Below are 57671 nucleotides of genomic sequence, written 5' to 3'. Positions count from 1 at the left end.
CAACTTCTGTCTTCAGATAATCTACATCCAACTCCTGTTTGTAAGCTTTGATCCGTGCCTGTTTTTCACTATTGCTCAGATCATCTGCCAGTGCCAGACGTTCGACTTCATCCACCATCTCCCAGATCATCTTAATGTCTCGTTTCAGTGGCGCCACATTAGAAGTCACGAAGTTGATCGGATTATTGATTTCATGAGCCACACCAGCTGTAAGCTGTCCCAAAGAAGCCATCTTCTCCGCTTCTACAAGTTGTGACTGCGTCTCCTTCAGATGAGTCAATGTTGTCTGTAGAGATTCATTGGATTGCGTCAATTCTAGTGTACGCTCTTCCACTTTCTGTTCCAGGACGATATTCTGTTCCCGGATCAGGCGCTCGTTCTCCAGCGAAATAGCAAGTTCCCGCGCCTGAGAAACTTCTTTTTCCTCTTTCAGGATATTAATACTGTAAGCCAGACCGAAGGAAAGAAGTGCCATTTCTATAACGGAAGCCAACTGTACAGCGTTGCTCGTAAAATCATCATACTCGAGTAATCCATAGTCTTTTAGAAGGAAAACTACGGATCCCAAAAGGAGAATCGTCCATCCAAATACAAAATATCTTGCCGGACGGAAACCATTGATCATGACACGGTATGAAATGTATAGCACGTATAAAGAAGCTACCCCCGTGACCAGTTGCATACAGAGAAATGCCTGCTGCTCCCAGCCGAAGATCACCATAAACAAGCTTATCGTAAACAAGACAATAAATACGCAGAAAAAGCGTCTTGCATGTGGTGCATTCTTCTTTAACTGGAGAAAGGAATACGCAAAGAGTAAAGCACTTAAACCGGATAAACACCCGAAAATAATAGGCCCCTTTGTTGCAAAGGAAGGCCAGTCGGGCCACAGGTACTGAAAGCTGTACCCCTTGATACCCATCTGTGTAATTCCGGCAAAAAGCACATACAGTACATAGTAAAGATAACCTCTTTCCCGTACGGAAAAGAAAAGAAAAAGGTTATATATGGCCATAATAAAGACGATACCAATGTAAATACCGCTTACCAGATTATCTCTGTTTACCTGCGACACAAAACCAAGCTCATTACTGATATGCACAGGTAAGATAATCTGCTCTGTACTATTGATCCTCAGATAAAATACCTGCGAACTATTTTCCGGAAGATGGATATCAAACACATAATTCGGTATCTTATATTGCCGTTTGGAAAATACAAGATGCTCTCCCAGCTTTATGGAATGGTATTCACCTGAAGCAGACGGGACAAATAGTTCGACTTCATCCAGTAAAGGATAAGCTATTTCAAGCAGAAGATCTGTTGCCTGACCCTGATTAGTAACCGGCAGCCGCAGCCAGATATCAGACGGAGAAATACCCAGATTAGGCACCTCGCTGTCCAATGCTTTAAAATCTTTAGAAGCCCGGATTTCAGCAAAGGAAACCCCTTCTTTACCCATATAGCGTTCGAGGCTCTTTCCAACGGTCAGCCTGTGGGTCGCATCATTAATGATGACCTCAGCATAAGATTGAAAATTGCCGGCAAATACAAAGAAAGATAACAGGATAATCCAGAGCCTCATCACAGTTGCTTTATTTTACAGCCTTAGCTATTACCAGATTCATGGAAACGGTAAAATAACCGTTATTATCTGCAGATAACAAGCTAGTTATAAAATCTTCAGACTCTTCTTTTGTCAGTACAGCTTTATCTGCCATTTCTGCCAGTATCAGATCCAGAAAAATGTAGCGGTTAGCTTCTTCTTTAGTACGGACGACCATACAGAAGGTGTCCAGCTGAATATTCCGGAATCCATTTGCATTCAGATCTGCAGTCAGTTTATTTCCCGCCCATCCGTTATTTACTTTTTGTCCGGTCAGATAATTACGGATCTTCTGTTCTGTCGCAATATGTTGTGTATAAAAATTAAGGCTGTCCCATATGGTTTCTACCACAACGAAAGGATGATCCGTTTTCAAAACACGATACACTTCCCTGAATGTGGCATCGGGTTCCGGCAAATGCTGAACCACACGTTCCATACGTATTCCCGAAACACTATTATCTTCAAAGTCAAGCTTATCTACTCCAGCCTGTACAAAATCTATGTTTTTTCTTTCACCTACGGTAGTTCTGGCATGCCCGATCATAGCCTGATCATGGTCAATACCGATAACCTGTCCGCGCTCTCCTACCATATCCGCTATGTTGATAGCATCCATGCCGGTACCGCAGCCCAAATCCAAAATTACACCTTGCGGAAGATTTGCAAAAGGCGTATATGAATGAATTTTTAACTGTTTAAGAAAATCGCCGGTATCCACCAAATAACCGGCACCATAGTGTTTATTATCCATTTATAATATATTTAAATTTCGATCATCCAGTTTAAAGTCATTAGGCGCATACTTCAGGTTGTTGATAACCTGTTGCAGATCCCACTGATCCAGATTCGGAATATCGATCTGATAGTGGATTTCAATCTCCTTATTGCGCAGACTTTCCACACGAACAATATTCGAATTACCGCGAAGCGATAATATAGCATCTTTATTTTCCTGATCTGCTTCTGTCAGTGTATCCAGATTTCGCATAATCATCACTGTCGCCAGAAGGTCCAGCTTCGGATAATAAAAGGTACCGTTGTTACCCACAGTCGTATCTATGCGATATCCTACACTTTCGGCCAGCTTCACGGTATACGGAGCACAAAGTGCAAATAAGGACTTGATCCCCACCTGCGTACTGATCGCTGCTCCTGCCCTCGTCAGGAAGATACTACCAATTCCATATCCTGCAATTTCACGTGAATTCCACAATCCACACCCTTCTCCTGTTCCCTGTTTTGCATATTGATGGACCAGATCGTACACACTTGCATCCATTGCTCCGGTTGCCTGTTCTATCGGAAGCGGTTCACTTCCACCTGCCACATGAATGCGCACACCACCATACACCCTTTCGCCGTCTAATGATTCGACAATCAAAACAAAAGCAGCGGGATTATACATCCAGTCATTCTTAGAGGATGTAACCTTCTTTACACCTATAGCGGTCAGGACATGAGCATGCCCTTCTATAAAACGTTCACAGGTCTGTGGATCATCAATAGCACGAAATGCTCTCAATCTCACTACCGGACGTCCATCGTTAAATACTAATGCCACGGAAATGTTATAAAATATTCAATTGAAACACAAAACTAATCAATAAAAACTAAAGCTGTGGCTGTTGCAGAAAATAATATGAATGGATATTGCTTTTCTATGAAGGTGCTTTTATTGCTGCCCGTTAGCAGGTAAAAACTTTTACAGATTTAATCCGAGAAGTCCTCCCCAAAAACAACAGGAAATGTGCTCCAGTTCTGCAGAAAATCATAAACTTATGTATATTTGAGTGTGAACTAAGACTATACCCTATATTAACCTATGAAAACGGAAAATCTAAAAGAAATGAGCGATGAAGAATTGCTTAAAAAAAAGAGAATCACAAGTACAGCAACAGGCGTTCTTGCAGGAATGCTGCTTCTGCTTTTGATTTTAGCGACTTACATTTCACTTACAAAGGGGTTCAGCGCACTGATCGTTATACCTATTGCTCTGTCCCCGACATTAATTCTTAATTTTAAAACGGTCAAAGAAATAAAGCTTGAATTGAAATCCAGAGGACGGGAATAAGCATTTTATGATCAATCCAAAAGGATAAAAATATTAAAGCTTTACATGAGGCAATCCAACTAAAATCAGTTCACTATATTACAGATCGGGCGAACTGATTTTATATTTCATCCTACACCTTTTGTCGATCTAAAGATCATTATACCATTGTATAGCTTTCTGTTCTTCTCTTTTCAGGAAAGAGTCTTTGGCAGCATTGTAATCATTACCATCTACCCACTCCTGTTTGCTTAATTTTTCTTTGAGTTGCTGATATTCTTCTCTGACAGCTGTGTGATTACGCAAATAATCCCGGAATGCGATATGCCGGGTCCAGTGTTCCGATGCCAGAGGTAATACATGAACATGAGCTATGCGCCATGCATGGTTGTGCAATTCTTCAGGAACATCCGCTAGAGATGTAATATGTACAGGTAGCCCCAGACTGCCGGGAGTCTGATGAAGTCGTACAAAAAATCTTCTGTACGGCATATCCGCATTATAATTTTCGTAATAAATGTAATCCTCAGCCATCAGAAGATCAGGAATCTTATCCAGATCTTCAGAGTCTTTTACTCCAATCATAATATCAATAATGGGCTTTGCAGACAGATTTTTGACTGAAGTACTACCAATATGCTCAATCCGCACATCAAAATCGCTCAGATAGGTTTTTAGTTCCGTTTCCAGTGAAGCAAAATATGCTGTCCATAACGGGTTATACTTTTCAAACGTTACTTTCATATGTATATCAGTGTCTATAAGAGATGATGAAGCGATCAGATTCTTTATTATCCAAATCTAAGCCAAAGATTGGTCTGAAGCAGAGCGTAATTTTCTGAAATAACGAAAATTGTATTTAAATACTTATAAACAGAGTCTGAAACAATGCTTCTGCACTTGAACAGTAAAACAAATCTTTATAGAATTGTCAGACAATAATGCGGGCAATCAATATCTCTTCATTTCAGGCGAATATTAAACCAAACCGGACAAATTTAAGGTAACTGTTACATCATCCTGTTAAATAGCTTATATTTAAGTCAATTAAGCGTCTGTACCATGAAAACAATAGAATTTAAGCAACGAAACCTAAAACAGGTAAAAATATTATTATTGCCTTTTGCAATTTACATGGTCCTTTACTTTTGGATACTATCCAGCAATGACCGTGTAATTGAATGGATAAACCAGTATTCAGGGCCTGCACTCGGATTAGCGCTGATCTTTGCTACTCCTGTATTTTTGCCTCTGTTTCTTATTCTGGTCAGAATGAGAACATCTACGACAGTCTCTTTTGATGAGCAAAGGATGACCATTCAACTCAAAAACGGAAAGCAAAAAGAAATAAGCTATTCCCAGATTCAGACATTGAAACTTAATCATCCCCTGCCCAATACACTGACCGTATCCGGATCAGATAATAAAGTAATTTACACTTTTCGTCCCATGAATAATGATACTCCAAATAACGAGATTCTTGATGAACTGGTCCGGCATATCAACTTTAGAATAGATCTGCTACCTCCTGTTAAATATTTTAAAGTAACATTTGAGTCCAGAACATATACGAGAATATAAATCAGCTATCTAAAGATAAAATGAAAAGCCTATGAATAAATATCTGAAAGGTTGCTTAATTGTATTTGCTGTCCTTCTTTGTATTGGATTGCTGATCATCGCCTGGATATGGTGGGCTTTGGAAAACAGACACAAAAATGCCGAACGTGACGGTGTAGAAATATCACTGATCTGCGATACAGTAAAGATGGTAACGGAACAACCGGCTTTGGGTTTTATAAAATTTGAAGCAAGTGATCTGGAAACCCTGAAATTTCAAATATTAAGGGACGGAAAGTTTATCGAAGAAAAAATTATCAGGACAGATTTCACAAAAAAGAATGATGATATCATCTGGAAAGTCAGTATCCCTTATAAGCAATTTTTCAAAACAGACACCATAGTCCTGACAACCGCTAACAAGCTTATTTATTACATCTCTGATTATCATCATTATGCCTACCTGCAATATGGGATGTTTGGATATCTGGGGTCCCACGACTGCCGCTTCAGTGAGAATTGCATAATCAATGGCCGTCATTCCAGTGGTATTATAGACCGTATGGATGGATGGGTGAATGTAGAAAAAGCTAGACATATCACCTATCTGGATCCTTCTACGGATGAGTACGAGGCCTTTGCGAGAAGTATGCCTGTAAAAACAAGAGATGCTGAAATCATTTTTCAGGATAACAGAGCAAATAAAACCTTATATTCTATGTATTCCTATGGTATAGAAGTTACCCCAAACGGGAGTTACTATGTGTTTGCAGAGGAACTTGAAAACCGGAGAGGGCATATGGATGTGATCAAAATCAACACCAAAACCGGCGCTTACAAGCGTTATAAGAACTATCCTTTTGAAAACTAAGAATTATTAATAAAGCCGGAAAACTGTAGTTTTCCGGCTTTATTATACCTCATCAATACGTTTGCTGTGTCAGTTATTGTTCTTTAGTAAAGAGAAACTCTCCTCCCCGTTGCTTCAGCACAAAAGATTTGTTATCGGGATTAAATTCCATCACAATTCCTGCCTGATCAAACTTAAACTTATGCTTTTCTGTTGCTTCCAGTGAAAATGATGGTTGTCCGCTGGCTTGTGCCACAAGTGTTTTATTATCTTTTGTAACTGTTATTTTAATAGGAATCTGCGTCGAAGCATAGCTTCCCAGATAAATATCCAGATCTTCCGAACTGTTTTCATAAGTCCTAAAATCCGGAATATCAAAAGGCTTATTGTAAACAGCGCTGAGTGCTGCAATTGCAATATTATTATTGTTAAAGTCAGTCCCGTTTGAAGTAAGTGCAAAAGCTACATTTCCATCTTCAAAATACGAAAATGTTGAAGAAAAGCCATCTATACCACCGGAATGTCCATACCCTTTTTTATCGTAAAAAGGCACCTGAAATAATCCCATCCCATAATTATCTTTGATAGTCTTCATCAATTCGACGCTCGCTTTAGTAAGCAGCTTCCCGTTAAAGAGCGCATCCGCAAACTTTGTCAGATCGGATGGTGTAGATACGATACCTCCGGCTCCTAATGGGATAGAAATGTCCGTTTCGGATTCAGGCTTCCATTCCCCGGCAAAATCATAAGATTTCGCCTCATTGTTTTTAACATTAATCTTACCGCCAAGATAGGTATTCTGCAAGCCCAGAGGTTTGGTGATATAAGCTGTCAACAGATCTGCATATGATTTTTTTAAGGTTTTCTCAAGAATGTAGGTAAGTAGCACAAAATTGGAATTACTATATTCTCCTTTACTATCCGGTTCAAAATCACTTCCGGCTTTTGTAATGACATCCACCATATCTTTTTCAGACATCACTTTAGTATTCCAGTTCAGATAATCCGCATCATCTGTAAAATTATGGATTCCGCTTCTGTGATTTAGCAGATGACCTACCGTGATCTTATCCGCATTTTTTATCGCCGGAAAATACTGTTTAATAGTCTGATCAAGAGATAGTTTTTTATCCTCTGCCGCTTTCAACACTAATACCGTTGTAAAAGTCTTGGAGATAGAGCCAATTCTGTACTTTGAATTTTCATTGGCTTTGATCTTATTCTCCAGATCAATATATCCGGCAGATTTAGCATATACCCTTTCTCCATTTTGAGAAATAGCGATACTCCCCATAAACTTGTTATTATCTTCCAGTGTTTGGATATACAAGTCAAGTTTTTCTGTGTCTATCTTTTGTGCAGATGCAAGTGATGCAACAAAAAAGACAGCTAAATAGGTTACTGATTTCTTAAGCATAATAAGTTATTTAATGGTTCTTTTTAATCGAAGTAGTAAGGTTATGAGCACATAAAAAATAAGTGCCAGCAGCAGCATAGCCGGAATAAACCAATGGCCTAATTGCTCATACTGCAGATAACTGATTCCATTTTCTCTGTAATACCCCAGAATAAAAATTTCATTGGGCTTGAAGAAAAAGCCAACATTTTCGGGGTCTACCAGCTTTGCACCCATGAGGAATATGAAACCAAACAACAGCAAATATAACAGCGTGAAGATCACATAAGATATCCCGTTACCGATATTCAATATAAGCGCTTTCAGAATATGGAAGGGATTAAATGACTTGGTTGCTTCTTCAAGTTTTTTTTCAGCTACCAAAGGCTTCAGAAATATTTCCGGTTGTCCAAGCTTTTCCAGCACATCCAGCAAGCGCTCCACTTCCCCCTTTTCGATTGCTGCAGGATCTGCTATACTTTCGTAAATATGGCTGTTGATCTCCAGCAATACCTCTTGCTGATTTGTCTTATCAAGCGATTTTGTAGCCTGCTGAATTCTGGATATATAATCCAGATAAATCCGTTTTGAATTTTTATCCTTAAATGCGATCTCTTTAAATTTCATATTAGATTTATGGTTGTATTAAGGTTGTCCCAATAAATTTTCATTTCGCTTGCAGTACTTAATCCCAACTTCGTGATCTTGTAGTACTTTCTCGGAATACCGGACTCCTGCTCTACCCATTTGGATTCGACCAGTTCTTCTTTTTTCAGTCTGTTCATCAAAGGATAAAGTGTACCCTCAGCAATTTCAATACTGGTTTTCTTCTTTATCTCATTAATCAGATCATATCCGTAATATTCCTTTTCATCTTTCAGAATACTTAACACCAGAAAAGACAATGTGCCTTTCTTCAGTTGGGATATCCATTTAGTAGTAAAGTCTTCATTCATCAAACAAATATAAAACAAAATACATAGCATAACAAAGTACTATGTTAGATTATATATTATAAACACAACATAAAAACACTTACCAGTTGATTATCAAATAATTAAAATTAATTATTTGATATTATCAGCGAAAAATTACAGTAGAAATGTTTGTTTCGGCGAACTGTTATTTAATAATATAGAGTTTTCTCAGACTGTTGGTAAACAGTTTATAGTGCAGATTTTTATTTTCGAAATACAGATAGGTCGTAAAAAAATCATTATCCGGCCTGCTCAAGGTGCCGAATAGCTGGCCATTGATGGTTACCGGGGTCTGCTTCCATTCCTCATCCAGATAAAATTCATCCTTAAACTTCAGCGTATCTTTACCGACAGTCAGGTTCGTATAAAGATATCCTAACCACTCATCAGATTTTGAAGCAGGAGTATTACCTCCGATAATATGTGTAAGTCTGGTCAGTTTTAACTTCTCAAAATACTGTGATTCTATATTTGTACTGACATTATCAACCCAGTCAAGTCCGTTTTCAGCCAGATGTCCAAATATATTATTGATAGTTTTTCCCCTGCTCCGTACATACGGATATCCCTTTTTATCCTCATTCAGATTCTCAAAAAATATAAACCAGTCCTCACCGATTTTGTAAACAACTTTTTGAAAATAGATTGTTTCCTGACCTTCTCTGCGCAGGGAATGGTCATAATCTGTATAAAACACAGAAGCGTCACCCTGTATTCTGCGATAAAGTTCTATCTGACGGCCTTCGTCCCAGTCCAGATGCTCATTTTGGATGGATATCGTTTTTCGGGAGGTATCCCCGTCGAGCGGCCATGTCTTGTAATATGCTTTATCTACATTGATCAGATAGCCCTCAAAAAGCACTTCCTGGTCCTTATAGTCATGCTGTACGTAGTTGTACGTACCGGAGATATTTCCTGAAGGGTCTACTTTCGTAAATTCATATACAGTAAATCTATGATCAGAATTCTCCTCGCCCTTCTTTTCTCTTTTGATAATCAGATCATTATTTGAAGTAAGATAATGATCTATACGTTCCTCACTTTCATACAGCAAGGTTATCGTTCTGCTTCCAAACTTCAAAGCCGGCTGATTGATATCCTGATATTCGGCATATGATGAGGGTAGTTTAACGGAATGAAACAGATTTCTCAGCCATATATCCAGATTCCAAAGTCCGGAATTATAGAGTGTGAATAACAGCAGGATACCTGATACCGAAAATAACCAGGCCAGTTTGTGTATAGACCTGAAGTGATCAAAAATATAATAAAACAGAAATCCGCCAATAAATACCACAGGCGTGAACAACAGATAGCCTAATCCGTCAAGGCCACCTTTGGGTATAAAATAGATGATAATACCATACACGACTGTTATACCTAAGGCACAAAGCAACGCTTTTTGTATTTTCTTATGTTTCTGCTTATTTGAGGATACTTCTTCCATTCGTAAAATTTAGATATAATTCTAAATAAAACAAAAGCAAAAATTAACAACAGATTGTCTGTATACGGATGCTATCAGTTTTATTTGAAAAGTTCCAGAATCTCCGCTACAGTTACCTTTCCAAAGTATCCTGTAAGATCTGTTGAAGACAGCAGCTGTTCTATATGATCAACATCATGCCGCCGACCGGCAAGAGCCTTTTCCAGCTCTTCAATAGGCCTGGAGGCAAAGAAATCACCGAATATTTTCACCTTTTCTATAACTCCCTTATCCACATCCAAATGCAGTTCGATAAATCCTGCGGGTATTTTGACCGCTTTTTTAAAATTATAATTGGGTGAAGATCCGTAATTCCAGTCCCATGTATTATATTTTTCTGCCACCAGCTTTTCAATACCTTCTATATCTTCCTCTGTAAACTGATAGATACCTGCACCGGTATTATTCTGCAGCATCTCGCCGATCAGCAACTGCTTGAGGATTTCCGTAGTTGTATTTTCAGGTAAATAATCAATTAAATTAGTGACCCTTGCTCTGTTGGATTTTACTGCTTTATCGACAAATTTAAGTGGGTTTACCTTTATTGCCTCCGCCAGTACGTTCATCTGAGAATTGAGCAGAATTGTCCCGTGCTGGATCATTTTGCCGTTTTTGGCGAGCTTGGCATTACCGCTGAACTTCTTTCCATCGACCAGCAAATCATTCCGTCCTTCAAGTCTCGCCGGTACATTCATCTTGTTTAGCATGGCAATGACAGGCTGCGTAAACTGAGAAAAGTCCATGAAATCATTTGTACCGAGTAGCGTATGGAAAGAAAAATTCAGATTTCCTGTATCGTGGTATACGGTTCCCCCTCCTGACATTCTTCTAACCACTTTGATCTGTTGCTCTCTGACATAATCCAAATTGATCTCAGCTAACGTATTCTGAAATTTACCAACAATAATAGAGGGGGCATTGACATACAACAGAAAAATATCTTCTTTGGGATACTTGTACAACAGGTACTCCTCGGAAGCAATATTAAAATAAGCATTAGTAGAAGGTGAGTCTATGATCAGCATAATACGTACAATTTAAACAAAGTTAGCAAGTTTTTCTAAAGCGCTCCTTACAGAATTTATACTGATATGACCACATGCTGTATAATGAAAAAGTCGCAATCATTCCGAAAATGATTGCGACTTTTATCCAAATTAACAATACAAAACAGCAGTCTACAGTTCGATCTGATAAATACGGGATTCTTCTTCCCAGGGATGATACCCCTGACCGATATATTGAAATCCATACTTTTCATAGTAACCGATATGATCGGTACTCAGATTAAGATAACGGAAACCGAATTTGCGTGCATCCTCTTTCGCTTTATCAATCAGTAAGGCAGCATATGCATGCCCTCTATGCTCTTCGGCAATATAAATAGCGCATATCCAGGGATAAAGATCCATTCTGCTAATAAAATCATTGACGATCAATCCGGCACATCCGATCACTTTCTCATCCTTTTCCAGTAAATACCACTGTGGCAGTGCCTGCTCAGCATGTATACTGTGGGCGATACAGTCTTCATATATTACGGGTGAAACATCCGGCCATGACTGTTGCAGGTAACGGATAGCAGTGTCTTTATATTCGGGATTTTCACGTACAGATATAATTTGCATAGGCTATTAGAATAAAATGAACTGCAATAATAAAGAATTTGTAGAGATGAAAGCCGGAAATTCTTAAAAGTGATCAGAATTTATGGTGATTCATATCTCTGTACATCAGGATAGCTGCGTAAATAATACAAGCTATAAATCCTGTTCCCAAGATAAAAAGTAGTACCATGATCAGTTGGTTAAAACACAACTAAAATACGGAACTCAAGCAGATGCATCAAGTTTGTTGCAAACTATTTATAATCAACCGATAAATACTGCAGTAAAATATACAGAAATAAGAAATAGAAACTTCTTTTGAAAGGATAATTAGGGTAATCCATAATTGTGGGAAGATCTCTCCGCAAAAAATTAATTTTGCTCTGTCTGCTCCCCTTTAACCAATAAATATCCTATAGAAACTACACAAACTACAATCACAACCACAAAAAATGTCAACACTACAATCATTATTTTAATATTTCCTGCAAACATAATAATATGTTATTTTTTAAACGAAAACAACAGGAAATTCGGTGTAGATATCGCTCTACAGAATTTTATATTTAACAGTTCACTAAAACAGGTATGACTTTGGCCGTCATGAAGATCACATAATTCACAATAAACCGATAGGACACAATTAACAATTTGATCATTTTCACTTTATCAGTAATTAATAATGAGGCAGTAGATTTGTATTAATAAATAGAATAAGGACACTAAAATAACAGGTCATGATTAAAGATGAATTATTTGCAACAGAGGTCCTGTCAGATGGAGTAGAATTTACATTTGATGGTGATGATTATCTTTCAGGTGAAGATTAAGTAAAAAGTAACCCGGAAAGATTGACGCTTTAACAAGAGATTGTTAAAGTTTTTTTGTTTTATAGCTTTATCTTCTACGATTATCCGTATTTCATTCACTCCGTAATAAGCAATTATCACACAATTCTGATAAAATATATTTAATTCAAACCTTGCATATTTAAAGTTTAAATCACATCTTTACTGCTTCTCAATAAAGACAGAATTATTAACTATTGACCTACTTTTCATGCAAAAAATATTTTGTGTTGCTGCACTTATACTATGCAGCATATCAGGATTTACTCAGGATTTTTCATTTGGAAAAATCACTAAGGAAGACCTAAACTTTAACCGAAACACGATTGACAGTAATGCCAACGCCGTGGTACTTCGCGAATACGGAAATGCCAGTATCATTATCGATCCTGCAAAAGGAGGTCTGATGCTTGAATTCTACTATCACATCAAGACCAAAATTTTCACTAAAGAGGGGTTTAGCAAAGCTGATTTTACTATCCCGCTGTATACATCGGGTAATTCAAAAGAAGTGATATCTTCCATCAAAGGAGTCACCTATAATCTTAACGGAGAGAAGATCGCAGAATACGATCTGGATAAAAGTAAAATTTTTAATGAGAAATCGACTAAATCCGTTGCACTAACCAAACTAACTTTACCCAACATTCAGGAAGGATCCATTATCGAACTTCGGTATACGATTAACTCCCCTTTCCTCTACAATTTCAGAACCTGGAAATTCCAGGATGATATACCAAAAGTATACAGTGAATTTGTTTCCAAAATACCTGAAATCTGTATTTATAATCAAAATATGAGAGGCTCGCTAAGTATTTCCAGACATACTAAGGAAAACTACAATACTGACATGCGTAGTGAAATCGGAGAAGTACACGGTTCAAAAACGACATATGGAATGGAAAATATTCCGGCCTTTATCAATGAAGATTACATGACTTCTGCAGACAACTGGCGCTCTTCTCTATCATTTGAACTGGCGAGTTACAGAATCCCTATGGGTGCAAACTACAATTACACCAGAACCTGGGAAGATGTGGAGAAACAGCTGTTTACAGATGAAGATTTCGGGGGGCAAATCAAGAAAAAAGGACTTTTCAAAGCCATTTTACCATCTGTTATAGCGGACAAAAAAACAGAGCTTGAAAAAGCCAAAGCCATCCATAGCTATATCAACAAGCAGATAAAATGGGATAAATCAAACGGATTATTTACCGATAAAGGGATAAAAGATGCATTGGAGAAAAGATCCGGAAACGTAGCGGACATAAATCTGGCTCTTATCGCTGCATTAAATGCAGCTGACATTAATGCTAACCCTCTAATACTTTCCACACGTGCGAATGGCTACCCTAATATTACGAATCCTGTCCTCTCGGACTTCAATTACGTAGTCGCTCAGGTTAATATTGATTCGACAGTGTATTATCTTGATGCCACAGAATCTATTATTCCGTTTGGCAGTCTGCCTTTGCGCTGTATCAACTATCAGGGACGCTTATTTCCAAAAGGAGGAGGATCCCAATGGGTGGAACTCAAAGCAAAAGAAAAATCTACTGTCTACTATGATTTTACCGGAAAAATAGATGACAAAGGAAAATTAAAAGGAAATCTACAGATCAGAAGACTCGGGTTTGATGCCTATAACAAGAGAAAAGAGATCAAAGAATACAATTCAATGGATGAGTACTTAGAAAAAGTAGAAGAAAACAACAGCAAAATAAACTACTTAAAATCAGATATTACTCATGTGGATAGTACAGAATACTTTTTGTTAGAAACATTTGATATTGAAATAGACAATTTCTGTTCTACACATCAGAATGATTTCCTCTTTAATCCGCTCTTTATTGGAAAAACAAGTAAAAATCCTTTTAATCTGGAGCAACGTAATTATCCCATCGATATCGGTTCAACTGTAGAAGAAGTGCTTAATATGGAAGTAGAATTACCAGAGGGATACCAACTGAAAGAAAAGCCTAAGAATGTTATCATGTCTCTACCAAATAAAGATGCACGATATTTTTACACGTCCAAGCTGGAGGATAATAAACTTCATATCAATGTCGCCACACAGATCAATAAACCATTCTTTTTGCCTGAAGAATATTTTGATCTGAAAGAGTTCTTTAGCCGGATTATCCAGTCGCAAAAACTGGAAATAACCGTATCCAAAATATAATATCGAAGGCACAAAAAAAAGGGATGACTTCGTGAAGTCATCCCTTTTTTTACTTATCAAGTGTAACAGAACAGCTTAACCAAAGATTTCATTAAGTACCTTCGCCAGTCGTAAGCCGCCTTTTAATAAAGCATCTTCCACCACATACTTATTATCATATATATAGCGGTAAGACAGATTAGAATTCTGCTCCACATCTTTATAAATCTTATTGGCTACGATATGCGTGTCGTATAACCAAGAAGCAAAATCACCATCCGTCAGCCTTTGATTCTCCTGTCTGGTATGAATATCAAGAACATTCGCATATTCAGTATAGCTATACTTCTCATAATCTACCAGATTGGAATCCCACACACGGTGAATATTATCCGGTTTGCCGAACCACATCACTTCAATTTTATTACCGCCAAGATCTGCCGGTCTGCCAACATGCATAGGCTGATGGGCATCCCCCATAAGATGGATCAGAAAATAAAGATTCTGCTGCATTTCTGTCAATCCCTTATCTTTTGCTTTCAGATCAGCAGACAAACGAATCAGCTGTTTATAGATGTTGTTATCAGGCGACTGCTGCAGTGCCGTAGCAAACTGCTCCTTTGTCAGATTTCCTTCTGTATTGATATAATGGAAAGGTGATGTCTCATCAAAAGCATGATCAGATTTCACGAAATCAGGCCAATTCGCCCAGTAAGCAAGATGTTGCTTTCCGATTAGTTTGGCAATATTCTTTTTTGCCTTATTGGTCAGGTGGCGTTCAGCAATTTCTGTTACTACACGGTGACCTGTCATTCCCCAACCCCACACCGATGATGTCTGAGCAAAAAATGCCAGCAGCAACAACAATTTTATTATTTTCTTCATAGTATTGAATTTACATGCAAAAGTATAGATAATATAGCATTCCTATTTAAACAAATCGAAACCATATTGCGCATCATTCCAGAATTCATCTAAAGCACTTATCCGTGGTTTAAAAAAAGAAATAAGTTCCGGCCAGTCATTTTCATTATAGATACTGATGCCCGACACAGCAGCATAAATTCTGGAAATCTTTTTTCCGTCTGTATCATAGCTGTCTTTCTCCCAATTCCATTCTTCCCCAAGTACCGCATGTAATAGCGTTTTGTATTGTTCGAATTGCTCGAACATAAGCAGACGAATACCCGTATCAGGATGTGATATTTCAATCATGATCTCCGCATTTCGCTTGTCTGCGTTCATTCTGAAGTAAAGATGCTTGATTCCGGTGCGGTAATTGATCCAGTTGATTTTTGCACCTTCACTGTTGGGCTGTAAGCTCATAAATTGACCAAATTTGGTCCAGAATGTTTCTTTGATCCGTTTAGATTCTTCTCGTGAATACAATGTAAAGCCCTGTAATTTTTGTTCAAAACTATTGAAAAATTCAAACATATCGAAGTCCGGGACGTTATAATTATATAAACGTTACGCTATGGACAAGAAAAAATCATTACTGCTTCTATCCGCCACCGCTGTTGGCACACTGTTATATCAGGCATTCAAGCCTGTCAGATCGGATATCAGAGGAGTCTCAAATTTTAATCTTGACAGTTACCTGGGCCAATGGTACGAAATAGCCAGACTGGACTTTCGGTGGGAGAAAAATCTCAAAAATGTGACCGCCAATTACAGTCTTAATGAAGATGGCAGTATTCAGGTTGTAAATGAAGGTTACGATATGCGCAGGCAGAAACAGAAGAAGAGCATAGGTAAAGCCAAATTTATGCGGGATCAAAATGAGGGCGCGTTCAAGGTCAGCTTCTTCCCTCCCTTTTCAGCAGGCTATCATGTTATGAAAATAGACCCTGATTATAAGTATGCCTTAGTATTTGGTGATAATCTCAATTACATGTGGATTCTGTCCAGGGAAAAATCAATTCCGGGAGATATCAAATCTATTTATCTGGATTTTGCATTGAGAAGCGGATTTGAGATCCACAAACTGGTGTGGACTATACAGGATTAGTATCCGTCAAAAATCGGGCTGAGAACAGTATAATCCAGAGTGGGATCATTTGCAAACTCAATAGACATTTCTTTCATATCTGTAACAGACATCATATTCTTAAGTCCTTTATTATATAACTGGCACAGATAAAATGCAGCATTTACTTTTTCTTCCAGTGTCAGTACAGAGCTGCCGACGTAAAAATTAAGTACGGAAGTTACGTAATCTCCAAAAACATCAAAGCCAAAAGCTCCTGATACATGCATGGAATGGCGCATAAATTTTTCAAAATCAGATTTAAGCGTTGCGTAGACCGTATCTTTCATGAGGACAAAAATGCAATAAAAAATGTACTTAACCAAAAAATGGCACAGCTTAAGCTGTGCCATTACATTTAGGGTTATAGTTAATTGGTTTGGGATATCTTATTATAACTCTTCATCATGCTGTGTAATATCCAGCCCCAGTTTTTCTTCTTCTTCATGCACACGAAGAGGTGTGATGAGATCCGTAATCTTGATCAGCAACAGAGAACCGAAAAATGCAAATAAGGAAACGGCAATCAATGCGATCACATGTGCAAAAAATAAACCGGTCTCTCCGAAGTACAACCCGTTAGCAGTCACCACACTGTTCACGTTACTATTTGCAAATACTCCCGTCAGCACCATACCAACCATACCACCCACACCATGACAAGGAAATACATCCAGCGTGTCATCTATGCTGGTCTTGCTGCGTAAGAATACCACCAGATTACTGACCAAGGCTGCTACAAGTCCAATGACGATCGAGTGCGGAATACTGACAAAGCCTGCAGCCGGTGTAATCGCAACTAACCCCACTACAGCACCTATACAGGCTCCCATTGCAGAAGGTTTTTTACCTCTGATAATATCTACAAATATCCATGCGATCGCTGCCACAGCTGAAGCTGTAGTCGTAGTCGCAAATGCATATGCTGCCAGACCGTTTGCAGCGCCTGCTGAACCTGCATTAAATCCAAACCAGCCAAACCAAAGCAACGCTGTACCCAATATGACATAACTGATACGTGCCGGAGAATGTGTAGGGGTCTTTCTTCCTTTCAGATATACCGCCGAAGCTAATGCAGCCCATCCCGCAGACATATGCACTACTGTACCACCGGCAAAATCCAAAACACCGAATTTGGCAAGTATTCCCTCCGGATGCCAGGTGGCATGTGCTAAAGGCATATAAATAAAAATACTGAACAAAATTATAAATACCATAAACGAATTGAACCGCACGCGCTCAGCAAAAGCACCGGTAATCAAAGCTGGTGTTATAATGGCGAATTTGAGTTGAAACATGGCAAATAAGACCAAAGGAACTGTAGGTAAAGCTCCCCAGGCAACATTCCCAAGCATACCCTTCATCATATAAAAAGTACGCGGGTCCCCTATCACCCCGCCGATATCATCGCCAAATGCAAGGCTAAACCCGACAATCACCCATAATACTGAAATAATACACATACAGATAAAGCTCTGCATCATAGTAGAGATTACATTCTTCTTGCTCACCATACCACCATAAAAGAACGCCAGACCTGGTGTCATAATCAATACAAGTGCGGAAGATGTCAATAACCAGGCTGTATCTCCGGAATCAATCTTTACATCTGCTACATTAGTCACATCAATAGAAGGAGTTAACAAGCCTATAATGGCCAGAATTGTTAAAATAATCAATGGAACGGTTTTTTTCATAATGCTTTAATGGTTTTTAATTCAAATTTTGTTAATAATTAATGGTTTTAGATGAAAAACAGATAAAAATTGATATGTAAAATTAAATTCAAAACAAATATATGAGCAAATATTTATAAATCAACAAATTATTTTAAATAATATTCATACATTTATAAAAAATCAACCAAAAATCTAATGAAAAACCACAAAACAGACAAAAATAAAATTAAATTCACCAATTATTTAAACTAAAATTAGATGAAACAAGGGTTTTTAGATTTAAAAAATTAAAAAATCATCAATTTAAAACTAAAAACATGAAAAAATTAATCTCTTTATCAATTATTTACTACCTATTTCTAAATTTAACCAATGCACAGGAAGAAAAATCAACATTATTAGGCCTCGAAATCTCAGGATCGGTAGATACGTATTGGAAATATGACTTCCAAAACCAACCTAACATCAAAACTTATTTCACAGAAGACAATAATTCCGTATCTATAGGTATGGTAGATCTGGCGCTGAAAAAGAAAACAGGTCGCGCCTCTTTCGTAGGAGAACTTTCCTTTGGACCCAGAGGACAGTACAGATCTATTCTGAACGGGGATGGACAGGCTGGTGATGACAACAATAGCTTTCATATCCAAAATCTGTATGTATCTTACGATCTGACCGAAAAATTAAGCATGACCGCCGGATTCATGGGTACATTTGTAGGGTATGAGGTCATATGTCCTTCCAACAACTTCCATTATTCCACTTCTTACCTCTTCGGAGCCGGACCGTTTCAGGATGCGGGATTAAAAGCAAATTATACATTCTCTGAGAAGGTAGCGCTAATGGTAGGAATTTTTAACGACTGGAATGTTTATCAGGATTTTAACGGAGTTTCTCATTTTGGCTCACAACTCAGCATCATACCGAATGAAGCATCCAGTTTCTATCTTAACTTTCTGACAGGATCTTCCGTTGGCGGAGCAGCAAACTACAGTTCCGGCACACTGCTAGATCTGGTTGGAAACTACAGCTTCTCTCCCCGTTTCACCCTCGGACTCAACGCAACCAACTACAATCAGAAAGGTGATGCAGGCTATTCAGGAATTGCGCTTTATCCGAGAGTAAACATCAATGAAAATATAGGTATAGGTATACGGGGTGAATATTTCAAAACAAAAGATGCTCCTTTACTAGCTATTGAAGAAAACGAAATATGGTCGGCAACACTGAGTGGCCACCTCAGACATCATGGTTTTTCTTTTATACCTGAAGTACGATTCGATAACAGCAAAAACGAAATGTTTGTCAAAAAAGATCTAAGTCCTACAAAAAATGCCGGACAATTTTCAATGGCACTCGTATATGCATTCTAAATAATAAAGGCTGTCAGCACTATGCTGACAGCCTTTATTATTATAAAATTTAAAATATCTGTTCTTATTTACGAACACTTACAGACACTCTGCGATCTTTGATCCTGTCAGATTCAGGTGCATCTGCCGGGTACCGCGCAATTTCAGATCCGTAACCTTCTGTACCTGCAACCTGCGCTCCCAGTCCCTGTTCATCTAAAAATACTTTAACAGCATTTGCACGATCCAATGACAATTTCTTATTAAATGCTTCATCCCCTGTTTTGTCTGTATATCCTCCGATTTTAACTTTCGCATCCGGGAATACTTTCAATATAGCAGCCAGATTTAATAACTGATCTCTGCTGGCAGGTAATATCTTAGCTGTCCCGGTCTCAAAATTCAGATTATCAAAATCAAACCATTTATTTTTAAGCGTATCATCCGGAAGTGCCTTATAGTCTGATTGCAGGAATTTAATCAGATTATCTTCTATCCCTCTCGGATAAGCCCGAAGCTCCTGTCCGTCAGGTAATTTCAGAATTACAGACTCTCTGTTTGATAAACCATCTGTTGCACCCAATGAGTCTGACGGATTTGTCATAGACGATGTGTCACGACCATTGGAAGTCGAATCAGATGTACCAGCTCCATTGCCTGCACAACTTTTACCAAATAAAAACCAAAGAGCCACAAGTACCAATGGTATCAGTATCCACCATAACCCACTTGATTTCTTTACTTCTCTGACAGCTTCACGTGTATGAATAGCCGGCTCCGGATTGACTGGCGGCACAGTGAGTACAGGAGGTTCTACAACCGGAATATCTGCAGGAGGAATCGGCGTCTCTACAGCCGGACTCTGAATATCCGAATCCGCAAACAGGCTACCAAAAGCGCCCAATCCTAATCCGGCAGGCAGAGCTGCCGCAAAATTACTTTTATTCTCATTCAGCAGATTAGAAATAACAGCTGCATTCCAGTTGGTACCGTTATTGGTCAGACTGGCGAATACAGCAGGAAGTGCCGAACTCAGCAACTTCTGAATAGTATCTGATTTAATCCCGATAAACCCGGAGATAGCAGAGACTACCGTATCCAGTTTATCTCCGAATATGCTTTGCAATATGTGCTGATGTTCAGGATGCTGACTATTTACATCTTCAGCAGCTCCCCCGACCGGAGCTGAACGATCAGAATTAAACCATTGCTGAAAATCAAAATTGCCAAAATGACTCTTAGCTTGTTCCAGAATAGTATTTAATCCGCTTTCATTTTCACGTTGGAGGCCTAAAAACAAGGCCGGAATGACCAGATCTGTCCCCTGCTTAAGTTGGGCAGAATCTACTCCGACTGTTCCGGATAGCTTTGAAAGTGTATCTTCATTGAAGAATGCCTTTGCGTTATTTAAGAGATTGTTTTCCATAATATTGATCCATTGTCTAATAAACTAATTAACAATCAGCACGATATTTTGTTTGATACAGGCCCGGTACAGCATTTAATATTACCTTAACACTAATGCACTATCTTTGACAACAGCATTCTATAATTAACAAAAACCGATACACAGATTCATAACATGAAAAAACTATCCTTATTATTTGCATTATCCGTCCTCAGCTTTCACCTGGCTTTTGCTCAACAGAAACCTAAATATATTTTCTTTATGATCGGTGATGGAATGGGCTTAAATCAGGTCAATCTTACGGAAATGTATCTCGCCGAACGGGAAGGACGGATTGGTATTGCACCGCTCGTATTTACAGGCTTTCCGGTTGCATCCTTTGCCACCTCTTACTCTACTTCAAACGGTGTAACAGACTCCGGCGCAGGCGGCACAGCTCTGGCTGTAGGACATAAAACCAAAAATGGTGTTATCGGTATGGACAGCACCAAAACAAAACCCTTAAAAAGCATTGCCTACCTTGCTAAAGAAAAAGGCATGAAGGTCGGCATCACGACAAGTGTAAGTATAGACCATGCTACACCAGCTTCTTTCTATGCTCATCAGCAGGACCGTGATATGTATTACGAAATTGCACAAGATATTCTCCAATCGGATTTTGACTTTTTCGGAGGATCCGGATTCTTAAAACCTGAACAGAATTTCAAAAAGGAAAAAGTAACTCCTATTACTCAAATCCTACAAAAAGGAGGTTATTCGTTAGCTGAAGGCTATCAGGAATATAAGGCACTTAAAAACAAAGCCGGAAAAATAATATTATCCAATAACAAAGGAGGAGATCAGGTATCCTTAAAATATGCAATTGATCAAAACACAAATGATCTGACACTGAAACAGATTACTTCAGCAGCAATTGAATCGCTGACAGAAGAAAACACCAACGGATTTTTCCTGATGGTAGAAGGCGGGAAAATCGACTGGGCCTGTCATTCCAATGATGGAGCAACTGCAGTAAAGGAAGTTTTGGATTTTAATGAAGCTGTAAAGGAAGCCTTCGATTTCTATAAAAAATATCCGGAAGAAACTCTGATCATTGTTACTGCCGATCATGAAACCGGTGGAATGACACTTGGAACGGGAAGCTCCAGGTTATCTTTTAAAAACCTGGAATTACAGAAAAAATCACAAAGTGAATTATCTGCACAGATTTCCAAATTGAGAATCTCAAATCCTAAAACAACATGGGATGAGGTTAAACAATTGCTTTCGGATCAACTCGGACTATGGTCTGTCATCAAAGTAAGCAAGGCTGATGAACAAAATATGCATGAAACCTATCTGCGCAGTTTTGTAAACCATGAGACACAGGAATCCAAAAGTCTCTATGCTACTGACGATAAATTAGCGACTCTGGCTGTGAAAGTATTAAATGATGCCTCTACTTTGGGATGGGGTTCCGGAAATCACTCAGCAAGCTATATTCCGATATTTGCGATAGGAAGCGGCAGTGAATTATTCAGCCACAAAATGGAAAATACAGATATTCCTAAAAAAGTGGCTAAGTTGTTAAATGCTCAACTGGATTAACCGTTGACCTGATAAATAAGAAATGCTCCTTAAAGGAGCATTTCTTATTTACTTTAAGTTCTTTTTATATATTTTGAATGTGAGTGCAATACTTTTTACACAGCTTACAACTGCAACCATCTTGGAACAACAAATTCTTCTGCCAGATGCGCAAGTTTGTATTGCTTATAATTATGCTGATCTACCCACACCGCTTCTTCTAATTCAGCCTGCGGACTTATTTCTTTAATTTCAGATAAATTGAGTTTGAATACATGTCCTACGACCCTTGTATCGGCTTCATTTACCGCTGCAGCTTCATGCGTCCCCAGAAAAAGCAACTCTTCCACAGCTACTATCAACCCAATCTCCTCTTCTATCTCCCGGCACACAGTGTTGACAAATGTTTCGCCCTTTTCTATCTTACCTCCGGGCAGCTGATAATACTCAGATCCTTTTTTACGAACCAGCAACAATTGCTTTGCAGGACTCAGCACCATAGCTGCGCATATTTCAATGCTGTTTTTCTTCAAAGGACGTAACCTGTTATTAGTATTTTACCGGATAATCACGCATATGTTCGAAATGGTAATTCGGGTTAGACTTTAAACTGTCGATAAGATCCGATAACAATTTTTGCCCTTTTCTATTTTGAAACATATCATCATGCATCAGTAACACCACATTATTGGCCGTAAATGAATCTTTCTTTTTCAATCTGTTTTTCATACGCTGATAGATTTCATTAACAGATTGTACAGGTTGTCCTGTCAGTCCGTGGATTTTCCACTCCACATCCCATCCCATGATTTCATATCCGTTAGCATAAAGCAAATCTGCTGTGCTTGTACCACTTTGCAAATCAATTCTTCTTCTGTCTTTGAAATACCAGATATTACGTCCCGGCATACGGGTAATCTTATACTTCAGGGCCAGATCTGCCTCATTTTTTTCAAAATCCGAAAATGCATGATCCGGATTGCTGTAAAAAACACTGAATTTATTATTGGCATGTGTATAACTATGGTTGTAGCAATCGACCAACGGATTATTATAATATCTCAGATAATCTTTTTTGAGTCTTTTACTCATATTTGCGTGTTTACCGATCAGGAACACATTAATCTTAATATTCTTTGCTGTAGCAATCGAATCAATTGCTGAACTTCCGATCAGTGGTCCGTCATCAAAAGTCAGGTAGATATGCTTTGGAAGGCTATCAAGCTTTGCATTAATGGAGTCCCGTTGTGCTTTAGTCAGCTTCGCTTTATCAACAGGCTCTTTTTTCTTAACCGAATCTACGGTTAACGTATCTTTTTTTGTCTCAAGATCTTTTTTCTCGGTACTATGCTCTTCCTTTTTTGTAACTGAATCCTGATGTTCAACAGTAGAAGTTTTTTGAGAAGACTGATTATTTCCGCAGGACTGAGTACTTAAAACAAGTACCGATAGCGCCATTCCTGCCACCACATTTCCAATTAATCGCATTTAATATTATTTTTATATTAGACTTTTTAATAAAAGTTACGCAAAAATAACATATTAAATCTGACTTATCTAATTTCAAAGAAAAGTTGTTTCAAAAAACAACAAAGGAATCCTGTGGCAGAATTCCTGTGTTAATAAAACTATAAATTTACAACCGGACTAATCATGGTGACGTCCTTTATTTTTGCCACGGTGTTTATTCCCTTTATGGTTATCCTTACGATCGTGACGATCATAACGATCGCGGTCATGACGGTCTGAACGGCCTCGCCCGTCTCTTAAATTCACCTGACTGTAATTACCTGAGTATCTATGATAGCGCTCATGATAATGGCTGTGTCGATGCCATGGGTTGCGATCATTTACCACTACTTTATATGTTCTGTACATATTATAACGACGGTATTTGCTCGGTAAGCTACCTCTGGTCACCCATCTGTTTCCATGGTAATAAGTATAGCGACGATGCACAACATCATAATATACATCCATTTCCGGCATATAATAGTAACGGACATAATCGTATCCTACTGGTCCCCAAAGTGGTTGATTTCCGATATTGACATTGATACGAACCTGAGCCTGAGACGGAGTGAAAGAGAAGATCCCTCCGATAAGCAATGTAATGTAAAGTAATTTTTTCATGGAACCCTCCCTATTTAATGTTTTTCTAATGTTTGTGTTTACTCTTTGTTCTTTATGACTGTCTATTATTTACAAAAGATTAATCCAACGTAAGGATAAAGTGACAATTAACTGATAATGTGCACATTATTTTATCAATCAACTACCCTGCGGGCATCTTTCCTTCAAAAGGAGAGAACTGTATTAGCATTGGCGGGGACGCCAACTGACACGGATTACATAAGAACAAACAACTTAATATCTCACGCGTTTGCTGGTGTCCTCACCAGCAATTGAGATCAAGCAAACGGAACAGCATAGCCTGTTTGGTCAACCTCTCTGCCCTTGCGGACATCTCTCCTTAAAAAGGAGAGAATTTTGTATAGCTTCCATTTATAAACGCAAAAACCAAATGCATAGAATTTTAAAACCAAATGTTAAAAAAATTAGCGAATCACATCTTTTCGTAATTTAAAATAACTTAAGATTTTATCATTTCAGGCTTGTAAAAAAGACCCTTTCCGGCAGTATCAGTTTCAACTATATTTATAATGTTTACTCAAACAAACCTCCTGTTCTTCTACTCATTTCTATGAATAGAGGGGTTTTCCTGGCATAACTAGTCTCTTCAATATTAGGTTGAAAAGAACCTACAGAGCATGTATAAAGGCTAGCACCTTAAATGACAACTAACCGCAACTGTGCAGAGGCAGTTGCGGTTAGGCTAGCTTGTCGTATTACGACTAAAAAAATGGATTTTAAAGTTTCCTATGACTTTTATGGTGGTAAAATTTCTGTTAAATCTGCTACTTGAATAGTTAAAGGTAGTATAGAAAGGTCATACCCTGGGATGGAGGTGCCGGTTTGCCACAGCTTGATGGTAACAGATTGACGGAAGTCAATACCGGAAATGCTCCGTGGAGTTACGACTTTATAACTGTCATTTACTCCGGTATTTACCGATCCTGCGTAAAATAATCCGCCTGAATCTCTGCTCGTTGCTAAGAATCTGCATGTATTTTTTGACGCCGTCCCCTTTTGACTTGGCCTATAGGATGCCACAGGAATGAGAATGGAATTGCCTGGTTGGCTAAACTCCAGGTATAATTCTGCAGTCTCCGTAGAAGTGGATGAACTGGAATGATATTCGCAAAAAAACTCTATTTCCAGCTTGCCGGGACCTCCGGAAAATGTGCCGGCAGGAATGGTATAGGACCATTCGTTGCTTGTATAAGCAATTCTCAGATATTGTTGTCCGGAGATCGTTGAGAATATACCTGATACCGGAGCGTGTATCATCCGTAGTATACCGGATCCCTGCGCTGCCAGAGCCGGCACTTGTCTTTTTGTGACCAGATGCGTGTCTGCTGTAGCATCTGCTCCGGTGATGGGTTGGGTAAATATTTTACTACCTCCTATTGTCTGAGAAGCAGAAGTGTTAACATATTCAGCATCTGTCTTTAACCCCAAAAAGTTCCTGACAGCTTCAGATGTCCAAGCATAGTGATAACCATTTCCAGTATCATCATTACCGTAAAGAGTTGTAAGACCTCCGTCTGCTCTTGGATTCTGGGCCGATAGAGCAGTTCTAATATAATTAGCTTCTATATAACCACTCCCGTCTCTCTGCACCACTGTCCAAGCTGTAGAATTGTTGTAAGACATCATAAAATCACCATCTGTCCACACCCTTCTTACAGGATTATATTGGGCAACATCTCCGTTACGAGTTCTGAGATAAAAATTATTTCCACCTCCATTGTACTGTCCGAACAACTCGGTAGCATATGCACCATTAAGACCTGAAAAACTTATAACACTTCCTGCGGCTTCTTTTCCAGCGTAGTTATAATCAAACCAAGCCTTATTTGTTAGTACAGAGTTGCTAAAAGAACCTCCTTCATTTGCCCCAATTAACATGTCTTGATCCAGGTAGATCCTACCATTATTCCTAAGATGAAGAATACTACCTACAACATTTGGTTGGTGGAATCCTATACTTGGAAAAACATCAGTGCCGTTACCCTTAACTTCTATAGTAGAGGTATTGTAAGCATTGCCTCCAGTATAGGAGAATATCTTCCTTACCGGAATAGCTTGATTGATAGTAGTTAAGTCAACCCTGTTGTTATTCCATGCATCAACATTAGATTGATTAAAATCTCCCGAAGTCCAAAACCTAACCCAAGGTTTCCAGCCGCCTGTCTCGTATGACTGACCGAAAAAAGAGGAACTACTTCCCCCTAGACTTGACTGTGCGAATCTGAAAGCTGACCCATTGTTACCACTGTCATCATCGTATGGAACCATAGTAATAACTCCTGCCCAAGGACCTACGCCCGGTTGTCCGGCTAAACCTATAACAGATGAATTTTTAAAATCGAACCATGTTCCGCTCAAAAGATTAGTAGAGGCTATAGGATTCCAGTCTCTGGTGTCGTTAACTCTGATACTGTTATGACTCGGTTCTCCTAAACCTCTTCTTGGGTATGAGTCTTTGTGGTTCCCCCAAGAGTACGCCTCATTCCACTGGGCTGAATTACCACCTAATGAATTAATCTGTCCGCCGAATGAAGCGATCCCGGTTGCTCTACTTATACCTAAAGGTTGGCCCAGGTAACTACCATCGTCGGCATATCTCGTAATGGCGAAGTCACTTCCGGCATTCCCCCCCGCCTCACTTGTTGGGCTAGTGAATAAATCCCATCTTAGTAATCCGTTATTACGGTACTGTAGCTCTTTATACTGATTAGAAGTCCCGTCAATGGTTAAGGCATCTTTAACTCGTGCATTTCCCTCTACATCTATTTTAAATATAGGTGAAAGTACTCCAATCCCCACATTTCCTGCAGGGGTTATCGTAAACATTAAATCAGAAGAAGCACCTCCAGAATTACTATAGATCCCGAAGTGGTTCTCATTTATGTTGTTAGTTCCTGAAGATAAAGACCATGTCCTGCCAGCTAAATTTTGAATGTCTAATTTAGTCGAGTTTGAATTTACCCCACTGAAACCTATTGTTATCGGTCCCCAATAAGAGTTTCCTCGGGATGCGACTGAAGCTAATGTTTCACCGCTCGAAGGGATGTCTAATAAAGTCTTTAACTGATTCTTATTTATAGGACTCCATATACTGCGCTGCGAGTCCCAAGCTATAATATCACTTGGATTATTATTAGCACCATCCCATTGTATTCTATAAGTTCCCCAAGCGTTAGAGTTAGATGACGTTATCGGCCAAGTACCACTCGTATTACTTCCATCTTTATTTGCTTTCGAAGTCAGATTGTCATTCAGTCCAACAATATCCTCTGTGGACAGACTGACATCACCAATCTTACTGTTTACGGATCTAACAATATTACTAGCCGGATCTCCTGCAGGACCTTGCACCCCTTGTGCGCCCTGATCACCTTTGTCGCCTTTTTCACCTTTGGCGCCCTGAGGGCCTTGAATACCCTGTGAACCGGTCATACCTATTGGGCCACGTTCTCCGGCATCTCCCTTGACACCTTGTGTACCTTGTACTCCTTGTATACCCTGGTCTCCTTTATCACCTTTTGGCCCCTTGATATTCCCGACATCCTCCCACGCTGAACCGTTCCATACGTATAGAAATCCCTCAATTAAGTAGGCATCACCCCGGTTGCCGTCAGGTGGTAGCGAACTTTCGTTTGGAAGTGATCCTAATATAGTTACGCTGGTGCCATCATTCCCTTTGTCACCTTTGTCACCTTTGTCACCTTTTAATCCCTGCATCCCTTGTAAACCAGGATCACCTTTATCTCCTTTAGGACCAGGATCACCCATCACTCCCTGAATACCTTGTTCTCCCTGAATGCCCCGCAAACCGGTTTCGCCTTTTTCTCCTTTAGGGCCTTGCACGCCCTGAATACCTTGTATACCTTGTGGTCCTGTATCGCCTTTGGGTCCGACCGGACCCTGAGTACCAGTATCACCTTTATCTCCCTTGTCACCTTTAGGACCGGGAGTAAGGGAAATATGCTGTATAGCTGCAGATACAGCCTGAGTTGTCGGGTAGGTATTATTATCAGGGTTTGTCAGATCCGTCTTTCTATTTGTTATAGATTCTTTCTCCTCTAATGTTTCCTCTAAGCCGGATATCGAACTGGCAGGCTGTAAACCGGTATGATTGTCCCTATTGCTAGCATAGTCTTTCACTGCTTCAACAATAGCATCAGTTTGAGCCCGGGTGTAATAATCCGACAGATCCACTTCCACTGCATCACGCCATTGCTCATTCGCAGGATTATATACCCGCAATTTGTGAAGTGTAGTATTGTAAACGATCTTAACAGCATTAGAACTGTCTGTCTGCCCTTCCAAAATATCACTATCCGCTGTCGGTATGCCTAAGCCTCTGATTACAGAAAGGAAGTCATCTACCTGTGTAAAAGACGCAGCAGATCTTGGGCGACTTGGTGGGATAGTCTGCGAAACGCTTGATGCGTTGTCTGTCACTGCAATAGTTTTAGATATTTTCTTTTTCATTATTTAGCCGTAATTATTTGCGTTGTCAAGTCCGGCTTTATTCGGACTCGAATTATCCATTTCCTCTGATTTATCACCAAAAGAAGACATCTTATTATTGTTTACAGAGAGAAAAAGTCTTCTTCTGCATTTCATCTATATATTTGACTGCTTCTTTACTTCCCAAGCTGAAATAGCAGATTACACTCAGGAGAATAATACAGAATTATCAAAAAGGAATATCAATCATCCTCAATACGCTATGAAATAAAACTAGTTGGTATTATTGTTTGATCTTAAGAATTGTTACCTCGATTACCTTACCGTTATCTGCGCTTGTGGTTTCATAACGAATACTAATATTTCCCCCGGTCAATGAAGGAACTTGCACAGCTAGATTATTAAGTGATAAATATTCAGGAGCATAAGTAGCCTCCGGAGCAACTCCGGATACTTCGTATAAACATGCTCCCTGTACCATGTACCGAAATCCAGATTCGACAATCCCGCCATCAATAAAGGCAGAACCTGCGGATATATTTGCTCTTAATGTGAGCACCTGCATTTTGTCATCCACATATTTTTTAGGAACCAAATCCGATGATTGCAAAATTCCAGAATAGTCACCATCATAATAAGCTCTGCCTGAAATCTTAACTGTACGATCTGTTGTGTCTATAGCTCCACTATGTATAGTTACTCTACGCACACTCTGACTTGTTGTTCCAGTAGGTGTGTTTATAAGTAGATCACTACCATTCGTACTTGGAGATATGTAAAAATAATTATTTCCTCTGCGAAATGATATTCCAGATGATGCCATTGTAGTATATCCCGTACCTGAGGAGTTTTCAGCAACAATACTTGCTAAAGTGGCTGTAGAAGGGTCTTTAGTCTTGATTCCTGAGAAAAAAGTTTTAAGTCCGGTAATAGTCTGATTGGAAGTTATATCTACTCTGCTATTGTAGGCCTGGTTCCAGTTACTAATATCATTTACAGAAAAATCTTTGCTTGTGTATATCTTGTGCCAGTTGCCAATCCCTCCATATCCGTCAGTTCTGGTATAAAGATCTCCATTTGCATTTTGTCCGCCTGCAAACATTGTTTTATAATCATCTAGACCGAAGTTTAAAAAGGTTCCGTAATTGTAACCACTTGGAACTCCGGTAGCATCAAAGAGCTTACCTCCGGAACCGATTAGGTTAGCTACATCACCTCCTGCAGCTCCATATTTTCGAAATCCATTATTATAAATATCATTCCATTGATTAGAATTGCCACTACCAGTATTTATGATACCATTAACGTTAACGGAGTTGCCCATCCACATTTCACCGTTTGCTCTGCTTATTCGTAATGGGTTACCATTGTATGAACCATCATCTTTATAGGCATATATTCTAAAGTCACTATCACCATTGACGCCTCCATCTGTACCTACAAGAAACCGAGGCGTATTATTTGTATAGTATGAAAGCCATTTTTCTCCTGTGGAGTTAACAGCAATATTTTCTGCGGTAGTGTTGCCAAAAAAAGTAGTTAACCTCCCCCTCATTTCAGCCGTTTTAAGGGGTTCAGAATTTTTTCCTCCAGACCAAAATCTAATGGGTTGACCTTCCTGATTAGCCATGATATCTAATCCGCCCACAACATTAGTCGATATTCCATAGCCAAAATCAGCGCCATCGGGAAGATTTCTGATGGATGATTCGTTAGTAACAACTCCTACTGGTGTTGTCGTGCTAACATGCCATGAATAGTTTTTTGATCTAACAGTACCGTTTACCTCCAACTTATGTTGTGGACTCGCCTCGCCAATACCAACATTCCCACTGGCCGTAATTGCTAATTTCAGATTAGTGGCATCCCCGTCCGGATTATTATATATTCCAAAACTGTTTTCATCATAATTATTTGTTCCGGATGACAGCGACCATGTTTTTCCAAGAGAATTCTGTATATTAAGCTTGGTTGTGTTTGAGTTTACTCCCTGATAGCCTATTGTTATTGGCCCCCGGTAAGAGTTTCCTCTCGCAGCGACTGACGCGAATGTTTCACCTCCCTGAGGAATACCCAAAAACTCTTTTACTGCTGTTGGGGTTGCATAATATCCATAACCATTGCTATGATAAGCTAATAACTTAGTAATATTATTCTCAACATCAGCACCTATCCAATTATAATCTCTTTCAGGATTTATTACATTTGATAATCCCTTTGATTGTAGCCCCCATACTCCTGTTGCATTAGATCCGTCAGCTTTTGCTTTAGCGTTCCATTCTGTTGAATTTCCGCCCGTAGCTGCTATTACACCATTTACATCTAAGGGATAGACCGGATCTGTTCCAATTCCTACAAATCCATTTGCTTTTATCTTTACACGTTCCAGATCATTGCTTCCTAATCTTAAATCTGTATTCTCACCTGAGAAGATATGCGCACCACCTCCGAACAGGCCCATATACATCCTGTTATTATTATAGGGGTTTTTAAGTGTAATGTCACGTGTCGTGGTAGCTCCTCTCTCCACCACGGACTGTAAGGTTTCGCTATCCTTGGGTGTGGCTCCTACATCCGAAGCATCCAGGATAACTGCTCCCTGCTTTCCGTTTATGGAAACAACTTTATTTGTATTATCGACTTTACCCCACACAGATCCGTTGGAAATTATCCAATCTCCATTATTATACTCTATTCCGTTAAAAGTTCCGGTGACACTTGATATATAATAGTGACCTTTAGTGTCTGATTCTGGTATAGCAGATAGTGCAGGTGTATTAGAGGCTGGATTCCAATTTCCTTTATAGTTTACGGAACCTATTAATGCCTCCGGCACCTGAGACATTGGAAGCTTAGCATTTACGTCCAAAGTTGCTACACCGTTTGATACAGCTTTTTGTGATAGCGGAATTTTGCTGTCTAAAAAGGTTTGCAGATCCTCAATAGTGCTTATTGCTTGTTTACCGGTATGATTTGATCTGTTCTTTGCTGCTGTGAGCATGTTGTCCAGCTGCTCTTTGGTATAATAGTCCGACAGATCCGCTTCCACAGCATCACGCCATTGATTATTCGCAGGATTATATACCCGCAACTTGTGAAGTGTAGTATTATATACGATCTTAGCGGCATTGGAACTGTCTGTCTGCCCTTCCAAAACATCGCCATCCGCTGTCGGTATTCCTAAGCCCCTGATTACGGAAAGAAAGTCATCTACCTGAGTAAAGGATGATCCAGACCTTGGGCGGCTTTGTGGTATAGCTTGCGTAGATGCTGATCCGTTGTCGGTCTCTGCAATAGCTTTAGATATTTTCTTTTTCATGATTTAACTGTAATTATTTCCGTTGTCAAGTCCGGTTTTATTCGGGCTTGAATTTTCCATTTCCTCTTATATTATCACAAAAAAAGATTATCATATTTATTGTGAATAGAGAGACAAAGTCTTCTTGTGCATTTCTACTATATTTATTTGGCTGCTTCTTTACTTCCAAAGCTGAGCAACATACCTAATCCCAAAAATCCGGTAAAACTGTTAGTAAGATCCATACCTCCGAATAATTGTCCTATTATAACATTGCTCTCCGGAGCGAAATGTAAGACAACAGATACCACAAACAGCACCACGACTGCCCATAGCCAGGCAGGAACATTTTCCATTAATAATTTGCCCCAGTCCGTCCGGATTTCTTTACTAAATACATATGGTCGGGCTTTGATCAGTGTGTAGAGAATAATCCCTAATAGCCCTGCTAAAAAGTTGATTATCATTTTTAATTAAAATTTCCTTGATTTTTGAAGTACAAATAGTTTGCGCCAGTCACTGGCAATAGCTTTGTCCCGCTTATTAAAAAATTATTTCCTGGCATTGATTTTTTAGCCGGATCAGTTGTTCCCGCGACAAATTTTAGTTTGCTAAAATTGTCTATACTCAAAATAAAGGTAGTGCCGTTTGCTCTCTCAATGTTTAAGTTCCAGTACCCACCTGATATACTGATATTCCCGTACACACGGCAATGAATGTCATAGAATTTGTCAGAACCTTTGACAACACCAGTAACGCCGAATATATCTTCTATGCTGTAGAATACTCCATTGTATATTAAGCCATAGTTTACCTTACTATCAATAGACCGATCGTGATATATCTTATATGTTGACAGCTTTGCTGACGATGTGTGCTGACCAAAATTGTTAATATTCCTATTAGTATAAGATTCTCCGCTAAGATATGATGCTATCTGAGGCATGGTTTCGAGGTAGTCACGATAATAAAACTGCTCACCGTTGTATAACACACTGTCAGTTGTTGACCAGCTGATCGTATTAAGATCTCCTGGTCTTTGAATTTCAAAAATCATTGAGGATGAAAAAATAAGATTAGTAAGATCGGCTATGTCCTGCTTAGATGCATATTCCGGAAGCGTGATATTTCCAAAAAAATCAGCCTGAACGCCGTTAACTGACAGCGGCATTACTGCTGCAACAGGTACTGGAGTCTGAGGAGACTTTAAAGTCAAGTCACTAGAATATATATCAAAAACAAACTTACTGTTTAGCCCTATCATATAAAACCCGTTGAATCCAAATCTATATTCGTTCAATTCGGAATCATTATTATATCTTGACTTACCCCTAATATACAATGGGGTAGCTTCGAAAAGTTCCAACTCTCCTGTACTCATAGTTTGTGTAACTGTACCTAATCCACTGTAGCCAATGTTATAACTTCTTGAAGTTCCATACGAATCAATAGCACTTCCATTCGTTCCATACGCATCGATATTTACATCTCCGCCGCCAGATTCTAACTTTATAAAGTTACCTTCTGTTGTAGTATCTATCTTAATGAAGTTACCTGAAGATGGAGGAATAGTAATATTTCCGGATTTATCGGCGTATAGTCCGTTTACTGATAGAGGAAGTGTTCTTTTTTCAGGCTCAACAGATACACCTTTATCATTTCTTGGAATGAAAATATTGTAATTAGTACTACCGATTTCGTTGAATTTCAAGCCAAAATTTCTATAATAATTTTCAGTTGTATTAATTTCAGAGAAATTGAATCCTTTATCGCCTAACATATAAGAAGAACCATGAACGCTACCTGAAATATATCCTTGAACACCACCTGGAAAAACCTTAAAGGTACTACTACCAAATTCATTACTGTCAGAAGTATAAATATATCCGGGAGCTAATGATATAATACCATTAATATCATCAGTACCACTGTAAGACAGTTGCATTCCAAATTGTGATAGTTGCACACCTCCATTTTCACTGTTCAAATGAATACCATAACCAGTAGTTACATCATCAACTTTAACATACTTAGAGATATCAATGCCAGATAATAAAGAGTCTACCTGACTCTTAGTATAATAGTTCGTCAGATCGGCTTCGATGGCATCGCGCCATTGAGCTGTGACGGGGTTGTACACACGGAGTTTATTCAGTGTGGTATTGTAGACGATCTTAGCGGTATTCGGACCGCTGGTCAGTCCGTCCAGGACATCGCTGTCTGCAGTAGGAATACCCAGTCTCTTGATTACAGACAGGTAGTCATCTATCTGTGTGAAGGATGATCCCGAACGTGGTCTGCTTGGTGGAGTCTGCTGAGCAAATACGCCCATCACACATACGGTCGTTATGAGTGTAAGTATTAATTTTTTCATGCTATTAACTGATAATAATGTAATCTGTGTACGCTGTACGCTATTCTATCGGTACGCTACTCCATTTACTTAGAGTTTGATAATGATTTTAGATTGGATATTTCCCAGAGGTATGCTGAATCCTTCCAGATCACCATCTCCATCCCGCACATCATCTATAGTCACGGGCTGTAGAGACCAGGATAGTCCATTATACTGTTTCACTAATAGTGTAGGGTAAGATCCAAATCTATCTGCGCGTTGTTCTGTCCATTCCATATAATAGACATCCTGTCCGCTGATCTCCACAATCTCTGGTTCCAGCTTATTGAGCAAATCTGTCGGATCAAAATTATTGAGTCCTTCCAGCTTTGTCCTGAGTGCAGTTGTAAAGTTTTCCTGTGAGAGCCCTTTCCCGTTTTCCTTATCCACTTTTTCGGAAATGCCGTGCGCATCCGGATCACTGATATGGATATCCAGCACTTGCTTATCCGCTTTTGCAGCGATCAGGGCATTAAGCCCCTCTACTGACCCGACAGGAATCTTATCATCTTTGTGGAAGAAAGAATCCCAGGTGTCCCAGAATTGTTGCTGGGTGGGTTTTAAAGATGTTTTAAACCAGTTTTTAATGGTGCTTAATGCTACCTTTGCCATATCTTTATCCTCCTATATATTCAATAAATACTACAATACGGTATGGATTCAGAATACTGAAAGACTGAACATTCCCTCCGATCCCGCCTGCATTGCCAGACTGATAAGTGTATGTGCCCTCGGGATCATTAGGAGCAGCCATTAAATACCTTCGATTAGAACCACCCGCCTTACCTTGTGTAAATGTGGTACTGTGGCTATGAGGAGGGATGTGAGATATGTTAAGAGTAGCTTTGTCATCTCCACCTCTTTTAGCATATCCGTACTCCGGCGTATCAGGATCATAGCCCATAGGTAAACGTCTCCTCCATTCAGTTACCTCTTGCCAACCCTCCGGAATTTCATTGTAAGGTTTATTCCATAATACCATCCCTCCACCCGCAGTAAATACTGTATTTACTTTCTCCAGTTTGGCTAGACGGAGAGTAAGGGCTTCCAGTGCCTGCTGTGTGGCTCTGCCTGCCAGCTCATCTGTGAGTTGTATATTACTGGACGGCCTCTTGAAGTCTGCCCAGGCAAAAGAACCTGCAACAGTACCAAACGTGACATATCTGCGCGTAAACACAGGTTTGCTGACCCCATCTTCAAAAATCTTGTTTGTGATCTCTTCTGTGATCATTACATTGGGACCAAGAGAACCTCCCTTGAATTCCAATACCTCTCCATTAATAGAGACTACACCATCACTGACCTGTGCCCCGTTTGTGTGACAGCCTTTTAGAATGGTCAGATGCCCTGACAGGTCACTAACGGCGTTAAATACACCGTAGGCATTCTGCATAAAATCCAGCGTGTCCGTCTCTAACGGAAATCCTCCGGTTTGGTTAAAATTTGCCTTATTCATATCTGATATCGTATCTTTTAGCAGCCAGGCGATAATAATTTACCATAGCTTTCATGTCATCTATATTAAATTGTAATCCATTCGGAACAAGAACTATAAAGTCTACACCTGTATCTGCATAGTCACCAGATGGTCTCAGGTACAGAGTTCCTAAATATTTGATATCTTTCTCCGGAGGTGTATAGATATATTCTCTGTTGAATTTGTTTCCGTCCATTATTTGTATACGTCTGTCACTGCTGTCGAAGGTATCATTGAGTACCTTGCGCAGGTGACAGACCTGTCCGTTGTGTGCCAGTCTGTACAGATTGGCAGCTCTGTATCCTACCCACTGATCATACAGGTCGACCAGCGGGGCTATCAGAGACTGGATCAGCGCAATAATATCCGTTGTCCGGATAGCTACCGGCAAAAACAAGACAACGATCCTCTTAAAATCTACCTTATACCACATATTCTATACCCTCGTAATTTTCGATTTTGAAATATCCGGACAACGGGATCGTACGAATATCGATTGTCCTGAAATCCCCATACCCATTAACTGCGGGATCGATCCATTTAGACATTGCCGAATCGATCTGTACAATGGCTACGCCATCCGCTGTTTCCAGTTTGTTTGCCAGCTCCTGAAGTCTCAGCTCGCCATTGAATGGCAGCGCTCTCAAGAACCCGCGAATAGCCTGTTCTACCGGTTTACCTCCATTGACCCGGTGCGTGCCATCCGCATCCAACACGAGGGGATCTCTGACTATTCGTAAGGATAGCCTCAGGATATCCGGCTGATAGTTGATAACCGTGGTCCGTACACCGGCATCTTTTACTTCATTGATATATGCTGTAAAGGCCTCTTGTTCGATTTTGCTAATGGGATTAAGTTCACCGGCCACTTCTGTTGCGATCTTTACGATCAGTCTGGTGTCATCCTCAGGTTCCTCTACAGCCGCATATTTTATGATCTCTGATGTTTCGATCTGATCCTGACTCAATCCGGTATTGTCGTATTTGTCGCTATCGGGGATCAGTTCATACCCGTACCGGAAAGCAAGTGCTTTATTACGATACCATCTTGCAGTATGCGGGAGCATCTGAATCAGTGTATCACTGACTTCCTTTTTGTGAGTATCCATGAGGATTTCTACGGTCCAGATTGAAAAAGCGACAATGTCAAAAATGAAATTTTCCAGACTCACTTTACTGAATTCGCGCTCAAAGGATTCGCCCTGGGTAAATCCATACATTGCTGCCAGTATTTCACTGGCCATAAACCGCTGTGTAGCGACTGTTTTTATTTCCTGTATTGTTCTTGCCATAGTTATTGTATCTGAAAATCTACCTGTATTGCCCAGTAGTCTATACCCTCGAGCTGTGGTGAAACCATTTTATCTGTTACATTGGACGTTGCAATCTTGTGTTGTTTACCTTCAAAATATCTCACGATATCCGGAATGGTAAAGACCGATTCAGGGAGCACAAGCTCCTGTCCCGGAGTAAGTGGCTGCGCGATTTCCAATCCATTTGTATAGGCAATGGCAAATGCAGCTCTTACTGAGCCATATTTTTCCAGTGCAATGTCAAAGAGGGACTGATGCGCGATTACTTTTATGCTCTTCATTTTTTTGCCTCCAGTTCAAATACCCGTTTGTGTAGTTCTGCATTTTCTGTTTGCAGCATTTTGTTTTTTCTGGTCAGGAGCGAGATCTCGTCCTTGAGGATTCGTTCTTTACTGGCAAACAGCGCGACTACCTCATTAAATTTTGCTTCATAGCGTTTTGACAGATCGTCCAGTAACGTTTTATAATAGTCCGCGAACTTGACTTCATTGTCTATCTCTTTGGACCTGACATCCTCTGCCGTACTTTTGCGTGAAAATACCCAGTCTGCCAATTTCGTCATAAACACTCCCGCCGCACCTGCCAGTACCAGATACAATTCATTCATCATACATTATCTTTTATTTGCTGTTTGATCTGATCATATTGTTTGTCATCGAGTGCCAGATGTATCTTCACCCGGCTTTCTATATCAAAATTCTTAACCTTTGTCTTACTGTACTGTATCAGGTTGGCTCCGAGTACCGGTTCGAACTTTTGTTCGCCCTGGTTCATCTGCAGGATCAGTGCTACCTCCTGCATCCTGGAATCACCGACGACCAGCCTTCGTGAGATGATCAGCAGATTATTTTCAGCTGTCAATAAAATACCTTTGCCTGCCATGTTATATCTTTATTACTCCTGTACCTGTTACTGCTACGCCTGTAGCGGTCGTACCTGTGACTATCGTCGTACGCCCGATTACAAATTGTGCAACAGCTGCTGCTATCTTCTTTGCCTGCTCTCTTCTTGCTTCTCTGGGATCTACCTCTACATCCGAATACATATCAAATGCATCTTGTATAAATGCGGCTAACTGTGCTTCTGTTATTGCTGCCATACTATCCGATCAATACTTTGTTTAACCTTTGTTTAATTACCAACATCGCCGGAACATTTATACTTCTCCCATTGATGACTATTATCTTGTTCAGCTCATCGATCATATCGTTCAGGACTGTTTTCAGACTTTCATTTCCCTGTTTGATGATCAATCCTTCCTCTTTGATGTGCAGCACTGATTCAGCAATATTGTACTGTACTTCCTCCAGTTCCTCTGCATCAATCAGAAAGCTATTACCAGGCTGATTGCCAATAATTCCTATTATGGCTCTTGTTCCTGTTTTAGGTTTTTTGTATTGTGCCTGCAGGCCCAGCAGGACATCAAAATAGTCCAGGTCATCGATCAGTCCGGTAGCGATCATGGTCTTGTCTTCCCAATCTACGGACTTGACTGTCACCCATGCTGTCTGAATCTCTGCACGCTCACTGATCATCTGTCCGATCATCTGTCCGAATTTGCTTAGTTCTCCGCTCATGTGCTTACTTTATCTCCGAGTGTGATCTGCTGACGTATGCCTCCGCCATCAAATGTTTTGACTACTTTTTCTATATAATATGTACCTGCCCGATCCTTGTAGAGATCTGATACAACTGTCACCTTCTGTCCGTGCTGTACCGATGGCAATCCAAAAGCAACGAATGATCCGTCAAAGCGATCTACCTTATATTTTTTGTATTCCATCCTTCCCTGTCTCTCCAATTCCGCTTTGTCTGTGATGCCATAGAAAGTAAGCTTACGCTCATTTCCGTCCTCATCCCCGATATTGTTGATTTCAATCTTTTCTCCGTTTCGCAGTGTCGATTCACATTTGATCTTGATCTTTACATCTTCTTTTAGTTTATACTTCAGAGATGTAGACACACAGTTACGTTCCAGATGAAATACAAATGTTTCCTTATCTGTATTCGCACTCAGGTATTTGCCTGAAGTCAATTTCTTCCCGCGCATATAGGTATACAGTCCCCACTCGGATTTCAATTTTTCAAATACCTGTCCAGCCTGCATCCGTGGGTAACGGACGGCTCCAAGCTGCACACCTTCCTGAGCATCGATCTCATACGTGGGCGCAATGGCCTTCAGCAGGTCTTCTAGCGTAGCATTCTTTGCAGAATAGTTTACCGGCAACAGTTTCACCTTAGACATTTCATTTTCGAACTCCAGTGTGATTGGAATATCTGCTGACACCCTCCTGATGTAACCTGTAAATTCTTCTATCGGATAACCATCGTATCCGAATGAAATGGTCAAAGCATCTCCCGGACGAAACATATCACGGACATTGTATTTATCAAAATCCTTGATGTTTCGGGGTAATACCAAAGAACCTTTATCCGTCAGTTCCTTAAAGGAGCTTTCAAACTCAATTTTTGAAACTTTGTACATGGTTATCTCGCTACGTCTTTCTGTCTTGTGAAAGACTATCTTACAGCACATGGTCAATGTCATAGCCTGATCTCCTTCGCTGAAGGCAACCCAAATTCCATAGGTTCATCTCCGTATAATGTTGTTGAAAAAGCTACTACTCCGGGTTTTCCCTGAGGGATATTTTCGGACCATTCGGACATCACAACTCTGCTAAGCCCGCGAGCTTTAAACTGCGTTCCTGAGATTTCAATCGAATCCGCAAGATTTTCCCATTCCAGCATTCTGGCGAACTGGTCCTGAGCAGAATTGCCCCGCTCATCTACACAGACTCCTTTTACATCTATCACCCAGTCATCAAATCCATAGATCTCTTTTACGGTACCATTACTGCCAAGCACATTAGTACGTGTAATATTCTTTGCACGACGAAATGTGAACATGGTCGCTGCCGGGAGTGTGAGGGATTCTAAGGATTTGGTCGCTATCTCACCATTCATCTTGTATAATTTGTATGATCCGGCTACAAAGGTGGCATTGAACATAATGGGCGTATTCATCCAGCTAAATCCATCATTTGCTAATGTCTTTATCCCTGAAAAGGATATAGCCGATGCCTGGTCCTGTGCAATTGGTTCTGTCAGAAAGAATGGGTACTGCACTCCAAAAGCGAGCTGAAAAAGTTCTGAAACATTGTATCTTATATCTGCCATTATTATCCTCCCATATTAATCACTGCATCCCGTAGACGATCATTTACTAATCCGACTACTTTATCCGCTACATCTCTGATATTTGTGTCTCTGGACACAGCAAAATTGTTTACAATATTGAGCGTCATACTGATAGACTTTATCCCATTAGACCCTGATCCCACATTCAATGGTTGCTCCTCTCCTTTTGGTTTTGTCTTGATCAAACCGGCATCTGGAAATTTCTGTGGATCTACTGGTTTTATTAAACTATTAACATCTGCCGGAGATCCCGCTGCCTTGTCCGATTCTTTCTCTGACTCAGGTTTAGCCTCAGATTTTTTTTCATCTTTTGTTCTGAGATCATTTTTGTCCCGAAAATCTTTTACACTCTGTAAAGCATCCTTAGCCCATCCCAATCCTGGTATATTAGCCATTACACCCAGTATCTTTTCAATAGGATGTAATAAAGCATCCATCAATACTATATTGATTCTCCTGATAGCCCCAAAGAAACCTTCTGACTCGAATGCTTTTACTACACTTTCCCAATTTCTTTTTAGCAGTACAATTGCACTGACCATATAGCCTATAGGTCCCAGAAACATCAGTATTGTAGATCCCCAGGTATCAAAATTTTCAATCGCAGCATATACAAGGCCAATCATCAAAGCAATAGCTACTATAATCAATCCGATCGGATTGGCGGACATGGCAAAATTCAATGCATTCTGGGCTGCTGTCTGTAGCCATGTCACTTCAGACAAGGCTTTGAAGGTGGTAATGCCTCCGGAGAGCAGATCAAAAAACGGAGTCATTTGCTGAGCATAGATACCTATATCTCCAAGCATCTGACCTGCTTTAGTGGATACATTGGTCCAGAAGGATATAAATCCAGATCCGGCCTGCTCCACAGCAGGAAAATCTTCCATCTTTGGTATACCGTTGGCAAGACCTTCTACAAAAGAAAATCCTGCATCTTGTCCCACATCTTTAAAGATGTCAGCAACCAAGAGCTGCTTCGCACCTGCATTCATTCCCTCCATACCCTTGGATATAATCTGCAGGGCTTCGATGGTTGTTTTGCCAGCCAGATCTTTTTGTGTGATTCCTATGCCGGCAAGCGCCTCCATCTGGGCAGTACCCATTTCTGTAATGGAATTGCCTGCTACACTCAAAGAGGATAGTGCTTTATCATCATAGATGCCGTCTTTTCCGGCCTTAGCGATCAGAGCTATTGCAGTTGCTCCATCGATTCCAAACTTCTTGAATTGCGGTCCGTACTCATTGAGCTGATCCAAATAATTACCGTTGATATTCGCACCTCGCTTGTACCCTTCTTCTATGAGCTTTAAGTTTTCTTCATAACTTCCGCCCATCTGCTTGGTCATGGCATTTGCGGTCTTGGCAACCTTTGTCGCATCTTCGCCATATACTTTTCCGATCTCGCGGCTTTTGGCCACAAAATCATCCAGAGATTTGCCTGACAGATTGGTCATACGCTGTACTTCTACCGTGAGGTTGCGTATTTCAACAGAAAAATCTAATCCATTGGTCACAAACTTCATCGTCTGATTGATCCCCTCTGCTACTGCAGTCCATTGGTCTGCATTATTTTTGATCTCATCCAGACGGCCATTGATCGTATTCAGATCATCTTTGGTATCCTTTAGCTCCGTTCGTAAATTTTTTACTTTTGCTTTCTGCGCTTCCCAGGCTTCTAATGCCTCAGCTTTATCTTTCCCGGGTAAAGCGTTTTTATATGCTTTTTCGAGTCCCTTGAGTTCTTCTTCGTTTTCTTTGATCTTGTCTTTTAGATCTCTAAAATGAGTCTTCGTATTTTCAAGTGCTTCTCTTGCCTCCGACGCCGTAAACTTGACAGATTGTGACAACTTATCTACTGAATTAGAGACACTATCAAAGCCCTTAATCATGTTTTTGATGGGGGCATTCACTTTGTCGCCTAATTCAAGAATCCATTTTAAATCAATTGATGCCATCTGTTTACTTTCGTTTACCTAGTGTTTTAAAAACCTCTGTGAGCAATTCTGCCAGCACCTTTCTGAGCACGGCTTCGTTATTTTTTGCGGTTACCTCTTGTACATATACCCACTGCTGATAATGCTTTGCCCAATCCTCCTCACTGAGGGTATCAGGATCGATGCCCATACCTACCTGTATCACGGCATCGATCTTTTCTATCTGTCGACCGGTTACATCTTCCGGGTCCAACCTGTACCGGTCTACAGCTTTTTTATCTCTGCTTTGGCTGTAGTCAACAGATCTCCTATCCTGGTCAGCAGTTGTGAATAGACTGCACCATCATGTTCATATGCATCACGATCACCTTCCAACACACATCCCAGCATTACTTTTTGCTGCGCTGTACTGTCCTTTTTCACTTCGTATTCGGCAACAGCCTGAATCACTGAGCGACCTGGCTTCTTGATGAGATACACAAACTGGTAGTCATCATCTGTGGTGATGGTGACTTCGCGCAGATTGCGTCTGCCTCCCATACGGGCAGCATGTATTTCGATCTGTTCTTCTCCATAAGGTCGTATGACCTGGAAAGCGCCTTCTTTGCCTGTTTTTTTTAAATTTCCTGCCAACTCCATTATACGTTCCAGTCAATGTGTGAAACAATCAGTGTATAAGCTGTGGCGATAGTGCCATCTCCCTGTGCGACTTCGACACCATCATTTGTAAATTCGGCATTGCGGATGACGTCCCGTGTGATTGTGCCGTCTTCCCGTGCATACTCTACATTGATATCAAAAGGAGCGATATCCTGTAATCGCTTACCAGCAGATAAGGATTTTTTCAGTGCATCCACCTCTTCTTTGTAAAGGGTAAATGAAGCTGTAGGTTCGTAGTTACCACGGCTTCTTCCGACCGGATATTTACCTGATCCGTATACATTTTCTTTTGTTTCGGAGTCCGAATATGCCAGGGCTGATATGCCTTCCAGGTCACAGCCCATTACGTTGGCGGTAATGGAATTCCATCCTGTCATCACCCCAAACTTGTTTATAATTCTAGTTTCTCTTGCCATTTCTTTTAAATACTATTTGTTAAACCTACCGCTACAGTGAACTCATGCACTACTCCGTCAGCAACAATGCGTGCCTGAACTTTTACAGGAGAGGAGTCATTGACAACCTGTTTAGGATTAATAATTACTTCACGTCCGCTGATATCGTCATCTGCAATCATTCTATCCAGCGCTTTCTCTAATAAAGTCTGCCAGTAAGCTGCTGTTGTACTTGCAATAAATCCTGTTGCAGGATCTTTTTTGACTTTTGATTTGATACGAGGCAATAGCGTTGCACGAATAATGCGTACAGCTTTGTTCCATACACGGTTATTTTCGATATACGCATAGTCTGAATTGCGGTCAATGGCTGTACCTGAATTGTTAAAAAAGAAACCTGCATATCCCTGATAACCGACGGCAATAATATATCCTTTGTTTACAATTGCATTTAACTGGGCTTTATCCAGAGAGGCGATTGTTTTTTCATCTGTCAGATAGGCATCCATCCATCTGTTTGAGGTTTCATCCGTTAGCGGATAATCTGAGGATCCGCGTTTGGTACGAGGTTTTAGCTCAATATCTACAGATCCCAAATTTTCTGAAATCTTACGTACAGCGATCATACCTAATGCTGATCCCAGAGATACCCTTCCATCTTCTTTCTCACAAGCCACGATTACAGATACCTGTGGACATTGGAGGCTGTATAGATCCAGTGAAAAATCATTTAGATCATCCACACCCAGGAGTACAAAATCAATGAATCGATTTTCTTCAGCCAATGTGTTTACGATCAATTGCTGAGCATTGACAAGATTGCTCAGTTGATTTGGAGTCTGACTATTATGAGTCTGAGCAATAGCATATCCCTTTATTTCGGGGTTATGATTAATAAAAGTAGTCAGATCTGCTGCCAATGAACTGTTAAACAGGTATAGGGTCGCCTCTGGTGCAAGTCTGAAAAACTCTGAGATCTGATCGTATACTGCTACATTATTACTGGTATCAAAATTTTCGTTGATCCCGAGTTCCTCTGCATCAAATGTAGAGGTCAATACCACTCCTTTGCCACCATTATTTACAGCTGTAGCCACCGCTCCGGCTGGAATACCGTTTACAATATAACCTAGATGGTTATCTGTACCCTCTGCCATACGTTGGAGACCGCCTTGCAGCCTCTCAATATTAATTCCGTTCATTTGTGCCATTATACTTCTTGTGTTTTTAGCGTCTGGGTAGTATTTGTGACTACCTGATGTAGATTAGCGTAAGAGATCTTCTCTAAGCGCTCTGCATCGACAGTTTTAAATGGTTTTTCTGTCTTTGCTTCCTTTTTTGTTGTTAAAACTTCCATTTTATTAATTTTATTCGTTTTAATAGAATACGGCTTATTATGATTATGAGACTGATGCCGCCCACCCAGGCTAATACACGAATGTACCAGGGGGTGAATTTGATTTCTTTTGATACTGTATTGGTAATCGTTAATCTTCGTTGCGTATCGGTCTGAATCATCTTATCTCTGAGCTGCGCATATATAGACAGACTATCACAGATACAATCCATATTGAGTCGGCCGCTTGTTACCCTTGCACTTACGGTTGCATTCCTGTTGCTATTTTTCCGGACAAAACCTTCTTTCAGATCTTCGACCTGGATATCCAGAGAGACCTTAGCTGGCTTCGTTACCAAAATTGTATCTCTGATACGAATAGTACTGGTCACTCTGACTGTATCTTGTTGTATTATATTGGTGGTAACAGGTACCTGACGCGATGATTTGCAGCCCGTAATCAGCACACCAGTGCATAACAACAAGGGTAGTATTACCGCTGAAAACGCATTTACACGGGGCATAGATTTCTGTCTCCTCATTACCATCTAACCTTCACACCACGGATATCATAGTGAAGAAAGGTTTTATATATACCGATTCCTCCCTCTGCCATTACACCTTTTGAAATCAGCTTTTCAATAATTACAGCCAATTGATCGGGTGTGTATCCTTTGACATTGATATCTGCAGCAGAAGCTGTAAGATGCTGAGAATGTAAGGCTCCTTTTACTTTTTTATTATGAATAGCGGTACGATATCCGCTGCCGGTAATGACAACAGCTGTACCGATATAATCCCTCAGGTTCTGAAGGTTCTGTGCGAGCCTGGTTACATTACTGTAGAATCGCGGAGGTACCGCAGTACCGTCCTTACAGGCAAATTCAGCAAGCGTGAAATTTTTAGTTAACTGCATATCTGGTTACTCTTTTTTAATACATTATTTCAAGAATCAGATCCTCATGTCTACCCGGAAATTTTATTCAAAAAATCCATGGTATGTACATTAAAAATCATTGTGAGAGAATTCACAGCGGCACACATGACAGCGGCACTTCCTGTCGTTGAATAGGTCCCGATTACGTCGGTAATGTGGATGTAGCCCCGGTCCGAATGCGCCTCCGCTGTGATCTTCATACTTGTTGTTTACATTCACGTCTTCGTGTTTGATGATACAAAACAAGTGTTAAAACGGAGTAAAAAAAAATACCAGAACCGGCTTAGTATAAGCAGCTAACTAAATTAGTATCAGCAGCATACTAATGAATATCCTTGTTTTTTTAGGTTGCTATCATTTAAGCAACTTTGCTTCATATCATTTGAAATTATAGTTAGTATACCGAAAAGGGGATTGAGGTCTATGGGTCAAAAATGGAGCTATAAAATCCATTTTAGAAAGTGTCTGGTATGCAGATCTGTCTATGGCTTTTGCGGGAGCAAACGTATTGGATCTTTTGGAGGTTAGAGATGTAATGGCAGATACTCCTGATACAAAGCCTCCTCAAATAATAGGGGTCAATGTATACCGGATATAGGAACAGGTGATTAATAGAATTTTAAAAACGCTTTAAAACAATACTAAAATGCAAAACTTTGTAGAATTATATAAAGAGCTGTCGGATAAGCTCAGTGAACATATTGAGAATATCAGCTTGATTGATCTTTGGAATTTTCAGGTATTCAATCAGAATCCTGAACAACCGGTACCTACTCCTTCTATTTTTCTAGGCTTCAGAAGCAGCAATATAGCCGATATAGGGCTGAAGATCCAGAATGTAACGCTGTTGGTCGATGTATTTCTTTTCTACAAAACTTTGCCAAATACAAATGTCAGTACTGATGCAGCTGATTTCCTCAATCTAATAGATAATATCAATATTATACTCCATGGATCTCAGGGAGAACATTATTCCTCTATGAGAAGGGTTTCCTTTGTTCCTGTGGATACTGAAGGTCCCGAAAATCTTTGGAATATCACATACAGTTGTACGTTGATAGACTATTCTGCTCAAAAAGAATGGGAAGAGGGTGGTTTTAAAGAGGTGGAAACACAGCGGTTTGATCTACCTTAGAACAGCACTGTCTGCTTGGAGGTAGTCATTTTTGAGACCGATGTACGGTTGAAAACAATGTTTTCGATTGTTTTAGGACTTTTGTAAAATTTTATTGCAATCTCATTAAAGATATACTCATAGGTGAATTTTTGAACACCATGGGCTTTGATCTTGCTCATGCGTTCAAATTCATGTCTTATATCCTGATGTAGTCTGAGAGTCTCTGGTCTGGCCATAAATAAAATCTATAACAACTAACACAAATATACGAATTATTATATAACATAAAAAAAGAGCCTAAATAATTTTAGACTCTTTTTTTATATATTTTTTACTTCTGTATCGTAGTACAAACTATTCTTTGCTTATTTTTTATTTAAGTCTGTAATTGTAATAGTACCGATATAAGTGTTTTTGGCAAAATCTGCAACCGGACGAAGATTTTCACCGGTTATATTGTAATTAGGCTTATTCTCATATTTACTGTTAGAGTATTCATATACACGAACATCTGTAAGCGTAGAATTACGCCATAGTAAAGTAATGATTTCGCTGTCATTTCCATAATTTTCAGGAGCAGGTTTATCAAAACGACTCTGCCCACCATAGACCGTGATATAGTCATAAGTCTTGGTGCCCACCACTTTTTTAAGATCTGCCCGAATAATCTGGGGAGCGTTAGAACCTGATCCGTATTTATCCGGAAAGCTTAACAGATAAGTTTCTACCTTATCGATAGCATCCAATACAGGTTTTTCCTTCTCCACCTCAACAATTTTCTCCACCTCTACAATTTTTTCTTTTGTGCAGGAGGAAAACAAAAATAATCCAGATAATAATAAGAATGTTAGATTTTTCATTTGCTTTAAGATTAGTAATTCAAATATATTACTTTTTACCTTTAATTTCATTATAAATAATCGATGCGCCTGTCGCTTTTTTCAAAAAGGATTGTAGTGAATCTCCCTTTTGTGTACGTCCTGTCTCCGATCCGGACTTATATTGTACTTCTCTGGCATATTGTTTCTCGGCGATACGTAGCTGTCTTTCGCTGGCGTACTGTTGAATCCATTTAATAAGGGAGGGTCCATCCAGACGCTGATAATCTGCTCCATAATATCCTTTGATACCATTATTAAAGCAAATGGAAATCTCTTCTAAAGTCAGATAGGGAAATTCGGATAGTATTATATGAGCTACCTGGAAGGATGCTTCTTTTGTGATGGAGCGATCTACCATAAAAAACATTTTTATATACATGATCATCATCACAATGTGGTCAATCGCAGCTTCATTATTCTGTCTGGCTAAGACAGCCAAAGTCTGAGGTGCTGTATATTGATTCAATAATTCATTAAAATGCGCAGAAAGTCGTTTTAATTTTAGAATATTCCGGGCTTTATCCTTTCCTTCATACTCATAAAAATATCGCAGACTGCGATCAATGGTATCCAGCGTTTCTAATAGCTGCCTGTATGCATCAAACCTGTCTTCCAGCATTTGAGGCGTATATTTAGCCATCTGCACCATTGCCTGTGCTGTATTTTTTGCTAAGTTCATCATGAACCTGGTGGGCTTCCATGATATTAATGCTTTGTTTTGTTGTTCCATTTTTAATCTTGTCTATAATATCCAGCAGATTTTCATTTATATGTGCCAGTTGCTTGCGCCTGATATGATACTCACCCACGCGATTCCAGTGTGTGAGTATGGCTATAAACGAATGGTATGCGGACTCCTCTGTTTTATCTTTACTGGCCGTTTTAAGTTGTGACAGTATATCTTTCATTGCTTTCCCTTGTCTGGAATTTACTATGGGAGGTAGTCCCTGCGTCATCAGCCATTGTTTGTAATATCCTACCGCCTGATTATGATAGGCATTAGGTGGTTCTTTATTATCTTCCCGCTTTAATCGCTGAAGGATTGCACGTAGCATCCATACGTCCTCATTTTGCTTCACTAACTTTTTGATATATGCATCAAGCCATTTTATTTCTTGTTTTAACACCATATTGCTTTTCTTTGTTGATCACCTGATGTAGAAAAGATGTTGTCATCTTTATTTTAATATCTTTTTAAACCTTGTTTGAATCTCTTTTAAATGATCCTGGTTTATATTTTCGGCAATAAGTATATCCACTACTACAGAGAGCAAATCAGGCAAACGCCTTATCATTTCGGCATTCCTGATTGTCCTTTGTGAAGCATAAGTGTGGTCAGCCTCTGAAAGCGGAAGCATACATACCGGCCTGTCGTTATTTCCTTCTGTGACAGACACATGCCCGTATTCAAATCTTGATTGGGGGTATGGCACAATTAGTTTATGATATTGTGGTAATTTTTTAATTTTATTTAGGTGCATTTTATTATTATTTTCGTTGATAAATGGGTTTATTACTGTTTTTGATAATTAGTCTCCCCGATCTTTATATCCCTCAGTTGTCTGCCTTCTATATTTTACTTAAATAGTCAGGCAGTAATTTGTTTTCAAAAACGGCGACTATTCTGTTCAGTTCTGAAGTATTCAATCCGTTCAACTGTTTATTATAGTTTATTTGTAAAAAGGAATTCAGGGCATCTAATATGGAGAGCATATCGGTTCCCCAGTTCATTTTTGCTGCTAAGGCAATTAGTTTTTTTCGCTGACGATCACCCGGTAACTTCTGATCCGGAGTTTTGGGAGGCTGCAATTGTCGCATCTTCATCATCAACTCTTTCCATTCGCCATCTGTAATTGCAGACAGGCTTTGTGTCCGGCCTTGCGTGAAACTGTATACTACCTCTTCTTTATCCATGCCTAATGCCCTGCAAATAGCATAGAATTGTGCATAATGTCTCATCATCAAAGCTTCCACAAAACAAGTCCAATACCGAAAAACACAATTTCAAATCTGGATCTGTTAAATGAGAGTGCAAGTATCGGAAGCACTAATGCATCTTTTATACTCCAGTAGTTTTTAAATCCTATTCTCATAACCGTAATAGTTTTGTTTTCAATGCTTGTATGAAGGCTTTGTGAATGTCCTGTTCAGCACCTTCTTTTATCACGACCAGTTCAGTCGTTTGTATGGATTTAAATACATTTTGATATAGGTTTACTTCCTTTTCAATTAATCGGTGATCAAAAGTGTATCCTTCTTTTTCAAGGAAAGCTTTCTTCTCCGCTACGGAGAAGAAAAAGGTTGTATTTTCCAGTTCGCTCATATTTTAAAAAAACTTCTTTATTATTGATTAGACCTGCAGTGATATGTAATCCAACCCTGCCACGTCAGAGACTACTTCGTGGATATGGAGAACTCTAATTTCATATCTTTTCCTTCTCCATCCTGTCTCCTGAACCATCCTTTTACATAAGTAGAAGTGCGTGTTTTGAACTGAGCATTGACGATGATATCCACTCCGTCTGAGAAACTATTATCATTAGCTTCTTCTTTCAAGCCAATAAGTTCTACTATGCGGGCGGGATTCAACTCTCCCTTTTTATTGGGTTTCATAAATGTTTCCAGGAATCTCACTAAGATTTTGCGTTTTGGATCTTCATCAGCTAATGTGGTCATGTATTCCCGGATCTTTATGACGCCGGCATTCTCTGTTCCGTCAAATCCTATAATCTCATTATGACCGATAGTCACACTCGCCATCCCGTCACGACTTGTGAATGTATGAGAGGCCTGACTATCTTTGTAGTCATACAATTCTTTTTTAAGGGCCAATGCCTGCTGGAATGCATTAAAAGTCTTTTCTACTTTCAGCCCCTGTAAGGTCCCAAAGCTGGCCAGATCGGGAGCTAAAGCTACTACAGTCTCATCGACCATAGCTTTGTACGCAGCAATGTTTTGTTCGCGTTCACGTTTCTTTTGTGCAGTCAGTTGCTCTGCGGCTTTAGATAATTCGAGAAGCTGCGCAGGAGATAGTTTTGTGATGTCAATTGTAAGCATGATATTTTAGATTTTATGATTTATACGTTGTTAATTATTTTTGTTTTGTTGCCGGATTAGTTTTAATACACGATTGTAATCGGCCATGAAATAATCCTGATTAATGAGGTTGCGATGTGAATGTATCCAGATATATTCATCATATACTTGCTTGTAAGTAAACTCATTTGGTTCGTAACACTCTAATTTTCCATCGGAATTGACCGACATAGTGGATGTAAGATCTTCTTTGGCTAATGCTAAAAATTCGGAGCGATTGCGCTGAAACCATTCGTTTTTCCAGAATCCGGACATGATGGGAGAAAAACGGACTTCATTTAACATTTTTTCCGGCCATCCGTAAAACATTCTGGCTAAAAAGGCTTCATATTCTGCCAGCTGATGCTCACAGTATTGTTCTTCTGTCCAATTCAGGTATGTGCACACTTCTTTAAGCTGTTGTGCGGTTTGTTGTTTTAGTAATTCTAAATGCGATATTTTGGTCTTTATTTTCATAATTCCTGGCATTAATTTCCGTGATATTCATTTGCTCCTCTATCCCACACGGTGTAGTATCCCAATGGACCGATGTAACGACCTTTACTAAAGGCACGATATCCTTCAACCCAGACTTTGAGTGCTGCATCGTACATTACACGTTTTGCAGTACGACCACTTGGCTGCTTGCCATCTGCCTGACTGATAATGATAAACAGCTTTTTAGGGTATCTCTTTACTAATTCCCTGTACTTTTCAAAGGATAGTCCTGTATATTGAAAACTATCTAACACGACTACATTAGGACTTTTGAGTTTATCTAACCGTTCCATTAAATCCTGTATCGTCTCTTGTACCAGGATCAATTTTCTTTTAACAGATGCTAAGCCTGCATTTAGAAAGGCATTGCGCATGGTCATTGCTGCTCCTTCTTCCAGAGAGTTATAGAGAATTCTCTCATACTTGCAAAGTTCCTTACATAGTTTGAGAACGAAGGTGGTTTTACCATTTCCGGAGTTGGCCCAGATAAACCAGACTCCATTAGATTCGGGCTGCGCAAAAGCGGCATGCCACTCTCCTTCAAAGGGGATTAATTTGTATTTTTTATTTAGGAGGTCGGATACACTGTATGCTCTTTTTGCCATCTTATTGTTGCCCTAATACTATTTTTAAAAATTCAAGGTTCATTGGTTTTCCCGTTCTATCTGCTTCACGCAATACTGCGACCATGACGTCATGTAACTCTCCATAGTTGTCACAGTTGTCCTGTAGCCACTTTGCTGTCTCTTTATCCATCTCTTTTAAGAAAATCCGGAATCTCTTATCTATAGGAGAAAGATGGCGTATCCTGAACTTTATGCGTCTGTAAAGCTGTGGAATGCCTGCTTTGTTCTTCTTTCTCAGCTTGTCAATATTCTCGGTCAGCTGGGAGGTTCCAAGCAATACGAGTGAGCACCATTTGTTTAAGTAATCTACAAGCTCTTTAAAGGAACAAAGGGCAGGTTGTTTCATATATTCACTTTCATCAAAGGCAAAAAGCGGATCAAAGCCGTTTTCCGAAAGCATCTTCATATAATTCGCGATCTGGCGGACTTTGGCGGACTTTGTTTTTCTTTCTGATGTAAGACGTAATTCGGTCATCATCTTATCGACGATATCTGCCAGATTATCAGAGCTACCCACTTTGATACTAAAGACTTCGCTCCTGTATTTTGACTTAAAAAGCTCAAGTGAGAACGTTTTCCCGCTTCCTGTTTCGCCAATCAATACCGTTACAATTCCATGATCCTTAGCCTCCTGAAGATTAGCTAATATCTCTTTCAGTTGTGGAGTTGCCTGGGTTTGCCAATATTGTTTCTCCGTCTGATAACTGATCAAATCTGCAATTCTTTTAAAATATTTGTCAGCAATCAAAACTTCCTTGTCTTTGGTTTTTAGGCTATAATTACCTCTGCGCATTTCAATCAGATAGCGTGCATTCACACCAGAATGTACAACGATATCATCCTGGTTGAGATTATTGTCTCTGATATAGATTTCGAGAGCAGTTATGATTTTATTTTTCAGTTCGTCTGTCATCATATAAAGTCGTTTAAATTGATTTTTCCATTGATATACTCTTCTCGTTCTCTGTTTACATTGATATTCTCAGGTATTTTCTCTCTCCATTGCCGGGTCTTCAATTTCTCTGCAGCTTCAATAAACTTCTTTGTATTACGTTGATTTTTATGCTGCCCGAGGCTATCAGTCAAAATCAGTTTAGATAAGGTGCCATCCAATGCGGGGTTCTGCACAAATAGCTGCCCGACAATCCGGTCATTTCTGATATTGCGATCGATAATGATATTTTCAAGATCGTCATTGAACTGGCTTACAAGCGCCAGCTTCTCTGCATCTCCTTCCTTTCTATCGTATAGTGCCATTGGTTGTATATGGGTCTTCTGTAGCATAAACTTGATGGTACCTATCTCTTCTATCAGTCTTCCATTTTGACTTTTTGCATTTACAACCAACACCTGTGACATGTCTTGCTGATCAAACTTCACACACCAGTCTATATGTCTGTGCTCTCTAAATGCCAGATCAAAGCTGTCATATACATACTCCTGTTTATTGATTGTAATGGTAAGACCATCATGATGCAGCTTATTTGTATACCCTGTGATCTCTCCAAATAGATTCAGGTATTCCATGTCTGTCAAAGGGATATGATCTGTGTCTGCCATATCGGCCCACCTGGACACATACTTATCATAGAGGCGCATACGTTGCAATTCTATACTTTTTTGTATCTGCCTGCAGACGCCCTCGTAGTCAGGAAATGAATGCTTTATTTTGTCCAGATATTCACTGTTTGGCTGGCCTTCTTTGCGAGCTGTCACACCAAAGCCTGACCAGTTAGTATACATGAGTTGCAGTTCTTTATTCCATTCTTTGAAAAACGGTTCAATACGTTTAGCTTTCGCATTGCGTACTCTTGCTGGTGTATAATGCTTTGTCATAGCTTCATATACAGGGATTAATACTCCTTTACCATAATGATCACTCTGTATCTGTAAGGATTTATACCGCTGTCCAAACAATTCCCGTGTATGGTTAGCTGCATTGCGCAATGCCTCGCGAATAAGTGAAGTCGTCTCATGTGTTCCAATAGCATAGCCAATAGGATAATTTAGGTATGGGTCCATTATCATTACACAGGTTGGACGGTTATGATAAGTGGTCACTTTATTACCATCACTGTTTAGTCCTGTACGCTGATAAAGTAATTCTACGTCCCAGCCATCGACAGACCAGTATACCATCGGAACATTGGGAGCACTTCGTTTTACCTGCATGTTACGTGTATTTCGTAAAGCAGAAGTTCCCTGATTACCTGAAATAATATACAGATCAAGTTGTTTGCGATATTTAGCGACTGTCCCATCTGATATGGGCTTCCAACCGAGTTTTTCTGCAACCTCACTGTATATGCGGGAAATCTGTACATTATCAAAATTTTTATGCTTTCGAAGAAGGCTTTCCAAAACAGCCTGTTGCTCAGCAGTCACTACCTTAGCCGTATTTTGATTTTCCAGTTTACCTGAGATCAATGAACGATAATTGCCTTTCTTGTATTCAGCAATTGTCCTACGTAAAGACTTGCTTTTAAGTGTATGTCCTAATTTCTCTTGCAGCAAGTTAACTTCTTCACAGATCAATTCCCATACGGTTTTGACTCCGGTACTGTTTGGGTTTCCATAGGCTTTTCGAAATGTTTTTCTCTTGCTCATGGCTGCAATAACTGCATTTAATACAGAAGCATTCACCGTATAGGTTTCTTTGAGCTCCCTGCTCAGTTCCTTCCCTGATGGCAACTTGTATGTTGCAAAGAAGTCTGAGGCTATGCTATCTATCTCGTAATACTTCTCCAGAAATATGGTTTCTTTAATCACTGTCTTAGGATCACCGAATCTGTCAATACACAACTTTCTCCAAGCATCTGGCATATTTTCAAAGGAATACAAAGCCTCATTACCGAGACCTTTGCCATCACGCAGACGCAGCCCCTTGGTTCTGACTGCACGTTTTTTCAGAGCTTCGTAGGAACATACACGTATGCTCATTTGATGAGCAACAACAGTGGGTACAGGCTTACCTCTTTGAATTACATCAGTAATCAAAAAACTGAGCTTGACTCCGATCTGTCCCGAATGGGTTGCATATGCTGTTGTTTCTTCTTTCATCTTGTTACATACTAAGCACTTTCTTGATTTCCTTTTCTTTTTCCCTGTAATCCTTTTTTATGGTATCTGCGAAAGGAGCTTTATTCCTTGGATCCAGACTGGAGCGTACATATCTGACAGATACTCCATATTTTTTTGTGAGGTAGTTAATAACCTCTTGATTGTAGATTTGCTTTTTTTTCATAGCTTTGAATCTTGCTTAATTTGTTCCGTACCACGGCACAATTTTAAACAATAATGTTTACCGATGGAAATAAAATAAACAACTATATTTACTATGATAGGTAACGATCTGAAAATCAGATTAAAAAATTTAGGCTATGAGCTTAAAGAAATTGCAGAAAAAATGGGAATAAGTCCACAGGCCCTAAACAGCAAGTTCGCATCTGATGATTTGAAGGTTTCATTCCTTCAACAAATAGCAAAGTCAATAAACAAAAGTGTTTATTTTCTTATGGAAGAACCCGGACCTATTACTAACGTGATAGAAACTAAGGAAGAAGGAGTGTCCAGATCCGAATTTCTTTTCCGAACAGATAAACTCATGCATAATCAAATTATACCATTGTATGATGTGCATGCATCGGCAAGTTTGATTACCTTATTTCAGCAAGACAGAAGTACTGTTGTCGATTACTTCTCTATTCCGAATATGCCTAAGGTCGATGGCGCAATGGCCATTACAGGGGATAGTATGTATCCTATACTCAAATCCGGAGATATTATTTTCTTTAGAAAGATCAACAACTTTATGGAAAATCTTTTTTTCGGAGAGATGTATCTGCTGGATATATCTAATGATGATGATGACTATACAACTGTAAAATACGTTCAGACATCAGATAGAGGCCCTGATTGGATTAAGATAGTATCTCAAAACCAACACCATAGCTCAAAAGATATTCACTTAAGCTGGATTAAAGCAGCCGCATTTGTTAAAGGATCTTTAAGACTGAATAGCATGAGATAATAACACACACATTATCCATACATAATAACAAAATAAACAACTGACAATAAAGCAATTAACAATTACCTCACAAAGTCATATGGGTATAGGTATATGTGTTAATCAAGATCTTTTTTTAAACATAATGGGATGTATATAACGACCAATCATACTTTTATAGCCCTAAAAATGTCCTGCTAACTGTCCCTCTAAGTGTCCCACTATTGGATTATTTAATATTTTGGTCCTTTCAGTATTTTCAATAAAAAGGCGGTAATCTTTTTGATTACCGCCTTATATATCTATTCTAAAAGTACCTTTAACATCAATTCAAGAGGTTTTTTGCTCGTGTCAAAGATACTTTTAGCTTTAACGCATGAGAAGAATAAAAATCCATACTGGAATAACAATAAGCTTAAATGAGTAACAATTCGTTTTTATAACGATAGAACTGTTATTTTAGAAAATACCACCATTCCGGACTGAATAAAGCATTCTTTCAGCTTTTCCCCCTTTTATATTCTTTTACATTTCGTTTTGAATCTTATATATATCGTAAAATGTTGGCGGGGACGCCAACATACGCTGGTTGAAGCAATCTTATCAACTTCACAAGTGTTTTTGCAATATGCGCAACGCACTTCAAGCATAGCCAACTTTTCTCTTCTTTCCAAGGAGAGAATAACTATCGATCACAACTCAAGCTGCACTTTCTCAGTAGAAAATTAAATTCTAACTTCAATGTCAGGGTTATATTTCAAAGCCTCTGTCTCCAATATTACGACCATCTGCGGTTCTCCGACGGTAAAAAAGAAAGTTTTCTCTTTGACTTTTACGCGTACATAATAACCGTTTCGCGGAGCACTGGTGATTTTGATGGACTTGATTTCGGACCAGGGGAGCACAAGAATCCGGGCCAATTTAAAAACATACAGATTAGAGGATCCTATGATGAAAGGAGCATTCATCATAAACTGATTGACCAGACCCAGGTGATTATTTACACTTATCATTTTTATAAAATGTGTATTATCCAGCTCCATTATAATTTTTGTATAGTTCTGAACAGTCTTTTTGAAAATCATCCAGCTAAAAAAGCAAGTCAACAGCCCAATTCCTAACATGCACACGAGCAATATATAACTATCTCTCATTCTTGCATCAAACCTTTCGGCATCCAGTCTCCCGTTAAAACTGAGGGTGTCTGATACTGTTATGAAAAAAGGAATAAAGGCTATGATTAAAACAATTATGGTGATAATCCATTTTAATTGCTGATATCTGCGTATCATTTTTCTTATATAGAGTTCTCTCTTTTCGCTATACAAAAAGTCCCGG

Annotated in this window: 64 protein-coding genes (2 of these 64 running past the window's edge); 9 read left to right on the top strand and 55 right to left on the bottom strand. The window is 39.5% G+C overall.

What is annotated here, in order from left to right:
• The 3 genes in view from I6J03_RS17715 to I6J03_RS17705 are tightly spaced (at most 10 nt apart) and all read right to left on the bottom strand, a layout consistent with a single transcriptional unit that may run on beyond the window.
• Positions 1–1585, bottom strand: the 5' portion of a protein-coding gene (locus tag I6J03_RS17715) for a sensor histidine kinase (RefSeq protein ID WP_003003438.1). It extends 566 nt beyond the left edge of the window; only the first 1585 of its 2151 coding nucleotides appear in the window; the start codon lies at positions 1583–1585; its stop codon lies off the left edge, out of view.
• A 10-nt stretch (positions 1586–1595) separates the two neighbouring features.
• Positions 1596–2360: a methyltransferase domain-containing protein gene (locus tag I6J03_RS17710; RefSeq protein ID WP_003003440.1), complete on the bottom strand. Its 765-nt coding sequence runs from the start codon at positions 2358–2360 to the stop codon at positions 1596–1598.
• Complete coding sequence (locus tag I6J03_RS17705) at positions 2361–3170, bottom strand: hypothetical protein (protein WP_003003443.1); 810 nt, start codon at positions 3168–3170, stop codon at positions 2361–2363.
• A gap of 261 nt (positions 3171–3431) precedes the next feature.
• On the opposite strand from I6J03_RS17705, the gene I6J03_RS17700 reads away from it, so the two are divergent.
• On the top strand, positions 3432–3680 hold the full coding sequence (locus I6J03_RS17700; RefSeq protein WP_201693870.1) for a redox-active disulfide protein 2: 249 nt from the start codon (positions 3432–3434) through the stop codon (positions 3678–3680).
• A gap of 129 nt (positions 3681–3809) precedes the next feature.
• On the opposite strand, the gene I6J03_RS17695 is transcribed toward I6J03_RS17700, so the two are convergent.
• Positions 3810–4403 (bottom strand): GrpB family protein, encoded by a 594-nt coding sequence (locus I6J03_RS17695; protein WP_003003448.1) that lies wholly within the window; start codon positions 4401–4403, stop codon positions 3810–3812.
• 318 nt (positions 4404–4721) lie between these two features.
• Here I6J03_RS17695 and I6J03_RS17690 point away from each other — a divergent pair, with 318 nt between their 5' ends.
• Complete coding sequence (locus tag I6J03_RS17690) at positions 4722–5240, top strand: hypothetical protein (RefSeq protein ID WP_003003451.1); 519 nt, start codon at positions 4722–4724, stop codon at positions 5238–5240.
• Positions 5241–5271: 31 nt separating this feature from the next.
• Positions 5272–6090 carry a hypothetical protein gene (locus I6J03_RS17685; protein ID WP_003003455.1) on the top strand — a complete coding sequence of 273 codons (819 nt, stop codon included), beginning with the start codon at positions 5272–5274 and terminating at the stop codon, positions 6088–6090.
• A gap of 73 nt (positions 6091–6163) precedes the next feature.
• Here the strand turns inward: I6J03_RS17685 and I6J03_RS17680 are convergent, their stop codons facing one another.
• The 6 genes from I6J03_RS17680 to I6J03_RS17655 all read right to left on the bottom strand — a co-directional run bounded on the left by I6J03_RS17680 (position 6164) and on the right by I6J03_RS17655 (position 11556).
• On the bottom strand, positions 6164–7486 hold the full coding sequence (locus I6J03_RS17680; protein ID WP_003003458.1) for a serine hydrolase domain-containing protein: 1323 nt from the start codon (positions 7484–7486) through the stop codon (positions 6164–6166).
• 6 nt (positions 7487–7492) lie between these two features.
• Positions 7493–8092 carry an HAAS signaling domain-containing protein gene (locus I6J03_RS17675; RefSeq protein WP_003003460.1) on the bottom strand — a complete coding sequence of 200 codons (600 nt, stop codon included), beginning with the start codon at positions 8090–8092 and terminating at the stop codon, positions 7493–7495.
• A complete protein-coding gene (locus I6J03_RS17670) occupies positions 8089–8421 on the bottom strand; it encodes a PadR family transcriptional regulator (protein WP_003003463.1) in 333 nt (110 codons plus the stop codon). The genes I6J03_RS17675 and I6J03_RS17670 overlap by 4 nt, the downstream gene beginning before the upstream one ends.
• Before the next feature lie 166 nt (positions 8422–8587).
• Entirely contained in the window at positions 8588–9889 is a 1302-nt protein-coding gene (locus I6J03_RS17665) for a hypothetical protein (RefSeq protein ID WP_003003466.1), read from the bottom strand.
• Between the two features lie 80 nt (positions 9890–9969).
• The gene (locus tag I6J03_RS17660) at positions 9970–10953 is read right to left on the bottom strand and encodes a lipoate--protein ligase (RefSeq protein ID WP_003003469.1); all 984 of its coding nucleotides are present in this window, start codon (positions 10951–10953) and stop codon (positions 9970–9972) included.
• A 153-nt stretch (positions 10954–11106) separates the two neighbouring features.
• Positions 11107–11556, bottom strand: a complete 450-nt coding sequence (locus I6J03_RS17655) for a GNAT family N-acetyltransferase (RefSeq protein WP_003003471.1) — start codon at positions 11554–11556, stop codon at positions 11107–11109.
• Positions 11557–12594: 1038 nt separating this feature from the next.
• Between I6J03_RS17655 and I6J03_RS17650 the strand changes: the two genes are divergently transcribed.
• Positions 12595–14565, top strand: coding sequence for a transglutaminase domain-containing protein (locus I6J03_RS17650; RefSeq protein ID WP_003003477.1), 1971 nt, complete (start codon positions 12595–12597; stop codon positions 14563–14565).
• Positions 14566–14640: 75 nt separating this feature from the next.
• Here the strand turns inward: I6J03_RS17650 and I6J03_RS17645 are convergent, their stop codons facing one another.
• Positions 14641–15429 (bottom strand): S1/P1 nuclease, encoded by a 789-nt coding sequence (locus I6J03_RS17645; protein WP_002996379.1) that lies wholly within the window; start codon positions 15427–15429, stop codon positions 14641–14643.
• Between the two features lie 42 nt (positions 15430–15471).
• Complete coding sequence (locus I6J03_RS17640) at positions 15472–15981, bottom strand: DUF4268 domain-containing protein (protein WP_003003489.1); 510 nt, start codon at positions 15979–15981, stop codon at positions 15472–15474.
• Positions 15982–16021: 40 nt separating this feature from the next.
• On the opposite strand from I6J03_RS17640, the gene I6J03_RS17635 reads away from it, so the two are divergent.
• Complete coding sequence (locus I6J03_RS17635; RefSeq protein ID WP_003003491.1) at positions 16022–16555, top strand: lipocalin family protein; 534 nt, start codon at positions 16022–16024, stop codon at positions 16553–16555.
• Here the strand turns inward: I6J03_RS17635 and I6J03_RS17630 are convergent.
• The gene (locus I6J03_RS17630; protein WP_039989538.1) at positions 16552–16863 is read right to left on the bottom strand and encodes a hypothetical protein; all 312 of its coding nucleotides are present in this window, start codon (positions 16861–16863) and stop codon (positions 16552–16554) included. The genes I6J03_RS17635 and I6J03_RS17630 overlap by 4 nt on opposite strands.
• Before the next feature lie 102 nt (positions 16864–16965).
• Positions 16966–18270 carry an ammonium transporter gene (locus tag I6J03_RS17625; RefSeq protein ID WP_003003499.1) on the bottom strand — a complete coding sequence of 435 codons (1305 nt, stop codon included), beginning with the start codon at positions 18268–18270 and terminating at the stop codon, positions 16966–16968.
• Positions 18271–18569: 299 nt separating this feature from the next.
• On the opposite strand from I6J03_RS17625, the gene I6J03_RS17620 reads away from it, so the two are divergent.
• Positions 18570–19625 (top strand): outer membrane beta-barrel protein, encoded by a 1056-nt coding sequence (locus I6J03_RS17620; protein WP_003003502.1) that lies wholly within the window; start codon positions 18570–18572, stop codon positions 19623–19625.
• A gap of 64 nt (positions 19626–19689) precedes the next feature.
• Here I6J03_RS17620 and I6J03_RS17615 read toward each other — a convergent pair whose 3' ends face one another.
• Complete coding sequence (locus tag I6J03_RS17615) at positions 19690–21030, bottom strand: DUF937 domain-containing protein (RefSeq protein WP_003003503.1); 1341 nt, start codon at positions 21028–21030, stop codon at positions 19690–19692.
• 156 nt (positions 21031–21186) lie between these two features.
• Between I6J03_RS17615 and I6J03_RS17610 the strand changes: the two genes are divergently transcribed.
• Positions 21187–22599 (top strand): alkaline phosphatase, encoded by a 1413-nt coding sequence (locus I6J03_RS17610; RefSeq protein ID WP_003003506.1) that lies wholly within the window; start codon positions 21187–21189, stop codon positions 22597–22599.
• Between the two features lie 104 nt (positions 22600–22703).
• Here the strand turns inward: I6J03_RS17610 and I6J03_RS17605 are convergent, their stop codons facing one another.
• From I6J03_RS17605 to I6J03_RS17485, 26 genes are all read right to left on the bottom strand, one after another.
• On the bottom strand, positions 22704–23111 hold the full coding sequence (locus I6J03_RS17605) for an NUDIX hydrolase (RefSeq protein ID WP_039989540.1): 408 nt from the start codon (positions 23109–23111) through the stop codon (positions 22704–22706).
• Between the two features lie 16 nt (positions 23112–23127).
• Positions 23128–24066: a polysaccharide deacetylase family protein gene (locus I6J03_RS17600; protein WP_003003513.1), complete on the bottom strand. Its 939-nt coding sequence runs from the start codon at positions 24064–24066 to the stop codon at positions 23128–23130.
• 159 nt (positions 24067–24225) lie between these two features.
• Positions 24226–24711: a hypothetical protein gene (locus I6J03_RS17595; protein ID WP_003003516.1), complete on the bottom strand. Its 486-nt coding sequence runs from the start codon at positions 24709–24711 to the stop codon at positions 24226–24228.
• A gap of 756 nt (positions 24712–25467) precedes the next feature.
• A complete protein-coding gene (locus I6J03_RS17590; protein ID WP_003003523.1) occupies positions 25468–29202 on the bottom strand; it encodes a collagen-like domain-containing protein in 3735 nt (1244 codons plus the stop codon).
• A 3-nt stretch (positions 29203–29205) separates the two neighbouring features.
• Complete coding sequence (locus I6J03_RS22805) at positions 29206–29337, bottom strand: hypothetical protein (protein WP_003003527.1); 132 nt, start codon at positions 29335–29337, stop codon at positions 29206–29208.
• 127 nt (positions 29338–29464) lie between these two features.
• Positions 29465–32500: a hypothetical protein gene (locus I6J03_RS17585; protein ID WP_003003532.1), complete on the bottom strand. Its 3036-nt coding sequence runs from the start codon at positions 32498–32500 to the stop codon at positions 29465–29467.
• Between the two features lie 143 nt (positions 32501–32643).
• Entirely contained in the window at positions 32644–32946 is a 303-nt protein-coding gene (locus I6J03_RS17580) for a hypothetical protein (RefSeq protein ID WP_003003535.1), read from the bottom strand.
• A 2-nt stretch (positions 32947–32948) separates the two neighbouring features.
• A complete protein-coding gene (locus I6J03_RS17575; RefSeq protein ID WP_003003538.1) occupies positions 32949–34853 on the bottom strand; it encodes a hypothetical protein in 1905 nt (634 codons plus the stop codon).
• A 69-nt stretch (positions 34854–34922) separates the two neighbouring features.
• Positions 34923–35486 carry a hypothetical protein gene (locus I6J03_RS17570; protein ID WP_003003541.1) on the bottom strand — a complete coding sequence of 188 codons (564 nt, stop codon included), beginning with the start codon at positions 35484–35486 and terminating at the stop codon, positions 34923–34925.
• A 4-nt stretch (positions 35487–35490) separates the two neighbouring features.
• Positions 35491–36330 carry a hypothetical protein gene (locus tag I6J03_RS17565; protein ID WP_003003543.1) on the bottom strand — a complete coding sequence of 280 codons (840 nt, stop codon included), beginning with the start codon at positions 36328–36330 and terminating at the stop codon, positions 35491–35493.
• The gene (locus I6J03_RS17560) at positions 36323–36784 is read right to left on the bottom strand and encodes a hypothetical protein (RefSeq protein ID WP_003003546.1); all 462 of its coding nucleotides are present in this window, start codon (positions 36782–36784) and stop codon (positions 36323–36325) included. The genes I6J03_RS17565 and I6J03_RS17560 overlap by 8 nt, the downstream gene beginning before the upstream one ends.
• A complete protein-coding gene (locus I6J03_RS17555) occupies positions 36774–37643 on the bottom strand; it encodes a hypothetical protein (protein WP_003003549.1) in 870 nt (289 codons plus the stop codon). The genes I6J03_RS17560 and I6J03_RS17555 overlap by 11 nt, the downstream gene beginning before the upstream one ends.
• A 2-nt stretch (positions 37644–37645) precedes the next feature.
• Entirely contained in the window at positions 37646–37945 is a 300-nt protein-coding gene (locus tag I6J03_RS17550) for a hypothetical protein (RefSeq protein ID WP_003003552.1), read from the bottom strand.
• Positions 37942–38274: a hypothetical protein gene (locus tag I6J03_RS17545; protein WP_003003555.1), complete on the bottom strand. Its 333-nt coding sequence runs from the start codon at positions 38272–38274 to the stop codon at positions 37942–37944. The genes I6J03_RS17550 and I6J03_RS17545 overlap by 4 nt, the downstream gene beginning before the upstream one ends.
• Positions 38271–38546 (bottom strand): hypothetical protein, encoded by a 276-nt coding sequence (locus tag I6J03_RS17540; RefSeq protein WP_003003558.1) that lies wholly within the window; start codon positions 38544–38546, stop codon positions 38271–38273. Before I6J03_RS17540 ends, I6J03_RS17545 begins: the two co-directional genes overlap by 4 nt.
• Position 38547: 1 nt before the next feature.
• The gene (locus tag I6J03_RS17535; protein ID WP_003003560.1) at positions 38548–38763 is read right to left on the bottom strand and encodes a hypothetical protein; all 216 of its coding nucleotides are present in this window, start codon (positions 38761–38763) and stop codon (positions 38548–38550) included.
• A gap of 1 nt (position 38764) precedes the next feature.
• Positions 38765–39241, bottom strand: coding sequence for a hypothetical protein (locus tag I6J03_RS17530; protein ID WP_003003563.1), 477 nt, complete (start codon positions 39239–39241; stop codon positions 38765–38767).
• Positions 39238–40149 carry a hypothetical protein gene (locus tag I6J03_RS17525; RefSeq protein ID WP_039989549.1) on the bottom strand — a complete coding sequence of 304 codons (912 nt, stop codon included), beginning with the start codon at positions 40147–40149 and terminating at the stop codon, positions 39238–39240. Before I6J03_RS17525 ends, I6J03_RS17530 begins: the two co-directional genes overlap by 4 nt.
• 59 nt (positions 40150–40208) lie before the next feature.
• Complete coding sequence (locus I6J03_RS17520) at positions 40209–40841, bottom strand: DUF6046 domain-containing protein (RefSeq protein WP_003003568.1); 633 nt, start codon at positions 40839–40841, stop codon at positions 40209–40211.
• 2 nt (positions 40842–40843) lie between these two features.
• Positions 40844–42820, bottom strand: a complete 1977-nt coding sequence (locus I6J03_RS17515; RefSeq protein WP_201693868.1) for a phage tail tape measure protein — start codon at positions 42818–42820, stop codon at positions 40844–40846.
• Between the two features lie 4 nt (positions 42821–42824).
• On the bottom strand, positions 42825–43052 hold the full coding sequence (locus I6J03_RS17510) for a hypothetical protein (RefSeq protein WP_003003579.1): 228 nt from the start codon (positions 43050–43052) through the stop codon (positions 42825–42827).
• A gap of 11 nt (positions 43053–43063) precedes the next feature.
• Entirely contained in the window at positions 43064–43432 is a 369-nt protein-coding gene (locus tag I6J03_RS17505) for a hypothetical protein (protein ID WP_157600379.1), read from the bottom strand.
• Positions 43433–43437: 5 nt separating this feature from the next.
• Positions 43438–43875 carry a hypothetical protein gene (locus I6J03_RS17500; RefSeq protein ID WP_003003585.1) on the bottom strand — a complete coding sequence of 146 codons (438 nt, stop codon included), beginning with the start codon at positions 43873–43875 and terminating at the stop codon, positions 43438–43440.
• Between the two features lie 5 nt (positions 43876–43880).
• A complete protein-coding gene (locus tag I6J03_RS17495; protein ID WP_003003588.1) occupies positions 43881–45065 on the bottom strand; it encodes a DUF2586 family protein in 1185 nt (394 codons plus the stop codon).
• A gap of 133 nt (positions 45066–45198) precedes the next feature.
• Positions 45199–45732 carry a hypothetical protein gene (locus I6J03_RS17490; protein WP_157600380.1) on the bottom strand — a complete coding sequence of 178 codons (534 nt, stop codon included), beginning with the start codon at positions 45730–45732 and terminating at the stop codon, positions 45199–45201.
• The gene (locus I6J03_RS17485) at positions 45732–46106 is read right to left on the bottom strand and encodes a YcbK family protein (RefSeq protein ID WP_003003596.1); all 375 of its coding nucleotides are present in this window, start codon (positions 46104–46106) and stop codon (positions 45732–45734) included. Before I6J03_RS17485 ends, I6J03_RS17490 begins: the two co-directional genes overlap by 1 nt.
• Positions 46107–46773: 667 nt before the next feature.
• On the opposite strand from I6J03_RS17485, the gene I6J03_RS17480 reads away from it, so the two are divergent.
• Positions 46774–47262 (top strand): hypothetical protein, encoded by a 489-nt coding sequence (locus I6J03_RS17480; RefSeq protein ID WP_003003598.1) that lies wholly within the window; start codon positions 46774–46776, stop codon positions 47260–47262.
• On the opposite strand, the gene I6J03_RS17475 is transcribed toward I6J03_RS17480, so the two are convergent.
• The 13 genes from I6J03_RS17475 to I6J03_RS17415 form a co-directional block, all read right to left on the bottom strand.
• Positions 47259–47480 (bottom strand): hypothetical protein, encoded by a 222-nt coding sequence (locus tag I6J03_RS17475; protein ID WP_003003599.1) that lies wholly within the window; start codon positions 47478–47480, stop codon positions 47259–47261. The genes I6J03_RS17480 and I6J03_RS17475 overlap by 4 nt on opposite strands.
• Positions 47481–47609: 129 nt before the next feature.
• Positions 47610–48104: a hypothetical protein gene (locus I6J03_RS17470; RefSeq protein ID WP_157600381.1), complete on the bottom strand. Its 495-nt coding sequence runs from the start codon at positions 48102–48104 to the stop codon at positions 47610–47612.
• Positions 48105–48132: 28 nt separating this feature from the next.
• Positions 48133–48807, bottom strand: a complete 675-nt coding sequence (locus I6J03_RS17465; protein WP_201693866.1) for a hypothetical protein — start codon at positions 48805–48807, stop codon at positions 48133–48135.
• Entirely contained in the window at positions 48758–49255 is a 498-nt protein-coding gene (locus I6J03_RS17460) for a hypothetical protein (protein WP_003003607.1), read from the bottom strand. The genes I6J03_RS17465 and I6J03_RS17460 overlap by 50 nt, the downstream gene beginning before the upstream one ends.
• A gap of 48 nt (positions 49256–49303) precedes the next feature.
• A complete protein-coding gene (locus tag I6J03_RS17455; protein ID WP_003003610.1) occupies positions 49304–49606 on the bottom strand; it encodes a hypothetical protein in 303 nt (100 codons plus the stop codon).
• A gap of 88 nt (positions 49607–49694) precedes the next feature.
• Complete coding sequence (locus I6J03_RS17450) at positions 49695–50087, bottom strand: hypothetical protein (protein WP_003003612.1); 393 nt, start codon at positions 50085–50087, stop codon at positions 49695–49697.
• A gap of 127 nt (positions 50088–50214) precedes the next feature.
• A complete protein-coding gene (locus I6J03_RS17445; RefSeq protein WP_003003617.1) occupies positions 50215–50448 on the bottom strand; it encodes a hypothetical protein in 234 nt (77 codons plus the stop codon).
• Positions 50449–50519: 71 nt separating this feature from the next.
• The gene (locus tag I6J03_RS17440; RefSeq protein WP_003003620.1) at positions 50520–51182 is read right to left on the bottom strand and encodes a DUF3164 family protein; all 663 of its coding nucleotides are present in this window, start codon (positions 51180–51182) and stop codon (positions 50520–50522) included.
• Between the two features lie 30 nt (positions 51183–51212).
• Positions 51213–51677: a hypothetical protein gene (locus I6J03_RS17435; protein ID WP_157600383.1), complete on the bottom strand. Its 465-nt coding sequence runs from the start codon at positions 51675–51677 to the stop codon at positions 51213–51215.
• A gap of 11 nt (positions 51678–51688) precedes the next feature.
• On the bottom strand, positions 51689–52303 hold the full coding sequence (locus I6J03_RS17430; protein ID WP_003003625.1) for a DNA repair protein RadA family protein: 615 nt from the start codon (positions 52301–52303) through the stop codon (positions 51689–51691).
• Between the two features lies 1 nt (position 52304).
• On the bottom strand, positions 52305–53240 hold the full coding sequence (locus tag I6J03_RS17425; protein WP_003003627.1) for an ATP-binding protein: 936 nt from the start codon (positions 53238–53240) through the stop codon (positions 52305–52307).
• A complete protein-coding gene (locus I6J03_RS17420) occupies positions 53237–55384 on the bottom strand; it encodes a hypothetical protein (RefSeq protein WP_003003629.1) in 2148 nt (715 codons plus the stop codon). The genes I6J03_RS17425 and I6J03_RS17420 overlap by 4 nt, the downstream gene beginning before the upstream one ends.
• A gap of 4 nt (positions 55385–55388) precedes the next feature.
• On the bottom strand, positions 55389–55568 hold the full coding sequence (locus I6J03_RS17415; protein WP_003003630.1) for a hypothetical protein: 180 nt from the start codon (positions 55566–55568) through the stop codon (positions 55389–55391).
• A 93-nt stretch (positions 55569–55661) separates the two neighbouring features.
• Here I6J03_RS17415 and I6J03_RS17410 point away from each other — a divergent pair, with 93 nt between their 5' ends.
• A complete protein-coding gene (locus I6J03_RS17410) occupies positions 55662–56354 on the top strand; it encodes a LexA family transcriptional regulator (RefSeq protein WP_003003632.1) in 693 nt (230 codons plus the stop codon).
• A 704-nt stretch (positions 56355–57058) separates the two neighbouring features.
• On the opposite strand, the gene I6J03_RS17405 is transcribed toward I6J03_RS17410, so the two are convergent.
• Positions 57059–57671, bottom strand: the 3' portion of a protein-coding gene (locus I6J03_RS17405) for a hypothetical protein (protein ID WP_232279613.1). 110 nt of this gene lie beyond the right edge of the window; only the last 613 of its 723 coding nucleotides appear in the window; its start codon lies beyond the right edge, outside the window; it ends in the stop codon at positions 57059–57061.

The sequence above is a fragment of the Sphingobacterium spiritivorum genome (genome assembly GCF_016724845.1).
GTDB lineage: Bacteria > Bacteroidota > Bacteroidia > Sphingobacteriales > Sphingobacteriaceae > Sphingobacterium > Sphingobacterium spiritivorum_A.
The sequence above is the reverse complement of the archived record's forward strand: the minus strand, read 5'-3'. Positions and strand labels throughout refer to the sequence as shown.

Excerpts from the sequence above, each read along its gene's own strand:
- I6J03_RS17710 (WP_003003440.1), bottom strand. The coding sequence starts at position 2,360 with ATGGATAATAAACACTATGGTGCCGGTTATTTGGTGGATACCGGCGAT.
- I6J03_RS17700 (WP_201693870.1), top strand. The coding sequence starts at position 3,432 with ATGAAAACGGAAAATCTAAAAGAAATGAGCGATGAAGAATTGCTTAAA.
- I6J03_RS17695 (WP_003003448.1), bottom strand. The coding sequence starts at position 4,403 with ATGAAAGTAACGTTTGAAAAGTATAACCCGTTATGGACAGCATATTTT.
- I6J03_RS17690 (WP_003003451.1), top strand. The coding sequence starts at position 4,722 with ATGAAAACAATAGAATTTAAGCAACGAAACCTAAAACAGGTAAAAATA.
- I6J03_RS17685 (WP_003003455.1), top strand. The coding sequence starts at position 5,272 with ATGAATAAATATCTGAAAGGTTGCTTAATTGTATTTGCTGTCCTTCTT.
- I6J03_RS17680 (WP_003003458.1), bottom strand. The coding sequence starts at position 7,486 with ATGCTTAAGAAATCAGTAACCTATTTAGCTGTCTTTTTTGTTGCATCA.
- I6J03_RS17675 (WP_003003460.1), bottom strand. The coding sequence starts at position 8,092 with ATGAAATTTAAAGAGATCGCATTTAAGGATAAAAATTCAAAACGGATT.
- I6J03_RS17670 (WP_003003463.1), bottom strand. The coding sequence starts at position 8,421 with ATGAATGAAGACTTTACTACTAAATGGATATCCCAACTGAAGAAAGGC.
- I6J03_RS17665 (WP_003003466.1), bottom strand. The coding sequence starts at position 9,889 with ATGGAAGAAGTATCCTCAAATAAGCAGAAACATAAGAAAATACAAAAA.
- I6J03_RS17660 (WP_003003469.1), bottom strand. The coding sequence starts at position 10,953 with ATGCTGATCATAGACTCACCTTCTACTAATGCTTATTTTAATATTGCT.
- I6J03_RS17655 (WP_003003471.1), bottom strand. The coding sequence starts at position 11,556 with ATGCAAATTATATCTGTACGTGAAAATCCCGAATATAAAGACACTGCT.
- I6J03_RS17650 (WP_003003477.1), top strand. The coding sequence starts at position 12,595 with ATGCAAAAAATATTTTGTGTTGCTGCACTTATACTATGCAGCATATCA.
- I6J03_RS17645 (WP_002996379.1), bottom strand. The coding sequence starts at position 15,429 with ATGAAGAAAATAATAAAATTGTTGTTGCTGCTGGCATTTTTTGCTCAG.
- I6J03_RS17640 (WP_003003489.1), bottom strand. The coding sequence starts at position 15,981 with ATGTTTGAATTTTTCAATAGTTTTGAACAAAAATTACAGGGCTTTACA.
- I6J03_RS17635 (WP_003003491.1), top strand. The coding sequence starts at position 16,022 with ATGGACAAGAAAAAATCATTACTGCTTCTATCCGCCACCGCTGTTGGC.
- I6J03_RS17630 (WP_039989538.1), bottom strand. The coding sequence starts at position 16,863 with ATGAAAGATACGGTCTACGCAACGCTTAAATCTGATTTTGAAAAATTT.
- I6J03_RS17625 (WP_003003499.1), bottom strand. The coding sequence starts at position 18,270 with ATGAAAAAAACCGTTCCATTGATTATTTTAACAATTCTGGCCATTATA.
- I6J03_RS17620 (WP_003003502.1), top strand. The coding sequence starts at position 18,570 with ATGAAAAAATTAATCTCTTTATCAATTATTTACTACCTATTTCTAAAT.
- I6J03_RS17615 (WP_003003503.1), bottom strand. The coding sequence starts at position 21,030 with ATGGAAAACAATCTCTTAAATAACGCAAAGGCATTCTTCAATGAAGAT.
- I6J03_RS17610 (WP_003003506.1), top strand. The coding sequence starts at position 21,187 with ATGAAAAAACTATCCTTATTATTTGCATTATCCGTCCTCAGCTTTCAC.
- I6J03_RS17600 (WP_003003513.1), bottom strand. The coding sequence starts at position 24,066 with ATGCGATTAATTGGAAATGTGGTGGCAGGAATGGCGCTATCGGTACTT.
- I6J03_RS17595 (WP_003003516.1), bottom strand. The coding sequence starts at position 24,711 with ATGAAAAAATTACTTTACATTACATTGCTTATCGGAGGGATCTTCTCT.
- I6J03_RS17590 (WP_003003523.1), bottom strand. The coding sequence starts at position 29,202 with ATGAAAAAGAAAATATCTAAAACTATTGCAGTGACAGACAACGCATCA.
- I6J03_RS22805 (WP_003003527.1), bottom strand. The coding sequence starts at position 29,337 with ATGAAATGCAGAAGAAGACTTTTTCTCTCTGTAAACAATAATAAGATG.
- I6J03_RS17585 (WP_003003532.1), bottom strand. The coding sequence starts at position 32,500 with ATGAAAAAGAAAATATCTAAAGCTATTGCAGAGACCGACAACGGATCA.
- I6J03_RS17580 (WP_003003535.1), bottom strand. The coding sequence starts at position 32,946 with ATGATAATCAACTTTTTAGCAGGGCTATTAGGGATTATTCTCTACACA.
- I6J03_RS17575 (WP_003003538.1), bottom strand. The coding sequence starts at position 34,853 with ATGAAAAAATTAATACTTACACTCATAACGACCGTATGTGTGATGGGC.
- I6J03_RS17570 (WP_003003541.1), bottom strand. The coding sequence starts at position 35,486 with ATGGCAAAGGTAGCATTAAGCACCATTAAAAACTGGTTTAAAACATCT.
- I6J03_RS17565 (WP_003003543.1), bottom strand. The coding sequence starts at position 36,330 with ATGAATAAGGCAAATTTTAACCAAACCGGAGGATTTCCGTTAGAGACG.
- I6J03_RS17560 (WP_003003546.1), bottom strand. The coding sequence starts at position 36,784 with ATGTGGTATAAGGTAGATTTTAAGAGGATCGTTGTCTTGTTTTTGCCG.
- I6J03_RS17555 (WP_003003549.1), bottom strand. The coding sequence starts at position 37,643 with ATGGCAAGAACAATACAGGAAATAAAAACAGTCGCTACACAGCGGTTT.
- I6J03_RS17550 (WP_003003552.1), bottom strand. The coding sequence starts at position 37,945 with ATGAAGAGCATAAAAGTAATCGCGCATCAGTCCCTCTTTGACATTGCA.
- I6J03_RS17545 (WP_003003555.1), bottom strand. The coding sequence starts at position 38,274 with ATGATGAATGAATTGTATCTGGTACTGGCAGGTGCGGCGGGAGTGTTT.
- I6J03_RS17540 (WP_003003558.1), bottom strand. The coding sequence starts at position 38,546 with ATGGCAGGCAAAGGTATTTTATTGACAGCTGAAAATAATCTGCTGATC.
- I6J03_RS17535 (WP_003003560.1), bottom strand. The coding sequence starts at position 38,763 with ATGGCAGCAATAACAGAAGCACAGTTAGCCGCATTTATACAAGATGCA.
- I6J03_RS17530 (WP_003003563.1), bottom strand. The coding sequence starts at position 39,241 with ATGAGCGGAGAACTAAGCAAATTCGGACAGATGATCGGACAGATGATC.
- I6J03_RS17525 (WP_039989549.1), bottom strand. The coding sequence starts at position 40,149 with ATGTACAAAGTTTCAAAAATTGAGTTTGAAAGCTCCTTTAAGGAACTG.
- I6J03_RS17520 (WP_003003568.1), bottom strand. The coding sequence starts at position 40,841 with ATGGCAGATATAAGATACAATGTTTCAGAACTTTTTCAGCTCGCTTTT.
- I6J03_RS17515 (WP_201693868.1), bottom strand. The coding sequence starts at position 42,820 with ATGGCATCAATTGATTTAAAATGGATTCTTGAATTAGGCGACAAAGTG.
- I6J03_RS17500 (WP_003003585.1), bottom strand. The coding sequence starts at position 43,875 with ATGGCAAGAGAAACTAGAATTATAAACAAGTTTGGGGTGATGACAGGA.
- I6J03_RS17495 (WP_003003588.1), bottom strand. The coding sequence starts at position 45,065 with ATGGCACAAATGAACGGAATTAATATTGAGAGGCTGCAAGGCGGTCTC.
- I6J03_RS17490 (WP_157600380.1), bottom strand. The coding sequence starts at position 45,732 with ATGAGGAGACAGAAATCTATGCCCCGTGTAAATGCGTTTTCAGCGGTA.
- I6J03_RS17485 (WP_003003596.1), bottom strand. The coding sequence starts at position 46,106 with ATGCAGTTAACTAAAAATTTCACGCTTGCTGAATTTGCCTGTAAGGAC.
- I6J03_RS17480 (WP_003003598.1), top strand. The coding sequence starts at position 46,774 with ATGCAAAACTTTGTAGAATTATATAAAGAGCTGTCGGATAAGCTCAGT.
- I6J03_RS17475 (WP_003003599.1), bottom strand. The coding sequence starts at position 47,480 with ATGGCCAGACCAGAGACTCTCAGACTACATCAGGATATAAGACATGAA.
- I6J03_RS17470 (WP_157600381.1), bottom strand. The coding sequence starts at position 48,104 with ATGAAAAATCTAACATTCTTATTATTATCTGGATTATTTTTGTTTTCC.
- I6J03_RS17465 (WP_201693866.1), bottom strand. The coding sequence starts at position 48,807 with ATGATGAACTTAGCAAAAAATACAGCACAGGCAATGGTGCAGATGGCT.
- I6J03_RS17460 (WP_003003607.1), bottom strand. The coding sequence starts at position 49,255 with ATGGTGTTAAAACAAGAAATAAAATGGCTTGATGCATATATCAAAAAG.
- I6J03_RS17455 (WP_003003610.1), bottom strand. The coding sequence starts at position 49,606 with ATGCACCTAAATAAAATTAAAAAATTACCACAATATCATAAACTAATT.
- I6J03_RS17450 (WP_003003612.1), bottom strand. The coding sequence starts at position 50,087 with ATGATGAGACATTATGCACAATTCTATGCTATTTGCAGGGCATTAGGC.
- I6J03_RS17445 (WP_003003617.1), bottom strand. The coding sequence starts at position 50,448 with ATGAGCGAACTGGAAAATACAACCTTTTTCTTCTCCGTAGCGGAGAAG.
- I6J03_RS17440 (WP_003003620.1), bottom strand. The coding sequence starts at position 51,182 with ATGCTTACAATTGACATCACAAAACTATCTCCTGCGCAGCTTCTCGAA.
- I6J03_RS17435 (WP_157600383.1), bottom strand. The coding sequence starts at position 51,677 with ATGAAAATAAAGACCAAAATATCGCATTTAGAATTACTAAAACAACAA.
- I6J03_RS17430 (WP_003003625.1), bottom strand. The coding sequence starts at position 52,303 with ATGGCAAAAAGAGCATACAGTGTATCCGACCTCCTAAATAAAAAATAC.
- I6J03_RS17425 (WP_003003627.1), bottom strand. The coding sequence starts at position 53,240 with ATGATGACAGACGAACTGAAAAATAAAATCATAACTGCTCTCGAAATC.
- I6J03_RS17420 (WP_003003629.1), bottom strand. The coding sequence starts at position 55,384 with ATGAAAGAAGAAACAACAGCATATGCAACCCATTCGGGACAGATCGGA.
- I6J03_RS17415 (WP_003003630.1), bottom strand. The coding sequence starts at position 55,568 with ATGAAAAAAAAGCAAATCTACAATCAAGAGGTTATTAACTACCTCACA.
- I6J03_RS17410 (WP_003003632.1), top strand. The coding sequence starts at position 55,662 with ATGATAGGTAACGATCTGAAAATCAGATTAAAAAATTTAGGCTATGAG.